Below are 54,526 nucleotides of genomic sequence, written 5' to 3' on the forward strand. Positions count from 1 at the left end.
CATTGATAATTCTTTTGTTGACTATCATTTCACGAGTGCCCACACAGATTGCATGGTCAAATTGTTAAAGAACAATATATTCAACGATTTATTAGCGATTATCGAAACAATCTCTCGTTGAACAGGGCAGCCATTCTATCCAATCAATCCTCAGTGTCAAACACTTTTTGAAAATTTATTTTTAAGAGTGATTTCCCTTACCGATACGTTGCTGGCTAAGCCGCCGTACTCCGTGTCGGTGATGCGGCATTATAGGGAGCTAATTGATATTGGCAAGCATAAAAATAAAAAAAAACACCAAGCGCGCAAAAAACAGACAAGGTATGACGTAAGTGTCTATTTTGATGACAACAGACTCAATATATCCCGTCCTGCAGCCTTTACCCTGCGTCGGTTAGGCTGCAAACAAAGGACGAATAGCTCTTGGCTGGCGGAAGTAAGGTAAGCCTTTTTCAGGCGGTTAAACTCCGCTTTGCCGGTTACCCAACGCAAATAGCCTGCTAGCAATGCCATTGGCTGGTTGGTAACAGCATTACGGTGGCGGTCTAGGATATGCTTCATCGCATTAAGTCGTTTTCCATGATCCCGGCTGATGGCATCGGTCCGATCGGATACATAATGACAAAGGTTGCAATCAAGCACCCCAACCTCACCGACTCCAGCTACCTTGAGCCACAAATCCCAGTCAGAAGCCGACCTCAATTTAGGGTCAAAGCCACCGACTTTCATTAAGGCCGACTTTTTCACCATCACTGTACTGGTTCCCACCATATTTTCGGCAAACAAGAGTGGCGTAAACGAAGGGAATACGGTCACAGGGTCAACACTGAGCTTATTGCGAAAACGTGGCCAAAATGCAAAACACCCGATAATAGGCTCACCGGCTTCGGTAATATGCATATAGTCGGTAAAACTCATGACCATCTCAGGGTAATGGTCGTGGAGGTCGAGCTGTTGCGATAACTTGTTGCCAAGCCAGTAATCGTCAGCATCAAGAAATGCAATCAGCTCATTGCTGCAATGTTCTATCCCTAGATTTCTCGCCTGCGAAGCTCCTGCCCGGTCACTGAAGAGCACCTTGATATCGTTCTGCTGCGCCAACCATTCACGTGAACCGTCGGTTGAGCCGTCATCAACCACAATAATCTCAACCGCGACACCTTGGCTACGGATACTGTCGATTGCCCGAGGTAGCGTTGCTAGGCAGTTGTAATTTGGCATCACTACACTCACCGCTGTTTTATAGCTCATCTTCTTTATCCCATTTGTCTGTTCGTTGTGAGGTACACAGATGCAAGCGATGAGCCAACTACGGGTTGGCATCAAATTTGGATAGTTGTATGTAAAGGCTAGCAAGAGCAACTTGCAGCGCAACGGTCAACTATTTCGAGGCACCCGCGCAAAACAATGGGTGACGTGAGGGAAGAACTATGAAAAAGATCGGCTATGTGATCCCCGTCTTTCCAACATTATCTGAAACCTTTGTTGGTGTTGAGATCAGGGCAATGAAAACACTGGGGCATGCTGTTCAACCTTATGCTTTCAGCCCAGGCCAACACTTCCAGCCAGCCGATAATGAATTGAAAACGCAATGTCGCTACCTATCTTCAGCGCCCAATTACCCCTTTGCCAATATATGGAATTTTCACCGCTGCCACCGTTTTCTCACACAACAGCAAGGTTTCAGCTACCTTTCGCTGTTACGCCAAGGGCTACAGCTGGCTTACCTCGCCCAGCAGGATCAATGTGAACACCTCCACGCCCATTTTGCCTGGCACAGTACGGCAACGGCGATTGTTGCGGCAAAGCTGCTCAACATCCCCGTTTCTTTTGTCGGCCACGGCGCTGATATCTATGCCACCCCACAGGACATTGATAGCAAACTAAAAGCCGCTAACTTTATCTGCGCTGTCACCAAAGACATGCAAAATGAACTGCAAACTGCAACAAAAAGTCCAGTTTTGCATATACCTTGCGGTATTGATGCCTCGCAATATCCACCGCTCAATACCAACTGGCAGCCAAAGAAAGACTTCTTGTTCATTGGCCGGCTGGTTGAGAAAAAAGGGCTTGATACATTGCTTCATGCACTAAGCCAACTCCCTTCCGACACCAACCTGGATATTGTTGGAGACGGCCCACTACGACCAAGCCTCAACCAACTTGCCCATCAACTCGGGCTTAATTCTCACACCCGATCGCAAGTTCATTTTCTCGGCCATAAGGAGTCAGCTTGGTACCGCCAGCATGCCAACGACTACAAAGCCCTTGTCGCCCCATTCACCATCGCCCCCAATGGTGATAAAGACACCGGCCCGCTAGTCATCAAAGAGGCAATGGCATTGGGCCTTCCGGTGATTACGACTGACTTATCTGGATGCAATGAAATCCTCGAACAGCAGTACGGTCTCCAGGTACCCATGGATGATCATCTTGCTCTTGCTAACGCCATGGCAACGCACCGTTTGCAACCCATCTCCGCTCTCAAGCAAATCAGGGCAAGGGCCTTTGATCGGGTGATGGATCAATTTACCGCCCTTTCACAAGCCAAAAGGCTTTCTACACAGGTAGAAGCATTATGACTCCGGCAATGACTATGGCGGTATACGCTGTCGGCTTGGTCAGCAGCAAGCTAATTGCCCTTGGCCTCCAGCCTTTCGTCACGCAGTGGCTGGGTGCAGATCAATTTGGCCAACTTGATGTACTGGTGACCTTAGGCAGTCTACTCACCCTGATCATGGCATTTGGGATCAGTGACGCCATGTACCGTTTTGCCCATGACCAAGCAGATCAGGCCGCTTTTTTTCGTTGCACATTCGGACTCATTTTGCTGATTGCCTCTGTGATAATGATACTGGGGCAGACCTTCCTCTCCGAACTGCAACAAATCCTGCCGGGAGCCCCCTCATCTTTTGCAGTGCGCTGTTTGTTAATCACCCTATTGCTCAACACCCTGTGTTGCGTACCGCTAGCAATCCTTAGGATACGTAACCTTGCAAACCAGTTTGTGCTGGCGCAGGTTGCTTTCGCTTTGGCTCAAGGACTGGGGATCGTTTGTCTCGCACCTCAGTACGGCATTGATGGGATAATGGCAGCAGGTCTAGTCGCGCAAATTGTCCAGCTCATCACTCTCGCCAAGCATTTTCCGGCCCCAAGACTGGGCCTTAGTGCCTTACTGCTGAAATACGGCCGTGCCATTACCCTTTCGGGCATACTCAGCTTTTTAGTTATGGGGGTTGAGCGCTGGGCCATCGCCGATACCCTCGGCTTAGCGGCACTGGCCCCCTATGCGATTGCTGCACAGTGGGCCATCGCTGCCAGCTTGCTACTCGAACCTTTTGGTATGTGGTGGTTTCCCAAGCGCTTCGGCTTGCTCGGTACTCAAGCACAACGCCAGCAAGCTGCAACCCTGAGTGTGTTGGGTTGCCAATTAGGTTGTCTGGTTGCAGCAGGGATCATCATTATTGGCTCCCGCTTTTTGTTACTCTGGCTACCTGCCGAATTTCACCAGAGCGCACAGATCCTCCCCCTTCTGGGCATCACCGTCATGTTCAAACATGCCAGCACCCTGCTCAACATAGGCTGTTACCACCAGAAGGACGGCAAGAGCATCATTGCTATCGGGATTGTCAGTGCGATATGTGCAGTCGCCCTATTAGTATTTATTCTCCCCCGTTTTGGACTCTACCCGTTTATTTTGGCGGGTATCGCTTTACAACTACTGCGGGTTAGCTTGTTTTATCTCTGGAGTCAGTATTACCTACGTCTGCCCTACCCACTGACGCGCCTTGCTGTAAGCTATGGTCTCGTAGCCTTAATTCTGGTTAGCCATATCCACTTCAAAATGGCCTATGAGATCGCCTTTAGCCTACTGTTATTGGTACAAGTTGGCTGGCCATGGCTTCGCTCTCAGCTGACGGGATGGAAAAAAGCAGCGGAGGCTAACGGATGAAACGGCAAAACCAATGGCTCCTCGCCCTGATCAGCTGCGGATTGATTTTCCTGGCCTGGATGTCGCAAGGCAACTTGGTGTTGGTGGCTAGCCTGCTATTTGTTCTGCCGTTTGTCATCAGCCAAGCCTTCCTGGTTTGCGTCGGCTTCATTATCTTCTCTTATTTCAGGATCCACGAAGCCTTTCCGTTACTCATGCCACTGAAGATCCCCCAGCTATTGGCACTGGCGAGTTTAGCCGGTCTTGGCTGGCAGCTCTGGCTCCAGCGGGACACCGTCAACTGGCACCGTCTGCAAACCCTCTTCCTGCTCTTCAGTGCCTGGGTGCTGGTGTCCTGCCTATTCGCCACCAACCGTGGTGAAGCCTTTGCCAGTTTCAATGGCAACTTCATCAAAATTGTCATTATGGTCTTTGCCATCAGTTGGCTGCCCCAGCGGCTGCCACAACTCAAAGTGATCCCTTATTTGCTGCTGCTCAGCGGTTTGCTAATTGGTGGACTGGCCCTGTTCAACAAAGCCACGGGCATTGGCCTGGTGGAAGGTACCCGGGTCACTATCGGCCGGGATATCGGTTCAATGCTTGGCGATCCCAATGATTTGGCGCTGGTACTGCAGTTTCCGGTGTCATTTGCCATGGCCTACAGCTTCCATGGCCCTAAATGGCAAAGGATACTGGCGTTCATAGTGCTGATCATCATGATCATGAGTGTACTCGCCACGCAAAGCCGCGGGGGATTGCTCGGCATTGCCTGTGTTGTCTTTGCCATGGCGCTGCTGAAAAGCCGCTCCATCGTATTACCCAGCATTATCAGTGGGATCGGGTTGATGGCCTTGGTACTGCTAGCAGGGATAAGTGACCGTAGTTCCGGCGGGGCAGCTGAAGCCGGGATAGACGAATCTGCCATGGGGAGGATCTATGCCTGGCAAGCCGCCTTCAACATGGCCGTCAGCAATCCGTTTGCCGGGGTTGGCCTCAACAATTTCTACTACAACTACTATTTCTATTCTCCCCACTGGGACGGCAAGAACCATGCGGTGCACAGCACCTGGCTCCAGATCCTGTCAGAAACCGGCTTTGTCGGATTGGTATTATTCCTGCTTATGGTAATAGGCGCCCTGCGTGTCAGTTATCAGCTTCTCAAACGCCTCGAGCACCATGAGATGAAGCCGCTGGCGCAAGGGTTATGGCTGGGAACCCTTTCTTTCTGTGTCAGCGGGACATTCCTGACTCAGGGGACAACCTGGCCACTTTACATCCTAATCGGATTACTACTGGCACTAGACCGGCTCACCCTAAACCAGGAGATAAATCATGCGCGCACTTGTTAAAGCCCACTTGGCGCCAAACCACTTTGCCATGCTCAAAGGTATGGTTCAGCAGCTAAGAGGCAATTCACTCCCCTCGATCCCCCTTTTGCACAAAGGGCTGTATCACTTGCATTTGGCGATAAAGCAAAGTCTTCACTGCATTTTGCAAAAAGGCTATTTCACCCCTATCTTTGTTTCCCGCCTGGCCAACCGTCCCCGCCATCTGCAATTAGACTGCGGTATGCCGCAAATCATCGGGCCGCTAAACATCACGCTCGGTGAAAACTGCCGCCTTTCCGGCATCGCAACCTATTGTGGCAGGGCCTGGGGTGAACAGCTCCCACAACTCACTGTCGGTGACAACGTCGATATCGGCTGGCAAAACACCCTAGCCGTTGGCCGGACTATCCGCATTGACGACAATGTGCGACTGGCAGGTAAAGTTTTCCTCGCCGGATTCCCCGGCCACCCGATGGATCCGGCAGCCAGGGCCGAAGGCAAACCGGACACAGACCAGCAAGTTGGTGACATTCACCTGTGCCGCAACGTCTGGTTGGGGACAGGGGTTATGGTTATGGCCGGGGTGACTATTGGTGAAGGCAGCGTGATCGCTGCCGGCAGTGTAGTGACGAAAGATATCCCGGCAGGGGTGCTGGCAGGCGGTAATCCAGCCAAGGTTATCAAGCAACTGGAGTATTGAGATGGAATTTTTGGTTTTCGGTGAAGACTGGGGACGCCACCCCTCAAGCAGTCAGCATTTACTCCAAGCAATTGGTGAGCACTATAAGGTGCATTGGATAAACTCAATCGGCCTGCGCCAACCGTCACTCAATTTCAAGGATCTATTGCGAATAGGCGAGAAGTTAATGGCTGCAGGGAAAGCTGAGACTTCGTGTCAACCGACACAGGAAAGCCCCGAAGCAACCTCAATGACAAAGCCGACTTCCATTATCAAGCCGCTGGTCTGGCCGATGGCCCAAAATCCCCTCATCCAACAGCTCAATAACCTATTACTGAAACGGCAAGTCAGCGCCAAACGTTACCAGCGGGTAGTATGGGCGGCCTTACCCAGTGCAGTAGACTACTTGGATATCTGCGACAGTGATCTAGTGATCTACTACTGTGGTGACGACTTTTCCGCACTGGCCGGGGTCGACCACCAGCTCGCCGCTGACGCCGAACGGCGCTTAGTAGCCCGAGCAGATATCATTTTTGCCTGCAGTCCCACTTTGCAAGCTAAGTTCCCCGCCGGCAAAACCGTTCTGTTGCCACATGGTGTGCACCTGTCGCAATTTGCAAACGCAACAACCTGCCCGGAAGATATCGATCCGAACAAACCCAGTATTGGCTTCTATGGCAGCCTGAATAACTGGCTCGATCAATCGCTTATCATCAGACTTGCCCAGGCACGCCCCAACATCAACTTCTATTTTATTGGCCGTGAAGACAGTGATATAGAAGCGATGCGCCAACAGGCTAACATCATCCTGTTGCCTGCAAAGCCCCACCACCAGCTCCCCCAATACCTTCAGCATTGGAGTATGGCGATCCTACCCTTTGTCGACAATGATCAGATCCGCGCCTGTAACCCATTGAAGCTAAGGGAATACCTTGCGGCAGGTAGCCCGGTCATCAGCGCGAACTTTCCAGCGACGGCCCCTTACCGAGATCTGATCACAACAGCCAGCAAAGAATCCGAATGGTTAACAGCTATCGATCACTACTGCCAATGGACAACTCAGCAAAGAAGTAACCATGCCAAGCAGGCCTATCAAGCGGTTAGTCATGAAAGCTGGTCGTTGCGTGCTACACAAGCGGTTGAAGTCATTAAACAAAAATTACCGCACTAACCTAGTGTCAATATTTTTAGGCGGAAGATAACAATTCTCCCAACTTCAGGCACTTTTTTTGCTACCAATAAATGTAAGAGCAAATGGAGTCACCGAGGGGGGAACAATGAAAAGAATATTGATCGCGTTAGGCTGCCTGTTAATGGTTGGCTGTGCCACACAACCCGGGCCAAGCAGCCTGACCCTGTTCTTCAGCCCGGAGCAAATCTCACTCACTACCGAACAGCAGCGCAAGATCAGTGATTTCCTGGCGCAAAACCCCTACCAACAATTAAATGCCAAAGTCGCCCCGGCTGATTTGGACAATCCCTTTGACGCTCTGCTTCAGGGACAGAAACGAATCCAGGCGGTCAGTACCCTCTCCAACAGTCAGAATATCCCACTGCATCTGGAATATGTACCGACCCAGACCGCTGATACCTTGATATTAGAAAGGCAAGCACCATGAGGCACCAACTCTTTGCCAAGCTATATCCGCTCCTGCAGGCACTGTGGAATCACCGCTACCTGCTCATCATCCCTGTGTTAGTGATGCCACTACTGATGACGGCAGGCGGAGCCCTCAAAGCCAAGCGCTACTACGCCCAGACCACTATTTTGGTCCAGGAAGCCGCGATGCTGAATCCGTTTCTGGAGGATTTATCCATCTCGATGAACCTGCAAAAACGTATTAAGGCGCTGCGGGTGTTACTCCACAGCCAATTTGTTCTCCAGCAGGTCGCTGTTGACCTTGAATTGGCATCGGCGGACAACCCCGGCCAACTCAATGCCGTCACCAGCCAGCTCAATAGCAACTTGAGCGTTAATCTGATTGGTAACGACTTGGTTCAGCTTGGTCTTAATTGGCATGCCCCTGAAGAGATGCCCCTGATCCTCAATAAACTCTCATCCTTATTTCTGGACAAACTGCGCGCCCCAGGCCGGGCCTCGATTGATGGCTCTGAGCTTTTCCTCCAGCAGCAGCTTGAATCTACCTTGGCCGATCTCGAGAGCGCCGAAAGTGCATTGGCCATCTTCAAGTCAGACAATGCCAGTAACTTACCCCAGCTACAGGGAAGCCGGATCCAGAATGACGCCCAGATCAACACCCTGATCCAGGAAACCAAGCTCGAACTGCTTAATGCCCAGGCCAAGCGGGATAACTTCTATGACCGCCTCGCCAGTACCAACCCCGTCGTCGGTATGCTCGAGGCTGAAATCGTCAAGGCCGAGGCAGAGCTCGCGATACTCCGGGCAAGCTATACCGACCGCCACTCTTCGGTAAGAGCTGTACTGCGTCAGTTGGATCGCCTCAAGCAAGAACGCTCCCGCCTGGTTGACCAGCAACAGTCGCTCAACCCGCAGCAGGTCAGCCAGTTGTGGCAACGCATCGCCAGTAACACCCAACAGCTGGATAACCCCAACCAACCGATTTTGATCAGCCAGTTTGAGCAGTTGCAGCAGGCAGAAAACCAGATCCAGTCTCTACAAGGCGAACTACAGCTGCTTGAATCCCAAGCCTTGCAGCTTGAAGAAAAGCGGGCCGAGTTTGCCCAACTGGAAAAAGAGCTGACAGTGCTGCAGCGCAACTATGACGTAAAGGCAAAAATCTACAACCAGCTCCTTGAACGTTATGAGATGGCCAAGGTGACCGGCCAGTTAGGACGATTCGAAGAGCCTGACAAACTCAAAATTATCGCCCGTCCCAGCGTACCGAGCCAACCTCTCAATTGGCCATGGTGGCTCAACTTCAGCTTGGGCATTGTTGTTGGCCTAGGATTAGGGCTATCACTGGTTTGCGCCGTGCAGTTACTTGATACCCGACTCTACCAAAGCCGGCAAATCACCCGTCTAGCCAAGGCGCCAGTATTGATCAGAATTCCACACTTTACCGAGGAGGCATCATGACTACCCATACCCTACAGGTTGTTCAGCACCTAAATCCGGGAGGTATTGAAAGACTGGTGCTCAACCTTGTGCGCTTCGCCTCAAAGGATAACCAAGTGCATGTTGTCGCCTTAGAAGGGAATAAAGAACAGGCGATTGCGCAATGGCCCGAGCTCGCCCCTTTCACTGATCGGCTGTATTTCCTCGACAAGCCTGCGGGACGCGATATAAAAACTATTTTCAAATTGCGCCGCCTTATCCGCACATTGCAAGCCCTGGTTATCCATTCTCATCACCTAGGGCCTCTTTTATATAGCCGCGCCGCTTGTCTTGGCCTCAAGGGCATCACTCACATCCAAACCGAGCACGACAGCTGGCACCTGGACGATCCCAAGCAGCGCCTGCTAACCCGCAGTTTGCTGGCGGGAAGTCAGATCAAACTGGTGGCCGATGCTCCTCGGGTTGCCGATCACTTGTGTGCCTTAGGGATCAAAACAGATCACATCATTATCAATGGGATCGATACCCAACACTACGTCCCGGGACATAGCGCGCAGGCCCGCCACCAACTCCAGCTTCCAACCGATGCATTGATCATTGGCTGTGCCGGACGTCTAGTGAAGGAAAAAGGTATCGATATCTTGCTTGAGGCATTGGAAACACTGCCCGAAAGCTACCGGCTTGCCGTCGCCGGCGATGGGCCGGAGCGCCAACCGCTGGAACACCTAGCGCAGCAACTGGGGCTAAAAGGGCGAGTACATTGGCTCGGTCGCTGCGATAACATGCTGAACTTCTATCATGCCATCGACTTATTCTGCATGCCCTCGCGCCAGGAAGGACTGCCGCTGGCACTGCTGGAGGCACAGGCCTGTGGCAAACCCGTGGTGGCGACCGATGTCGGCGGTATCCCCGATTTGATATGCCCCCACAGCGGGCACCTTATCCCACCCGATCAACCCGCCGTGCTGGGGCAGAGCCTACTGGAGAAACTCCGCGGGCCGATACAAAGCTGCGCCCAAACAACACAATACATTCGTCAATTCGCCGATGTCAGGGCGATGGCGAGCGCTTATGAATCCCTGGCCAACGCATAGGAGAGGTTGACCATGACTATCAGCTGGATGGTATTAATTGCCCTAACCCTGATCATTTTCTATCACCATATTATCTATACCGGTTTGATGGTGGTGTGGGGGCGAAAATCGCCCAACGCTTTGCCAGATAACGACAGCGATACTGACATTGCCACACTCGATACAGATCACGAGTCGGGGGAGCAGCCCACTGTCGCCATCCTCATCCCGGCCCACAATGAAGCCGAATTTATCGAGGCAAAGCTTGCCAACCTAATGATGCTGGATTACCCGCCAGAAAAACTCTCAGTCTGGGTATGCTGTGATGGCTGCAGCGACAACACCGCAGATATCGTCGCAGAGTGGCAAACCAAGTATGCCAAGGCCGGTATTCGCCTTGAGTGCATGGATGAGCCAGACAACAAGGGCAAGGTAATCCGTATCAACCAGTTGCTGACGGAGGTTAAAGGCCAGGTTGATTTAATTGCGATGTCGGATGTCTCTGCTCTGCTGTCTATTGACGCCCTCACCCAGGCTGCCAGCAGTTTTCGCGATCAGCACATTGGCGCCCTCACCTGCAACTATCTATTGGCGGAAGCTCCCGATGGTGAGCAGCAATACTGGCAATGGCAAAATGCAATCCGCCAAACCGAATCGCAAATAGGCAATGTGATGGGAGGGAATGGTGCCTTCTACATTGTTCGTGCCGAACTGCTTTCACCCCTGCCGGAAGATACCATCAATGATGATTTCATCCAGACTATGCTGGTGATCAAACAGGGCTATCAGGTTCAGTTCAACCACTATATCAACAGTGTCGAACTTTCGCCGTCGACAGATCAGGATACCTACCAACGCCGCCAGCGTATAGGGGCGGGCAACCTGCAGCAGTTGATACGCTGCCGGTTCGTCTTCCGCAGCAGCCATCAAGGTGCTCGCTGGCTATTTACCTCAGGCAAGGCAATGCGCACCGTGATGCCCTTTATTTTGGTTGGCTACTTACTGCTATCTACAATCTTGGCTTTTCAAGGCTCTGCCATTGCCCAGACCTTACTGGCCCTGCAGTTGGTCGGCTATAGCGCAGCAGCCTTGCCCTTGTTGGGTATCAGCAACAAACTAACGAACAAACTGCATTACTTCATCGGTGGCTATGCCGCCTCGTTACTGGGGATGACCCGTTACCTGATGGGGCATTTCCGCACAGGGTGGCGCCACCAGCCACCGGTCTCTGACTATCAGGCGCAATCAACCCTGTTTATGAAAAGGGCCAGCGATGTCGTGCTTGCCGGTATCGGATTGATCATCACCCTACCTGTGTGGCCTGTCATTGCCCTGCTGATCAAATTGGACTCGCCCGGCCCCGTGTTCTATCGCCAGATGCGAGTCGGAAAAATCAGCGACCAACAGGTGGAGCTGTTCGAAGTCATCAAGTTCCGCTCGATGTCCAACAACGCCGAATCGGCTTCGGGAGCAACCTGGGCCCAACAAAATGATCCACGTGTTACCCGGATAGGACATTTCCTGCGGGTCACCCGCCTTGATGAACTGCCCCAATTCATCAACGTCCTAAAAGGCGATATGGCGCTGATTGGCCCGCGGCCGGAGCGTCCGCAATTTTGTGGCAAATTGCAAAATGCATTGCCATTTTATCTTGAGCGAACCGCAGGCCTAAAACCGGGGATCACCGGTCTTGCCCAAGTCAGCCAAGGCTATGACAGCAGCTTGGAAGATGTGAAAAGCAAAATCGGCTTTGATCACGCCTACGCGCTGGCGCTGAGCTCACCGCTGCAATGGCTGAAGATGGACTTGTTCATCATTTTCAAAACCATTTACATCATGGTTAGTAAACGCGGGCAATAGTTGGCACAGCACTTGTATTGTTAGAGGAGGACTTCACTACTCACAATAAAGGCCAGTTATGAATCAAGTAGTAAATAATGCCAATATCGGTTTGACGCTCCAGGACGAATTTGATGCCCACCTAGCCAGACAGATGGAGCCGGAGTTCGAATCACTCAGCCAGACCGATAACGATGAGATGATCATCGACATGACTCAGGTACAATTTATTGACTCCTGTGGAATTGGTGCCATTGTTTTCTTATACAAGCGCTTAAAAAGCAGAGGAAAACAGCTACGCCTGCTCAATGTGAACGGCCAACCGCGCCAGCTGATGAAAATGTTAAGGATTGACAAGGTGATCCCCCTGATCACCTCAGCGGAGTTATGTTGATATGGTCAAATTTTCAAGCTTGCTATTGATAATGCTCGCCAGTGGATGTACGACTTGGCCGACATCCGGTGATATCCCGTACTCGGAGCCGGATGTTGATCAGTGGCACGAGCTTGAACACCATAGCTTTGAGCTCCAGCTATTGGCGACCCGGGGTGCCAAACTATGCCTCCCGGGCCAGTATATGGAGCTTGCCAACCTTCACGACAAAGCCGAACAAGAGCACAAGGCGGGTTTTACCGATGATGCCGATATCACCCTGCTGGCCTACCAAACCCAGTTTGCCAAAATCCAGCGCCAGATGGATTGGCTCGAGCACCACACCGAGTGTCTCGATACCCGCTATTCCGAAATCCAGCTAAGGGATCAGTTCCTGTTGCTAATGCGGGTCGATAACCAATTTGCTTTCGACCGTGCCAAGCTATTGCCCGATTACCAAAATGCACTGCGCCGGGCAGCCTCGATCCTAAAACGCCAAGCGCACTGGCGACTGGAGCTCACCGGGCATACCGACACTATCGGCACCGAGCAAAGCAATTACCAGTTAGGTATGCGCCGGGCAGATACGGTCAGGCGCTTCCTGATCGAACAAGGTGTCGACTCGCACCAGATTGCCATTTTCAGTGCCGGTGAACGGGAATCCTATGAAGATCCCAATTCAAGAACCGAGCGTCTAAGTAACCGCAAGGTTGAAGCACGGGTACTGGTCGATCATCATACACGTGCCCCGCACCGGGTGTACTCACTCAGTGACTGGCATGCTGTCAAAGAGCAGCTAAGTCCGGGGTCGCTATGATAAGGCTTTTCCTGATCATCTGTATGCTGGCCGTCACCCCTGTATGGGGGGCGAACCTGACGCCGGGCGATCGGGTTTTCCTCCAACTTCCCGGTGAAGCCGATTTCAAAGAGCCTTTCACCATCGATGATCAGGGTCAGATCAGATTGCCAGAAGTCGGCGCGGTGCCAATTGCAGGCCTATCCCTGTCCCAAGCCGAGCAGCTTATCCGCGAAGAGTTAAAAACGGTCTATCGAAACCTCGATGAATTCAAGTTAAGCATTCTCGAACAGGTACTGAGGGTGCAGGTCCTGGGCTATGTCGAACAGCCCGGCATGATATCACTCAAGCCCGGGAGCAATATCCAGATGGCGATCACCGCAGCCGGTGGTGCCCGCCCCGGGGCCCAGCTCGATCAATTCAAACTGATCCGCAATGGCAACACCCAGCAATTCAACTACAAAGCCTACCTGGATGCCGGTGACCCCGCCAGATTACCAGCGTTGCAAGGTGGTGATACAATCTTCGTCCCTGCCTCACCACTGCTCGGTAACGTCGAAGTCGACTTTGACGCCGCCTCACTGACAAAAGGCGGCGATGCCGATGAAGAGCAAGGGATCACCATCTTCGGTGAGCTGCGCAATCCAGGCACCTTCAGCTACAAGCCGGGTATGACAGTCGTCGATGCCGTAATGCGTGCCGAGGGGGTCACCCGCTATGCTGATGTCACCAAAATCCGGGTGATCACGGACAACATCCCCTACCAATTTGACCTCAAGGCTTATCTTGATAGCGGCGATACCAGCAACCTGCCGCCAATCAAACCAGGAACAACTATTTTTGCCCCGATTGAAGTAGAAGACATCAACACCACCTCACGTACTGTCTACGTGATGGGGGAAGTCAAAGCACCGGGGGCCTACGAGAGCTCTCCCGGCACCGGCTTCATCGATGTGCTTGCCAATGCCGGCGGCCCGACCCGTTTTGCCGATACGACCCAGATCAAATTGCTTAGCAGTACCAAAGCAGCCATGACGGTTAACCTAGTCAAATATACCCAGGCACCGACCCTATATCCCCTACCGGATATGATGGCCGGGGATGTCATTTTCATTCCTGAAAAAATCGATTTCAACGAAAAGTCATGGCTCAAGGTCACCAATGACCGGGCGATCAAGCTCATCGGTGCGGTCAACAACCCCGGCCGGTTCGAGTGGAACAGCAGCATGGGCCTGCTCGATGTCCTTGCCCATGGCGGCGGGCCCAAGCAGCAAGCAAACCTCAGCAACATCCGTGTGCTGCGAGAGCAGGACGGTGCCGGCAACAATGTGATTTACTTCGACCTGGAACGCTTTATCTCCGAAGGAGGCGGCTTCAACCAGCTTCCCCAGCTAATGGCCGGAGACACCATCATTATCGACGAACTCCCCCATGATCCGACAGACAACAAATCGAGCTGGATACGCCAGTCTGCCGATGACTCCATCTATGTGTTTGGGCAAGTCGGTGCACCGGGCCGTTATGCTTTCAACCGCGAGTTGGGCTTTCTGGATATTCTCTCAGCAGCCGACGGACCGAACGGGGATGCCGATCTGCGTCAAATCCGGATCAGCCACCGCAACGACAATACCTCTCGAGTGACCCGACTTAATCTGTCGATGTACTTCGAAACCGGTGATGAAAGCCTACTGCCGAAAATTGTCCCCGGCGATGTCATTTATGTGCCCAAACTCGAAGGTAATTGGCTCGATAAACCTGCCAAGCAAGTGGTCAGGCTGATGGGGTCTGTCAACAAGCCAGGCCGCTATCCCTTCAACAGCCAGATGAATATCCTCGACCTACTGGCAGAAGCCGGAGGCCCCACCGACAGCGCATACATTGAGCGGATCATGATTGTGAATACCTCATGTTGCGGTGACAAGGCACAAACCTTCAACTTACGCGACTATGTCATCGAACCAGCCCGTTACCCCCTGCCCCTGCTAAGGGCCGGTGATACCGTCTATGTTCCCAATATCAATGACTCGGTCGGCGAGCAGTGGCGTCAGGGCTTGAGAGATGTACTGGGGATCTTTACCTTGATAGCCTTAGGAGCAGCATTATGAAACCTTGGCTCAGCGGCGAATACGACCAACTTTTCCATCAAATCCACCAACGAAGTGCTCGGGTGATTACCTTGGCAGGAGCCTCGAATCAATGTGGCACCTCGACCCATTGTAATTGGCTGGCAAGACGCTGTGCTGAAGACCACAAGGTCTTACTGGTCGATCTTGACCTCTCTGGCAGCGGCCAGGGTTATGCCGCCAAACCCTGGCACTGCAATGGCGAAGGCGAAGCCGAGGCCATGGTAACGCTCACCGAGCAGCTCTCCTTACTCCCTCAGCCATGCGAAGAGCGGACTATCCTTGATTTACGCCAGCCACACAGCTTCCATCAGGCGCTTGAGCGTTGGAAGCAGGACTACCACTACATTTTGTGTGATGTCGGCACCATGACCCAAACCAACTGGCGAAACCTGCCTATCAACGCCCTCAGCCATGCCAGTGATGCGACCATCCTTTGCCTGGCGGCAGCGCAAACGACAGAAAGTGAGTTGTTAACCTGTATCGGTAAGCTGGAACAAAACAGCATCCCTTTACTAGGGACGCTCATCAATGATCAGGTTAACCCTTCGCTGGCTGATGAGATCATCCGGGTACTGACAACCAAAGCCCGCTGGTTACCAAGCAGCATCAAACAAAAAGTCGTCGATTATCTGCAAGCCAGTGCGCTTTTGCAGGGAAAATACCAGTAAAGTACCGGCTAGGGAGCCAGAGAATGAATCAAGTGTTGTTCCAGCGCCAGTTTGTCCTCAACTATGAAAATATCTCGGCTATGCGCCGGATACTGGACGACAAAGCCCAGGCGCTACAACTTGCTCCCGACACTATCCAAAGCATTAAGCTAGTCTGCAGTGAGTACTGTGCTAACTTACTGGATCACCAGCAACAGCCAGCAACCCACTGCACCATCAGCTATGGCAGGCATAACGGTCAATATTGTTTTTCTATCAGCGACAACGGCTCGCCATGGCCCGCCCAGACGATCCAAATCAACGAGGCTGAGCTGCCTGATTTCCCAGACGAATCGGGTATGGGTCTTGCCCTTATAAAAACCACCTTCCCCAATTTTAGCTACACGATTAATCCTGATAGCAACAAGATTGAGTTTCTGTTACCTCTGCAATCAACCCGCAAACATCTTGTAATTGTCGATGATAGTCGCAGCCAACTCACCATGCTGAGCAGTTACCTCGAGGCAGACTACCAGCTCTCGATATTCAGCCGGGCCGGGGATGCATTCAAGTGGCTGCAGGGAAACCACTGTGATCTGGTGCTGACCGATCTGTGGATGCCCGACACCAATGGCTTGGAGTTTCGCGGCCTTGTCGGTGAGTTACGCCGCCATCGGTTATTGCCTTTTGTCTTTCTCTCGGGCGATACGGTATCGGAAACCATGGCAGCGGTTACCCAATCCGGGATTGATGATTTCCTTGCCAAACCTATCGAAAAGCATCACCTCCTCCAGGTACTAGAACGGGTACTCAACCGCCATCACCATCTACTCAATGCCTTCGAGGACAACCTGCTTCAGCAACTGGAAACCACAACACCGCTTTATCAGGGTGATCGTCGCTACCAGGCTTACCCGCTGGGTAACTTCAATATGCAGATCAGCCGAGAGCCGGAAATCAGCGGTGACTTTGTTATTCAGCATAGCCTTGAAAATGGTTCACAGTTATTGATCCTCGGGGATCTGATGGGTCATGGTATTGTGGCCAAAGCCAACGGCGGGATCTGTTACGGCTTGATCCAGGGGTTATTGCTCGATCCGACGATCAATCCAGAAACCATTTTCACCCGGCTTAATGATCATCTTTACCGTACCGAAGCAAACCGCCTGATTTGCTTGCTAGGGGTTCACCTTGATCAGGACCAAAAGCTATCTATCTATAATGCGGGAATGCCGGCGCCCCTTAGCTTTACTCCGTCATGCCATAGGCTCAGGGAAGGGATGGGGCTGATTGGGCTGTTCGACTGTATATCTCCTGTTCCGCAGAAGCTTACCTTGAGCCAAGGAGACAGCCTACATTGTTTCAGTGATGGGTTACTGGAATCTGAACTACCCGAAACAGTACAACAACACATAGCAGCCTTGCCTGCCGAGCAACGCCATCACTACCTGTGGCAACGGCAACCTGATAATCATGAAGATGATAGGACGCTGATCAGCCTAACCCCCCAACAACGGATGATGGATGATGAGGGCCAAGCATAAGATTCACACCCAAGGTGAACCCCGTTTTATTGTGAGAGTTGATAAATTTGGCTCAACTGCTGCCAACATGCGGTGTCACTGTAGTTAGCCCTGACCATCTGCTGTTGTTGCTGTGATAACGCAAACCAGTATGCCTCACCGCGCTTCTCTATGTGTTGCAACTTATCCGCTAGCTTTGGCCACTGCGCTTCTTCGACTAGCCACTGCGAGTCGAGCAGTGATGGCATCTCACCGACATCGGTAGCAATTACCACCACACCGTTTGCCATTGCTTCAAGGGCTGCCATCGGCATGCCCTCCGCCCGGGAAGTAATAAGCAGCACATCCAACTGATGCCAGTACGGCGCCATACTCGACACAAAACCATGCCAATTGAGCGGAGCGTTATCTAGCAATGACGCCTGCTCCCCATCGCCAAAAACATGAAAGTCCATACTCGGCAATTGTTGGCACAAGCTGGCAAAACGATCGATGGCTTTTTCATGGCTCAGTCTACCAACAAAACCCACTTGTAATCGATGATGGCGTTTGCGCTCAAGCGCATTCTCTCCGCAACGTACGAAATTGCGCTGCAATTCGCAATGAAACGGCTGGCGTTGTTGGATCTTGCGGCTGACAGCAAGATTGCGTGACAAGCAAGCGCTATACCGGTTAAACCATTCGTAGCAGGCTAACTTACCTGCTACCGCCTCACCTGCATGGAATGTCGTCACTAAATGGAAGGCTGCTAGGACACGACAGCCGCGAGCAAGAATAGATGCTTTATAGCCATGGGCATGAACGACATCACGGCTTGATAAACGTCGGAAAAAGCGGATGGTTGAAGTATCAGCAAGGAAGCGGAAGGGGACACTTGCTTGCTCAAGTTGGGAATACAGGGGATGACCTGGATAGCGGGAGAGAAAGACAACCTCAACATCGACTTGTTGGGATTGCAGCATAAGGGCCAGCTGGTGAATATGGCTTTCGATACCACCGAAGCCTGAACTGTCGACAAAGAGGTAAACCATCTATTAGCATCCTTAATCACAAACGATAAGGAATGAGATGCAAAAAAAAAGCCGAGTCTAAGACTCGGCCTCTTTTTTATTTAACGCGCTAGTGCTTATTCAGCAGCAGCTTCTTCCTGAGCTTCAGGACGATCTACTAGCTCGATATAAGCCATAGGGGCTTTATCGCCAGCACGGAAACCGCATTTCATGATGCGAGTGTAACCGCCTGGACGCTGAGCAAAACGTGGACCCAGTTCGTTAAATAGTTTCGCAACAACTTCGTTATCACGAGTACGTGCGAATGCAAGACGACGGTTAGCAACACTGTCAGTCTTAGCTAGGGTAATCAATGGCTCAATTACGCGACGCAGCTCTTTTGCCTTAGGCAGGGTAGTCTTGATAAGTTCGTGACGTACCAGAGAGCCAGCCATGTTGCTGAACATCGCTTTGCGATGGCTGCTGTTGCGGTTGAGTTGACGACCACTCTTACGATGGCGCATGACCTAATCCTTCTAACTAGATATCAGTAACTATTAATCTTCAGCAATAGATGCTGGCGGCCAGTTTTCTAGGCGCATGCCTAGAGACAGACCACGTGATGCCAGCACGTCTTTGATTTCAGTCAAAGACTTCTTACCAAGGTTTGGAGTCTTAAGAAGCTCAACCTCAGTACGCTGAACAAGATCACCGATGTAGTGGATCGCTTCTGCTTTTAGACAGTTAGCAGAGCGAACAGTTAGTTCAAGATCGTCTACAGGACGCAGTAGGATCGGATCGAACTCCGGCTTCTCTTCTTTCTCTTCAGGAACACGTACATCACGAAGATCTACGAATGCATCCAGTTGCTCAGCTAGGATAGTAGCTGCGCGACGGATAGCTTCCTCAGGATCAAGTGTACCGTTTGTCTCCATATCGATAACAAGCTTGTCAAGGTCAGTACGTTGTTCTACACGTGCTGCCTCAACCGCGTATGCGATACGGTCAACTGGGCTGAAAGTTGCATCAACTAGCAGACGACCAATTGGACGCTCATCTTCTTCAGTGTGAATACGAGCAGACGCTGGTACATAGCCACGACCACGCTCTACCTTGATGCGCATGCTGATATCAGCATTGTCATCAGTTAGGTGGCAGATTACGTGCTCTGGGTTCGCAATCTCAACATCACCGTCGTGGGTGATGTCACCTGCAACAACAGGGCCTGCACCAGATTTATTCAGAGTAAGGATAACTTCGTCTTTACCCTCAACCTTAACGGCTAGGCCTTTAAGGTTTAGAAGGATCTCAAGAATGTCTTCCTGTACTCCTTCTTTGGTGCTGTACTCGTGTAACACACCGTCGATTTCTACTTCAGTGACGGCACAACCCGGCATTGAAGATAGAAGAATACGACGTAGAGCGTTACCAAGAGTGTGGCCGAAACCACGCTCAAGCGGCTCAAGAGTTACTTTTGCATGCGTCGTGTTAACTTGTTCAATATCAACAAGACGTGGCTTAAGAAATTCTGTTACAGAACCCTGCATTGTGTCCTCTCTTAACTATAGCCTTACTTAGAGTAAAGCTCGACGATCAGGTGTTCGTTGATGTCGGCAGACAAATCAGAACGTTCTGGAAGGCGCTTGAAAGTACCTTCTAGCTTGCTGCTGTCTACTTCGACCCAAGTCGGTAGTTCACGCTGAGTAGCAACTTCTAGAGCTGCTTTGATGCGTGCTTGGTTCTTAGCTTTCTCACGAATGCTAACAACGTCGTTTGCCGCTACCTTGAAAGAAGGAACGTTTACGACTTGACCGTTAACTAGGATCGCTTTGTGGCTTACCAGCTGACGTGCTTCAGCGCGAGTAGCACCAAAACCCATGCGGTAAACAACGTTATCTAGACGACCTTCAAGAAGCTGAAGCAGGTTTTCACCTGTGTTGCCTTTAAGGCGAGCAGCTTCTTTGTAGTAGTTACGGAATTGCTTCTCTAGTACGCCGTAAGTACGACGAACTTTTTGCTTCTCACGAAGCTGTACGCCGTAGTCAGATAGACGACCGCGACGAGCACCATGCACACCAGGTGCATTGTCAATTTTACACTTGGTATCAATCGCGCGTACACCAGACTTAAGGAACAAGTCTGTGCCTTCACGACGGCTAAGCTTCAGCTTAGGACCCAAATATCTTGCCATGTTCTTTCTCCAGTTTTCCTAGAAACGAAACGTTATACGCGACGTTTCTTAGGTGGACGACAACCGTTATGAGGGATCGGAGTCGCATCAACAATGTTAGTGATACGGAAACCCGCAGCGTTTAGAGCGCGGATAGTAGACTCACGACCAGGACCAGGGCCCTTAACCATAACTTCCAGGTTCTTAACGCCATACTCTTTGGCCATTTCGCCAGCGCGCTCAGCAGCAACCTGTGCAGCGAACGGAGTAGACTTACGAGAACCACGGAAACCTGAACCACCTGCAGTAGCCCAAGATAGAGCGTTACCCTGACGGTCAGTGATGGTTACGATTGTGTTGTTGAAAGAAGCATGAATGTGCGCAACGCCATCAGCAACTTGCTTACGTACGCGCTTACGAGCGCGAGTTGGTTGTTTAGCCATTGTACTCTACCTTCCGATTATTTTTTGATCGGCTTGCGCGGACCCTTACGGGTACGTGCGTTGGTTTTAGTACGCTGTCCACGTAGTGGTAGACTGCGACGATGACGAAGACCACGGTAACAACCAAGGTCCATTAGACGCTTGATGTTCATGGAAACTTCACGACGTAGATCACCTTCTACAGTGTACTTAGCTACACCATCACGCAGTAGATCGATCTGCTCTTCAGTTAGTTCACTGATCTTAACATCTTCAGCGATACCCGCTTCAGCTAGGATAGCTTTTGAGCGAGTCTTACCGATGCCGTAGATCGCAGTAAGAGCGATTACAGAATGTTTTTGATCAGGAATGTTAATGCCTGCAATACGGGCCACTATTCACTCCTAGTACTTTTCAAGAATAACCGCTGCAAAGCCCGTTTAGGATACGCAGCGGTGGAACAATTCTTTTGCACACACAAAAGATTGGTTGGCTAATTTAGCCAACCCACCTTCAATTTGCAAGAAATATTTCTGCTAATTAGCCTTGGCGCTGTTTGTGCTTTGGCTCACTGCAAATTACACGCACAACACCGTTGCGCTTGATAACTTTACAGTTACGGCAGATTTTCTTAACGGAAGCACGAACTTTCATTGCTAAACTCCGTAAATGGGATCTTAACGGCCAGAGCCCTTAAGATTAGCCTTTTTCAAAACAGACTCATATTGTTGAGACATCAAGTGTGTCTGAACTTGAGCCATGAAGTCCATAATGACCACAACTACGATAAGTAGTGAAGTACCGCCGAAGTAGAAGCGGACATTCCATGCAATCATCATAAACTCGGGGATCAGACAGATAAAGGTGATATACAACGCACCAGCCAATGTCAGGCGAGTCATCACTTTATCTATGTATTTCGCGGTCTGCTCACCCGGGCGAATACCAGGTACGAACGCACCAGACTTCTTCAAGTTGTCAGCTGTCTCGCGAGGGTTAAACACCAACGCGGTATAGAAGAAACAGAAGAAAATAATCGCAGCAGCATACAGCATCACATAAAGTGGCTGACCTGGGCTTAGCGCCAGTGAAATATCACTTAGCCAACCTAGGTTCTCATTCTGACCGAACCACTGAGCCAGTGTACCCGGAAACAGAATAATGCTTGATGCAAAAATCGCTGGAATTACCCCTGCCATGTTGATTTTCAACGGCAAGTGAGTGCTCTGCGCAGCAAAGACGCGACGGCCTTGTTGACGCTTGGCGTAGTTAACGACGATACGACGCTGACCACGTTCCATGAACACTACAAAGTAAATGACAGCGAAAGAGAGCACTGCAATTAATAGTAGAAGAAGTACGTGCAATTCACCTTGACGCGCTTGCTCCACTGTCTGTCCAATAGCTGGCGGCAAACCTGCAACGATACCAGTGAAGATAATCACAGATATACCGTTACCTATGCCACGCTCCGTAATCTGTTCACCCAACCACATCAAGAACATGGTACCGGTAACCAAACTGACGACCGCAACAAAGTAGAATCCTAGGCCTGGGTTAACCACTAGACCAGGGATCATACTTGGTAACCCCGTTGCAATACCAATCGCTTGGAAGGTTGCCAAAACAAGCGTGCCGTAACGGGTGTACTGGCTGATCTTACGACGGCCAGACTCCCCTTCCTTCTTCAACTCGGCCAAAGCCGGGTGAACAACCGTCAGCAGCTGGACGATGATCGATGCCGAAATGTACGGCATGATACCCAGTGCTAAGATGGAAGCACGCTCAAGTGCACCGCCAGAGAACATGTTAAACAGTTCAATGACGGTACCCTTTTGCTGTTCGAACAGATCGGCAAGTACAGCAGCGTCAATACCAGGAATAGGCACAAAAGAGCCTGCTCGGAAAATTAAGATAGCACCTAAAACGAATAATAGGCGTGTCTTAAGCTCTGCTAGGCCACCTTGGGCGCTACTAAAATCTTGTCCTGGTTGTTTAGCCATCTGTACCTCATCCTCGAGTTAATTATTCCTCGATTTTACCGCCTGCAGCTTCGATAGCAGCTTTAGCGCCTTTAGTAACGCGTAGACCTTTCACTGTTACAGTGCGAGCGATTTCACCAGAAAGTACAACTTTCACGAACTCGATGTTCTTAGTGATTACGTTCGCAGCCTTAAGAGTTTCAAGGCTTACTACGTCACCTTCAACTTTCGCTAGTTCACCTAGACGAACTTCAGCTGTTACAAGGCTCTTACGAGAAGTAAAACCGAATTTTGGTAGACGCTGTTTCAAAGGCATTTGACCGCCTTCGAAGCCTGGACGTACAGAACCACCTGAACGTGATTTCTGACCTTTGTGACCACGGCCACAAGTTTTACCCAGACCTGAACCGATACCACGGCCTACGCGCTTCGCAGAAGGCTTAGAACCAGCAGCCGGAGATAGAGTATTCAAACGCATTCTGATTACTCCTCAACTTTAACCATGTAGATAACTTTGTTGATCATGCCGCGTACGCAAGCAGTGTCTTCAAGTTCTACAGTGTGGTTGATGCGACGAAGGCCTAGGCCACGCAAAGTAGCTTTGTGCTTCGGCAGACGACCGATTGAGCTCTTAGTCTGCGTCACTTTAATAGTCTTAGCCATATCAATTACTCCAGAATTTCTTTAACAGAAAGACCACGCTTAGCAGCGATCATTTCTGGAGAGTTCATGCCACTCAAACCGTCAATAGTCGCGCGAACGATGTTGATTGGGTTTGTAGAGCCGTATGCTTTAGCTAGAACGTTACGAACACCCGCAACCTCTAGTACTGCACGCATTGCACCACCGGCGATGATACCTGTACCTTCTGAAGCAGGCTGCATGTACACTTTAGAACCAGTGTGGCGACCTTTAACAGCGTGGTGTAGAGTACCGTCGTTTAGTGCAACTGTAACCATGTTACGACGTGCTTTTTCCATCGCTTTCTGGATTGCAGCAGGTACTTCACGTGCCTTGCCGTAACCAAAACCGATGCGACCGTTACCGTCACCAACTACAGTTAGTGCAGTAAAGCTGAAAATACGACCACCTTTAACCGTCTTAGATACACGGTTAACAGCGATCAGCTTTTCATGCAAATCTGATTGTGTTTTTTCGTTAGCCATCTTCCGCCTACCTTAGAATTTCAGACCAGCTTCACGAGCAGCTTCTGCTAGTGCAGCTACACGGCCGTGGTATTGGAAACCAGAACGATCGAATGCAACTGTTGAGATGCCTTTTTCAATCGCGCGCTCAGCAATAGCTTTACCTACAGCTGCAGCAGCGTCTTTGTTACCAGTACTTTTAACCGACTCACGGATCGCTTTTTCTACTGTAGAAGCGGCTGCGATTACCTCAGAACCATTTGGTGCGATAACCTGAGCGTACACGTGACGTGGAGTACGGTGTACAACTAGGCGAGTTGCACCCAGTTCAGCAATCTTACGACGTGCACGGGTCGCACGACGGATACGAGATGCTTTCTTATCCATAGTGTTACCTTACTTCTTCTTAGCTTCTTTAGTACGCACGATTTCATCGGCGTAACGAACACCTTTACCTTTGTAAGGCTCAGGGCTACGGTAAGCGCGAATATCAGCAGCTACCTGACCAACAACCTGCTTATCAGTACCAGTTAGTACGATTTCAGTTTGTGAAGGACATTCAGCTTTGATACCTGCTGGAAGTTCGTGCTCAACTGGGTGAGAGAAGCCAAGAGTTAGAGCTACTGCGTTGCCTTTGATAGCAGCACGGTAACCTACACCCTTAAGAGTAAGCTTCTTGGTGTAACCTTCAGTAACACCAACAACCATGTTGTTAACTAGTGCACGTGCAGTACCTGCCTGTGCCCAAGCTTTCTCGAAACCTTCGCGAGGACCGAAAGTGATAGCGTTCTCTTCCTGGGATAGAACTACTGCTTCGTTGATAACGCGAGTAAGTTCGCCTTTACCACCTTTAACAGTGATTTCCTGACCGTTAAGTTTAACTTCTACGCCGGCAGGAATAACTACTGGTGCTTTTGCAACACGAGACATTTCCTACTCCTATTATGCTACGTAGCAGATAATCTCACCGCCAAGACCCGCTTTGCGTGCAGCGCGGTCGGTCATAAGACCCTTGGAAGTGGAAACAACAGCAATACCAAGGCCGCCCATCACTGATGGAAGTGCATCTTTTTTCTTGTAGATGCGTAGGCCAGGACGTGAAACACGCTGGATTTGCTCGATAACTGGGTTAGCTTCGAAGTACTTAAGAGTAACTTCTAGCTCAGGCTTAACTTCACCAGTTACAGTGTAGTCAGCCACAAAACCTTCTTCTTTAAGAAGAGCTGCGATAGCAACTTTCATTTTTGAAGATGGCATTTTAACAGCAACTTTTTTCGCTGCCTGACCGTTACGAAGACGGGTCAGCATATCCGAAATCGGATCTTGCATGCTCATAAGTCAATACTCCGTGATTCTAAATTGGTTAACTGGGATTACCAGCTAGCCTTGCGCAGACCCGGAATCTCGCCTTTCATGCAAGCTTCACGAACCTTGATACGGCTTAGACCAAACTTACGTAGGTAGCCGTGTGGACGTCCAGTCTGGTTACAGCGGTTACGCTGACGAGACTTCGCAGAATCACGTGGTAGTGACTGAAGCTTAAGCACTGCATTCCAGCGGTCTTCTTCAGACGCATTCACGTCGCTAATTAGAGCTTTAAGTGCAGCACGCTTCTCAGCGAACTTAACTTCTAGCTTGGCACGTTTAGCTTCGCGTGCCTTCATTGATTCTTTAGCCATTAGTAACCCTTACTTTTACTTACGGAATGGGAAGTTAAAAGCAGACAGTAGAGCATGAGCTTCTTCATCAGACTTAGCAGAAGTAGTGATAGTGATATCAAGACCACGTACACGATCTACTTTATCGTAATCGATTTCTGGGAAGATGATCTGCTCACGAACGCCCATGCTGTAGTTACCACGACCATCGAAAGATTTCGGGTTTAGACCACGGAAATCGCGAATACGAGGTACAGCAATTGAAATTAGACGCTCAAAGAAATCCCACATGCGTTCGCCACGTAGAGTTACTTTACAGCCAATAGGGTAGCCCTCACGGATCTTAAAGCCAGCAACAGACTTACGAGCTACAGTGATAAGCGGCTTCTGACCTGCGATAGCAGTCATGTCAGCAGCAGCATTCTCTAGAAGCTTCTTGTCGTTGATCGCATCGCCCACACCCATGTTAAGTGTGATCTTTTCGATCCTTGGGACTTGCATGATACTCTTGTATTCGAACTTTTCAGCAAGTTCTTTAACTAGAGTCTCTTTGTAGTAATCATGCAGTTTCGCCATTGTACTACTCCAAAAATTACTTGATAGTTTCGCCAGTCGATTTGAAGAAACGAACTTTTTTGCCGTCTTCGAATCGGAAGCCTACACGGTCCGCTTTACCTTCACCGTTAACGATTGCAACGTTAGAAGCGTCGATTGCAGCTTCTTTTTCAACGATGCCACCTTGGATGCCCATAGCCGGTACAGGCTTCTGGTGCTTCTTAACAAGGTTGATACCTTCAACGATTACTTTACCGGTTGCTAGAACCTTAGATACTTTACCTTTCTTACCTTTATCTTTACCAGTAAGAACGATAACTTCGTCGTTACGACGGATTTTAGCTGCCATTTGCGTTACTCCTTACAGTACTTCAGGCGCAAGTGAAACGATCTTCATGAACTTATCGCCACGAAGCTCACGAGTCACAGGGCCGAAAATACGAGTACCGATTGGTTGCTCAGTGTTGTCGTTCAACAATACGCAAGCATTACGGTCAAAGCGAATGACAGAGCCATCTGGACGACGTACGCCTTTACGAGTGCGCACAACCACCGCTTTCAGAACGTCACCTTTCTTAACTTTACCGCGAGGAATCGCTTCCTTAACAGTTACCTTGATGACATCACCGATATGTGCATAGCGACGGTGTGAACCACCCAGAACCTTAATACACATTACGCTACGAGCGCCGGAGTTATCGGCTGCATCAAGCATACTTTGCATTTGGATCATGTTAGTGCTCCGCTAATTTTAAACATCTTGACCCATTTCGAGCCGATTTGCCTTTTCTTCAAAGGCGGCGAATATTAACACGCTTTTCGGTCGATGGGTAGACAAAAAATGAACGGCCCCAAAATTTTTTCGGGGCCGCTCTCTTATATCGTAGTTAAGTTCGCTTAGATGCGAGCTTTTTCTACTACGCGTACCAGAGTCCAAGACTTAGTCTTAGACAGTGGACGACACTCACGAATCTCAACTGTGTCGCCTAGGCCACACTCGTTGTTTTCGTCATGTGCGTGAAGCTTAGTCGTGCGAGTGATGTACTTACCGTAGATTGGGTGTTTCACCTTACGCTCGATAGCAACAACGATAGACTTGTCCATCTTGTCGCTGATTACGCGACCAAGCTGAGTACGAATTTTATCGCTCATTATGCGCCAGCCTTCTCTGTCAGAACGGTTTTAACACGTGCGATATCGCGACGTACTGCTTTAAGAGTGTGAGTCTGCTGCAGCTGACCAGTTGCAGCCTGCATGCGCAGGTTGAACTGCTCGCGCAGTAGGTTCACAAGCTCAGCATTCAGTTCTTCAACGCTTTTAGCGCGCAGATCTTGTGCGTTCATCACATCACCGCCTTAGTTACGAATGTTGTCTTGATTGGTAGCTTACGAGAAGCAAGTTCGAATGCTTCACGAGCTAGCGCTTCAGGAACACCATCCATCTCGTACAGAACTTTACCAGGTTGGATTTGAGCTACCCAGTACTCAACGTTACCTTTACCCTTACCTTGACGAACTTCAAGAGGCTTAGAGGTAATTGGTTTGTCTGGGAAGATACGAATCCAGATTTGACCCTGACGTTTGATGTGACGAGTCATCGCACGACGAGCTGCTTCGATCTGGCGAGCAGTAATACGGCCACGGCCAACTGCTTTAAGACCAAATGTACCGAAGCTTACGTCAGTGCCGTTCGCTAGACCGCGGTTACGACCTTTAAAGGTCTTGCGGAATTTAGTGCGTTTAGGTTGCAGCATCTATAAACTCCTTATTTACGGCCTTTGCGCTGCTTCTTAGGCTTGTCAGCCTTTGGCTCTTCTACTGGCATGCCGCCTAGAACTTCACCTTTGAAGATCCAAACTTTAACGCCAATTACACCGTACTGGGTGTGAGCCGAAGAAGTTGCGTAATCAATGTCAGCACGTAGAGTGTGTAGAGGCACACGACCTTCACGGTACCACTCTGAACGTGCGATTTCAGCGCCGCCTAGACGACCGCTTACTTCTACCTTGATACCTTTAGCGCCAAGGCGCATAGCGTTCTGAACTGCACGCTTCATAGCGCGACGGAACATAACGCGACGCTCTAGCTGAGACGAGATGCTGTCTGCAACTAGTTTGCCGTCTAGCTCAGGCTTACGTACTTCAGCGATGTTGATCTGAGCTGGAACACCAGCGATCTTCGAAACGCGAGCGCGTAGTTTTTCTACGTCTTCACCTTTCTTACCGATAACAACGCCTGGACGAGCAGTGTGAATAGTCACACGGATGCTCTTAGCAGGACGCTCGATAACGATGCGTGAAAGAGACGCTTTTGCTAGTTCCTTAGTAAGGAACTGACGTACCTTGAAGTCGCCGTCTAGGTTGTCAGCGAACTCTTGGCTGTTAGCAAACCAAGTGGTATTCCATGGCTTAACGATGCCAAGACGAATACCATTAGGATGTACTTTTTGACCCATTGCTTTCTCTCCTAGTCTCTTAGCGGTCTGCTACAACAACAGTGATGTGGCTAGAACGCTTCAAGATGCGATCGGCACGGCCTTTAGCACGAGGCATAATACGCTTCATGGTAGGACCTTCGTCAACGAAGATTTTAGCTACTGATAGATCATCAATATCTGCGCCTTCGTTGTGTTCTGCGTTAGCGATAGCTGACTCTAGAACTTTCTTGATTAGATCAGCAGCTTTTTTGTTGCTGAACTGAAGAATTTCTAGAGCTTGAGCAACTGGCTTACCGCGCAGTTGATCTGCAACCAAACGAGCTTTTTGCGGCGAAATGCGAGCAAAGCGATGTTTAGCGATAGCTTCCATTACCTACTCCTTAGCGCTTTTTAGCTTTCTTATCCGCAGCGTGACCGCGGTAAGTACGTGTTGGTGCAAATTCGCCTAGCTTGTGACCGATCATTTCTTCAGAAACGAAAACAGGAACGTGCTGACGACCATTATGGACAGCGATGGTCAAACCGATCATCTGAGGGATGATCATTGAGCGACGGGACCAAGTCTTTACAGGCTTCTTGTCACCGCTTTCCAACGCTTTCTCTACCTTCTTCAGCAAGTGTAGGTCAATAAATGGACCTTTCTTGAGAGAACGTGGCATGGCGTATCCTCTTTAAAATTACTTGTTACGACGACGTACGATGTACTTGTCGGTACGCTTGTTCTTACGAGTCTTGTAACCCTTAGTTGGTACACCCCAAGGTGTAACTGGGTGACGACCACCAGAAGTACGGCCTTCACCACCACCGTGTGGGTGGTCAACTGGGTTCATTACAACACCACGTACAGTTGGACGAACACCGCGCCAGCGTGAAGCACCAGCTTTACCTAGCTCACGTAGCATGTGTTCTGCATTACCAACTTCACCTAGAGTCGCACGACCTTCAGCAAGAACTTTACGCATTTCACCAGAACGAAGACGTAGAGTCACGTAAGTGCCTGCACGTGCAATGATCTGAGCGTATGCACCAGCTGAACGAGCCAGCTGAGCACCTTTACCAGGCTTAAGCTCAACACAGTGTACTGTTGAACCTACTGGGATGTTGCGCATTGGTAGTGTGTTACCAACTTTGATAGCAGCATCTGCGCCAGACTGGATAGTGTCACCAGCCTGAATACCTTTAGGTGCGATGATGTAGCGGCGCTCACCGTCTGCGTACAGAACTAGAGCAATGTTTGCGCTACGGTTTGGATCGTATTCTAGACGCTCAACTTTCGCTGGGATACCGTCTTTAGTACGTTTGAAATCGATGATACGGTAAGCATTCTTGTTACCACCACCGATGTGACGTACTGTAATACGACCGTTGTTGTTACGACCACCAGACTTAGATTTTTTCTCTAGTAGTGGTGCGTACGGCTTACCCTTATGCAGGTCAGAGTTAACCACTTTAACTACGTGGCGACGACCTGGGGAAGTCGGCTTACATTTTACAATAGCCATTCTTCTTTGCTCCTAGCCTTACTCTGCACTGCCAGCGAAGTCGATGTCTTGACCTTCTTTCAGGATAACGTAGGCTTTCTTAACGTCTGAACGACGGCCTTGACGCATACCTTGACGCTTGGTCTTACCCTTAGTGATAAGAGTATTTACAGACTTAACTTCAACCTCGAACAGTTTCTCAACTGCTGCTTTGATCTCTTTCTTAGTCGCATCTTTAGCTACTTTGAATACGATAGTGTTACCGTTTTCAGCAGCCATAGTTGCTTTTTCAGAGATGTGCGGAGCACGTAGAACTTTTAGAATACGCTCTTCAGTGATCATGCTAGCATCTCCTCAACTGCTTTAACTGCTGCTGCAGTCATCACAACTTTATCGAAAGCGATCAAGCTAACTGGGTCGATTGCCTTCGCGTCACGTACGTCTACTTTGTATAGGTTACGTGCAGCTAGGAATAGATTCTCATCTAGTTCGCCAGTTACGATCAGCGCATCAGTAAGATCAAGCTCTTTAAGCTTAGCTACTAGCGCTTTAGTTTTAGGTGCTTCTACAGAGAAGTCATCAACAACGATTAGACGCTCTTGACGAACAAGCTCAGAAAGAATGCTCTTCATAGCACCACGGTACATCTTCTTGTTAACTTTCTGGCTGTGGTCCTGTGGACGAGCAGCGAAAGTTACACCACCGGTACGCCATAGTGGGCTACGGATTGTACCTGCACGAGCGCGGCCTGTACCTTTCTGGCGCCATGGTTTAGCACCACCACCAGAAACGTCAGAACGAGTCTTCTGAGCACGTGTACCCTGACGAGCACCTGCTGCGAAAGCAACAACTACCTGGTGTACAAGCGCTTCATTGAAGTCACGCCCAAAAGTAGTTTCGGAGACAGTTAGCGCATCAGCGCCTTTGACTACCAATTCCATTACTAACTCCTCGACGTTACGCTTTAACAGCTGGTTTAACGATCACGTTGCCACCTGTAGCACCTGGTACTGCACCTTTGATAAGAAGCAGATTGCGCTCAGCGTCAACACGTACGATCTCTAGGTTCTGAGTCGTTACACGCTCAGCACCCATGTGACCAGCCATTTTCTTGCCTTTGAATACGCGACCTGGAGTCTGACACTGACCGATAGAACCAGGAGCACGGTGAGACAAGGAGTTACCGTGAGTCATATCTTGAGTACGGAAGTTCCAGCGCTTAACAGCACCCTGGAAACCTTTACCCTTAGATGTACCAGTAACGTCTACTTTTTTAATTTCGTTGAACAGCTCAACAGTCAGCTCAGCGCCAACAGCGAACTCTTCGTTGTTCTCTAGACGGAATTCCCAAAGACCGCGACCCGCTTCAACACCTGCTTTCGCAAAGTGGCCAGCTTCTGGCTTAGAAACACGGTTAGCTTTCTTTGCACCAGTAGTTACCTGGATTGCGTTGTAGCCGTCAGTTTCAACAGATTTAACCTGAGAAACGCGGTTTGCTTCAACTTCAACCACAGTTACTGGGATAGAAACGCCATCTTCGGTAAATACGCGGGTCATGCCCACTTTACGACCGATTAGACCAATCATTCTCTTATCTCCCCTTAACCTAGGCTGATCTGAACATCAACGCCAGCAGCTAGGTCTAGACGCATAAGAGCGTCAACAGTTTTGTCTGTTGGCTCAACGATGTCGATAAGGCGCTTGTGAGTACGGATTTCGTACTGGTCACGTGCGTCCTTATTAACGTGAGGAGATACAAGAACAGTGAAACGCTCTTTGCGAGTAGGAAGAGGGATTGGACCCTTAACCTGCGCGCCAGTACGCTTAGCTGTTTCAACGATTTCCGCAGTAGACTGATCGATCAAACGGTGATCGAACGCCTTAAGGCGGATACGAATACGTTGGTTCTGCATGAGACAGAGCTCCAATTATAAAAATTACACAAACAATATCGCCACTCAACCTCGTAAAGACGAGAGAATGCCGATTGATTTATGTGAACGTAGTATCCCTATCGGATACATTGTCAGTCAATTTAATGACTGCGAACATAAGTCAGAGTATACATTTACAAACTGCTTGGCAGTTTCTTCCTCAACGCTTATTGGTTCACAACTGCAGTTACGAGGCTATATCCTCAGGCAGTGGAGGGCATTATACAGATCACAGTTTCGAACGCAAGCCTTGTCGGAAAATTAATCATCCTCGTCGACAATCTGGGCCTGGTTGTAATTGGCGATACCCATTTTTTCGATTAGCCCAAGCTGGGTTTCGAGCCAATCTACATGCTCTTCTTCATCAGACAGGATATCTTGGAACAGATCACGCGAGACATAATCATGGACATCTTCGGCGTAGGCAATTGCCTCGCGCAAATCCGGAATCGCAGCCATCTCCAATGCGAGATCGCACTCCAGCATTTCCTGGGTATCTTCACCAATGTTGAGCTTGCCGAGATCTTGTAGGTTGGGCAACCCTTCTAAGAACAAAATCCGTTCAATCAAATGATCCGCATGATTCATCTCGTCAATCGACTCGTGGTATTCCTTGTCAGCAAGGTGTTTCAGGCCCCAGTCTTTGTACATTCGGGCGTGGAGGAAATACTGGTTGATGGCAACCAACTCGTTGCCGAGGACTTTATTGAGGTGTTGGATGATTTTCGGATCAGCTTTCATTACAAAACACTCCTCTGTCAGTTCCCATAAGCATAGAACCGATTAGAAGAGTGTCAAAAGACACGATGTCAGAAAGCCGTTGTTTAGCTGGCTTTCTTATACCTAGTGATAGTTGCCTGCTCGATGACCTCTTTGGCCTGGCGAATACATTTGCCGCACTGCGATCCCAACGGGGTAAACTGGCGAATACCGCGGACATCGCTGATCCCATGCTGATCAGCCAGTTTCATGATTTTCTTGTCGGAGATTCCGTGACAAAGGCAAACGAACATCTTATTACCACCTCTAAATGCAATGGGAAGAATATAAACAAGAATTGTTTTCATTACTAGTTGCAAGTGCGTTGAGGCTTAGACCATTTGGAGATATATATTAGCTGCTTATTTCACTATCAAATATAAATGCAGAAATGACTAGTAATGAAGGCATCGATTACCCAATCCACAGATAGCAAAAAGGGAAGCCGAAGCTTCCCTTTTCTTAGTGTCGTTAGACTATTGCAAATTAAGCAACGATCTTAGCAACAACACCAGCACCTACTGTACGACCGCCTTCACGGATCGCAAAGCGTAGACCTTCGTCCATCGCGATAGGAGCGATTAGAGTAACAACCATCTTGATGTTGTCACCAGGCATAACCATTTCTACGCCTTCTGGTAGCTCGATAGTACCAGTTACGTCAGTTGTACGGAAGTAGAACTGTGGACGGTAGCCTTTGAAGAATGGCGTGTGACGGCCACCTTCGTCTTTAGACAGAACGTATACTTCTGACTCGAAAGTAGTGTGCGGAGTGATAGAACCTGGCTTAGCAAGAACCTGACCACGCTCAACTTCGTCACGCTTAGTACCACGTAGAAGAACACCAACGTTCTCACCAGCACGGCCTTCGTCAAGAAGCTTACGGAACATCTCAACACCAGTACAAGTAGTTGTAGTAGTGTCTTTGATACCGATGATTTCTACTTCGTCACCTACAGTGATGATACCCTGCTCAACACGACCAGTTACAACAGTACCACGGCCCTGGATTGAGAATACATCTTCGATAGGTAGGATGAACGGACGGTCGATCGCACGCTCTGGCTCTGGGATGTAGTTGTCTAGTGCTTCAGCTAGCTCAACAATCTTGTCTTCCCACTCTTTCTCGCCGTTTAGAGCGCCAAGAGCAGAACCCATGATTACTGGGCAGTCGTCACCTGGGAAGTCGTACTCAGAAAGAAGTTCACGAACTTCCATCTCAACTAGCTCTAGAAGCTCTTCGTCATCAACCATGTCACACTTGTTCATGAACACGATGATGTATGGGATACCAACCTGACGGCCTAGTAGGATGTGCTCACGAGTCTGAGGCATTGGGCCGTCAGTTGCAGCAACAACTAGGATACCACCGTCCATCTGCGCAGCACCAGTGATCATGTTTTTAACGTAATCGGCGTGTCCTGGGCAGTCTACGTGTGCGTAGTGACGAGTTGGAGTATCGTACTCTACGTGAGAAGTAGAGATTGTGATACCACGCTCGCGCTCTTCTGGAGCGTTATCGATAGATGCGAAGTCTTTAGCTTCACCACCGTATACTTTTGACAAAGTAGTACAGATAGCAGCAGTTAGAGTAGTTTTACCGTGGTCAACGTGGCCGATAGTACCAACGTTAACGTGCGGTTTCGTACGTTCAAATTTTTCTTTAGACACGATCGTGTTCCTTCCTAGTTATGATACGCCCCACCGAAATTAATATGGGACGCGTCAGAAGTTGCTATTTTATGCGCCAACAGCCATTGGCGCAATATAGATCTTGCGATTAACCACGCTCGGCGATGATAGCATCGGCGATATTCTTAGGAACATCAGCATATTCGCTGAATTCCATTGAGTATGACGCACGACCCTGAGTCGCTGAACGCAAGTCGGTTGCGTAACCGAACATTTCCGAAAGCGGTACTTTGGCACGGACAATCTTCAGGCCAGCAGGGCCTTCGTCCATCCCTTCGATCATGCCGCGGCGACGGTTAAGGTCACCAACAACATCACCCATCCAGTCTTCCGGAGTGGTTACTTCAACCTTCATCAATGGCTCAAGAATGACAGGTTCTGCTTGTAGCGCCCCCTTCTTGAAAGCCATAGAACCGGCAATCTTAAATGCCATTTCGTTGGAGTCAACGTCGTGGTAAGAACCGTCGAACAGGGTTGCTTTGACATCCAGTACAGGATAGCCAGCCAGCACACCGTTGTTCATCTGCTCTTCGATACCTTTTGCAACAGCACCAATGTACTCTTTCGGTACCACACCACCAACGACTTCGTCCACGAACACGAAACCTTCATCAGGCTCCGATGGTTCGATTTTCAGCCATACGTGACCATATTGACCGCGACCACCAGACTGGCGGACAAATTTACCTTCCACTTCCGTTTTGCCACGGATAGTTTCACGGTAAGCCACCTGAGGTTTACCAACGTTACATTCAACGCTGAATTCACGCTTCATACGGTCAACGATGATATCTAGGTGAAGTTCACCCATGCCTGAAATCAGAGTCTGACCAGATTCATCGTCGGTTTCGACGCGGAAAGATGGGTCTTCTGCAGCCAGTTTACCTAGTGCAATACCCATTTTCTCTTGGTCAGCCTGAGAGCGAGGCTCTACTGCAATTTGAATTACTGGCTCTGGGAATTCCATGCGCTCCAGAATCACTTTGTGGTTCTGATCACACAGGGTATCACCAGTGGTGACATTCTTCAGGCCAATCGCTGCAGCGATATCACCCGCGCGGATTTCCTTAACTTCTTCACGCTTGTTCGAGTGCATCTGTACGATACGACCGAAACGCTCGCGTTTTTCTTTTACTGAGTTGTAGACAGTATCGCCTGAATTTACAACTCCAGAGTAAACGCGCATGAAGGTCAAGGTGCCAACGAATGGGTCGGTCGCGATTTTGAACGCTAGTGCTGAGAATGGTTCATCATCACTAGAGTGGCGCTCAACTTCGTTACCTTCTTCGTCTTCACCGCGGATCGCTTTCACTTCCGTTGGCGAAGGCAGGAATTCAACGACTGCATCAAGTACAGCCTGAACGCCTTTGTTCTTAAATGCCGAACCACAGGTTGCCAGCACGATCTCGTTCGCAAGCGTACGCTGGCGAAGACCGGACTTAATTTCGGCTTCAGACAGCTCACCTTCTTCAAGGTACTTGTCCATCAGCTCTTCAGACGCTTCCGCGGCTGATTCAACCAGGTTCTGACGCCATTCCTCAGCAAGCTCAACCATGTCAGCTGGAATGTCCTCATAGGTAAATGACATACCCTGATCATCTTCATTCCAGTTGATGGCCTTCATTTTGATAAGGTCAACAACGCCTTTGAATTCGTCTTCAGCACCGATATTCAACTGAATAGGCACTGGGTTCGCACCAAGACGGTTTTTGATCTGGTCAACAACACGCAGGAAGTCGGCACCAGCTCGGTCCATCTTGTTTACGAAAACCATACGCGGTACTTCGTACTTGTCAGCCTGGCGCCAAACGGTCTCAGACTGAGGCTCAACACCTGATGAACCACAGAAAACAACAACCGCACCATCAAGCACACGCAGTGAACGCTCTACCTCGATGGTAAAGTCAACGTGTCCAGGGGTATCGATGATGTTTACGCGGTGCTCAGGGAACTGAGCTTCCATACCACGCCAGAAGGTTGTAGTGGCAGCAGATGTGATGGTGATACCACGCTCCTGCTCCTGCTCCATCCAGTCCATGGTAGCTGCGCCGTCGTGAACCTCACCAATTTTGTGAGATAAGCCTGTATAGAACAGGATACGCTCGGTAGTTGTTGTTTTACCGGCGTCAACGTGAGCACAAATACCGATGTTACGGTAGCGCTCGATAGGCGTTTTACGAGCCACGGCAGTATCCTCTTACTAAGGGAGTCCTTAGAGTATGGTTTAGGCGCGACAAGCCAAGCTTGCCGCGCCCTATTTGTATTACCGGGGTGATTACCAGCGGTAATGTGCGAACGCTTTGTTCGCGTCTGCCATACGGTGAACGTCTTCACGTTTCTTAACAGCAGAACCTTTGTTGTCAGCCGCATCAAGCATTTCGCCTGCTAGACGCTGAGCCATAGATTTTTCACCACGCTTACGCGCAGCTTCAACCAACCAACGCATAGCTAGTGCGTTACGACGTACTGGACGTACTTCTACAGGCACCTGGTAAGTTGAACCACCCACACGGCGAGACTTAACTTCTACCGCTGGACGTACATTTTCAAGAGCTTTTTCAAAGATAGCTAGGTGTTCTTCACCAGAACGCTCAGCCATTGTTTCTAGTGCAGAGTAAACAATTTTCTCAGCAGTAGATTTCTTACCGTCAACCATTAGGATGTTAACGAATTTTGCCAGCAATTCAGATTTGAACTTTGGATCTGGAAGGATCTTACGCTGACCGATTACGCGACGACGTGGCATGGATATTCTCCGTTGTCTTCTTCAGGTTATCCAAAACTTTTCAGTTTCTTCAAAAATTAAATAATTTTAGTGTTTGGCCTTACTTAACGGAATCCATTAAGACTTAGGACGCTTCACACCGTACTTAGAACGACCTTGTTTACGGTCGTTAACGCCTGCACAGTCAAGTGCACCACGAACGGTGTGGTAACGCACACCTGGAAGGTCTTTAACACGACCACCACGGATTAGAACAACTGAGTGCTCCTGAAGGTTGTGACCTTCACCGCCGATGTACGAAGTTACTTCGAAACCGTTTGTCAGACGTACACGACAAACTTTACGAAGTGCTGAGTTAGGTTTTTTAGGAGTAGTAGTGTATACACGAGTACATACACCACGCTTCTGTGGGCACGCTTCTAGTGCAGGCACGTTGCTTTTTACAACTTGCTTAGCACGTGGCTTACGTACCAACTGGTTAATAGTTGCCATTAAATAGCTCCTGAAATATTACTTTCGTAAATGTGAAAAATCTGCCTCCCAACAACAGGAGGACGCGAAATTTTAGGCATCGCACCCAAGGGTGTCAAGATATAACCAGCGATCAATCAAATGATTATTTCTTAATCAACCTGATATCCACGGGTTTTCCAAGGTTTGAGAATGCCTGTTAGGCCCACTTCATTTGCGTTTCGCAGTCGACCGTCAGACCAACAAAACCTTTGTAATCAATAACATTGATATCTAGCTTGAGCTTGTCCTGCAGCCCGCGAGCAGCCAAATCCTCTGCCAGTAAATAAATTTTTACGCCGGCATCTCGGAACGAAAAAATTGGGCTATTTTCAACCGTAGCAGCGATAATTGCGTCTTGGATCAACAAAATCGAGTCATGTTGGCTGATCACGGCTGCGGCTTCGTCAAAAGCTCGGGACTGAAATGGAGAGCGGGTAAAGATATGGAGCATACGGTGCCTCACCGAATTAGGGTTTAGAATGCCAGCACACGCTGACAGGCATGCAGGTGGTCGGAAAACTCTGCCGGCTCGCATGCAATGACATCAATCAGCAAATCATCCGTGGTGAGCCCACGTGCCTGCAGAGACTGATGGCAGACATAAACCTGTTCGATATCGTAGAGTTCCAGCATCTTGAACGTAGCGATATAGTCGCGCGACAAAATTTCTTTTGGCTGCTGGCCATCCAGCAATTGGTAGACACCGTCACCATGGAAGAACAGCGAAATATCTTCGCTATAAGCGGATGTCGCCAGCACAGCGTCCAGGCCTTCGCGACCCGAGGCAACGCCATGTGGCGCTTGGCGGAATACAAAACCTAAAGTTGTCATGATTATCCCGTTAGAACTGAATGACGCGATCAGCGGTCAGCATGGCTTCGGCCAAACCACCTAAACCTGCCTGCTCGAAACCTGCGGCCAGATTACTGCCCGCTAGCTGATTCTGCTCGGCTTCCTGGGGGCTGATGATCCCGCGGCGTAGTGCCGCTGCCACACAAGTTTGCAGCTCAGTGTCATGGTCTTGGGCCAGCTTTTGCCAAGCTGCAACCAAATCGAACTCATCCGACGCTGGTGCTGTCAGGGCTGAGCCATTGTGAACCCCGTCCTGATAGAAGAACACCCGTGACAGACGGTGACCTTCAGCCAGCAGCGCGACGGCAAACTGGTAGGCCGAGCGTGCCGACTGGGTCCCGTAGGCCGGGCCTTCTACCACCAGCACATAGTTCAGGCTCATTTTTCGCCATCCTCGGTTTTACGCTGGCGGATGTAGAGGTAGACCGTGTGCTTGGAAATGTTAAGCCGATCGGCCACCCGGTTGATCGCATCTTTGATATCAAAAATGCCTTTGTCGAACAGCTCCATCACGATCTGGCGGTTCTTGGCATTGTTCGACACATTCTTGTCGGCATTAATTTCTTCGATAGTGCGCTCAACAGTCTGATCCACCAGCTCGTCGACATCGCTGGCAAAATTCACGCTTGATGCCGCCTGCTTAGCTTCATCAGTCGGCATGAACGACTGCAGGATCTGCGAGAACGGAGCGTCGAGGTTAACGTTGATACACAGCAAACCGATGATGTCATTGTCACCGTTGCGGATAGCAATAGTGATCGATTTCATCAGATCTCCCCCCTTGGCGCGGGTAAAGTAGGCTCGGGAGAAGTTTCGCTCCGAGCCTTCGATATCACGCAGCATGCGCAGGGCAAGATCGGTGATCGGCGAGCCCACTTTTCGACCGGTATTTTCACCGTTAGCAATCTTGATTGCAGAGGTATTGAGATCGGCCAGCGAGTGCAGCACGATTTCACAAAATGGGCCAATCAAGGCGGCCAAGCCGTCAACCACAGCCTCGTACGAACGTAGGATAATGTAATCGTGCTCGCTAAAAGCACGCGGCTCAATCAAGTCACTCTCGACCATCACTTCTGAGCCAAAATTTTCAGTAGATACCACGCGTCTATCTTCCTTGCTGTTTGCCCATTCTATTTAACGTCTGCGCCACAGAAGTGGGGAAAAATTAATAGAATGGGCTATGCCTCACCGGGGAAATAATTTCACGGCGATTGATAAATTTTCAAATCTTGCTTGCAAGTTTATCAGATTTCAGACATAAGCCTGAACATTTTCACATCATATACAACTGGGATGATAAAAAAACCCAGCCGAAGCTGGGTTTTTAAACTTATCCTTGCCTGTAAACTGGCTACATGCAAGATTACTGGGCAGCTTCTTCTGCTGGCTGATCCGCTTTAACGATATCCAGAAGTTCTACTTCGAATACCAACGTTGAGTTAGCAGGAATGCTTGGGTTGGCCTGAGAGCCGTATGCTAGCTCTGGCGGAATAACGAAAGTGAACTTAGAGCCAACCGGCATTAGCTGAACACCTTCAGTCCAACCGGAAATCACCTGGTTTAGCGGGAAAGTGGCTGGTTGGTTGCGTGCGTAAGAGCTGTCAAACTCAGTGCCATCGGTCAGCATACCTTTGTAGTGTACTTTAACCGTATCAGTCGCTGCCGGCTTGTCGCCTTCACCTTGAGTCTCAACCTGGTAAAGCAGACCAGAGTCAGTCTTCACTACGCCATCTTTCTTCTCGAACTCAGCACGGTACTCTTCACCGGCCTTAATGTTCTTCTCGGCTTCTTCCTGTGCTTTCTGTTGAGCCATTTCAGACACGCGCTGATCCAGCGACTGAAGTGCCTGCTGGGTTTCTTCCGGCGTTAGGCGGCTCTGGTCAGCAAACACATCGGTAACACCCGCGAGCACTTGCTCTTTGCTTAGTTCTAGGCCCAGCTCTTTTTGCTGATCCAGGTTTGCAGCCAGGTATTGCGCCAGTGAAGCACCAATCGCGTAGGCAGCTTTGTCATCTTCAGTCGCGAATGTCGCCGGTGCGGCTTCAGCTGCCACCTGCTCTACTTTTGCAGGCTCTGCCGGTTTTGTTTCCGCTGCTTTTTCATCTTGGCAGCCTACAGCTAGCAGGATCGTTGCAGCCAAAACAGACATCTTCAGAACAGGTTTCATGTATTTCTCCATTTTAAACTGAGGCAATGCCTCAAAATTCAGTCGCCAGTCTTTTCATCAAGCGGTATGAAAAGCACTGTAGATCAATATACTAATATGCACCTTATGAATTCACTGCCCAGCAGTGCATTCATAAGGAAATGACACTATGTGTTAACCAAGTGGAACCAGACCTTAATGCAAACAAAAAGATACGTGCCAATCTTCATTTTGGCACTTTTCATTCTCACTGGCTGTTTTTTTTCCGGAACTGAGCTCAATCGATGGCCTCTCGCTCCGGAAGGCACCACCAGTTTCAGCCTTAGCCGAGATGGACGGTTTGCCCTTTACCACTCAACCCAACAAGGTATCGTGCTGTGGGATTTACAGCAAAACAAAAAGTTAGCTGGGTTTGGTTCTCAAGATCCATATCACAATACGGTGCTCAGCAGCCAGATTTCCGATAACAGCCGCTATGCCATTACCGCGACCGCACAAAACTTTGCCGTCTGGGACCTAGCCTGGGGCCAATCCGAGGGGTTATGGTCGATATCCGACGGCCTGATCCGCGATGCCGCTATCGCCAACAACGGCCAGCATGTGCTGCTGGCGCTGTCCAACGGCAAAGCTCTGTACGTCGACTTGGGCAGCGGAAGACGGCTAGAGTTCCTTGCCCACCGTGAAAAAGTCAATTCTGTCGCCATTTCGGCCAATGGTCGCTATGCCCTGTCCGGGGGAAATGACCATTCCGCCTATCTGTGGGATACCCAAAGCGGCCAGATCCTGCAGCACTTTGAGCACCAGAGCCGGATCAGCCGAGTGGCCTTGCAGCGTGATGGTAAACTGGCGATGACAGCAGATGGCAGTAACGACATTTATATCTGGGATCTACAAAGTGGCGAGCAAGTCTCTTCACTGGCCGTCCGGCTGCGCCAGCAGATCCTGTCCAGCGCCCGCTTCTCCGATGACGGCAAACTACTGGCTACCGGAACCCCTGCCCGCCGGGTCGAACTGTGGGATACCCAAAGCGGTGATAATCTGGGTCGCTGGCAAGCGGCAGCGAAACAAGATACTCGACCACCCTCTGCGGTGGTGTATGATGTGGCCATTACGCCCGACGGTCATGTGATCTCGGGAACGTCAGCAGGTATCGCCCAGCAATGGACGACGGAATAACGCAATGAAAGAAATCGAACAGCTACAGGCCCGTATCGACGAGCTTGAAATGAAGCAGGCTTTCCAGGAGCAAACCATCGAGGATCTCAACCAGGCCCTGACCGAGCAGCAGTTCCTGATTGACAAGATGCAGACTCAATTGAAGTTTATGGTCGGTAAGGTCAAGGGGATGGAGCCATCCAACCTGGCCAGCGAGTCGGAAGAGACACCGCCACCGCATTACTGATCAGGCCATTGGCACGGGGCTATTGGCCAGAGATGAACAGCGATTGCTCTTCCCTATTGCCCATAGCCGCATTACCACTCGCCTCAGATACAAAAAACGGGAAGCCAATGCTTCCCGTTTTTGATCACTCAATCATTAAGAATGATTAGTGTGAGCAGCCGCAGCCGCCTTTTTCTTCGCCGCCGCAGCAGCCTTCTTCTTTCTCACCGTGGTCGTGGTCGCCGCAGCTACCACCGCCACAGCAGCCGCCACCCTGGTGGATGTGGCCGTGAGCAATTTCTTCTTCAGTCGCCGCGCGAACAGCAACAACTTCTACGCCGAAAGTCAGCGTCTGACCTGCTAGCATGTGGTTGCCGTCAACAACAACGTGGTCACCGTCAACTTCAGTCACTTCTACTGGGATTGGGCCCTGATCAGTGTCTGCTAGGAAACGCATGCCAACAGTGATTTCGTCTACGCCCTGGAAAACGTCAGCCGGTACACGCTGAACCATCGCATCGATGTGCTCGCCGTACGCTTCTTCTGGAGCAACTGTCACTTCAAACTTGTCGCCAGCTTCGCGGCCTTCAAGCGCCTTCTCCAAACCTACGATCAGGTTGTTGTGGCCGTGTAGGTAATCAAGAGGTGCTTCAGTTGTCGACTGGTCAACAACAACGCCTTCTTCGGTCTTAACTTGGTAAGCCAGGCTTACTACGATGTCTTTAGCGACTTTCATGTTTACTCCAATTTTGAACTGGGTATCAAAGGATTTCGCCCGCATGATACCGGATAATGGCAGCAAGATGCCAATATTCTGTTTAAAGGCTGTTCAGCCTATTCAGTCCTCGGGCTTAAAAATCCCGATAACCTGTTGTTTGGTTTGCGAAGAGAGTTGCTCGCTCTGCTCGACGGACTGAGGGGCCCTGGTATCGGTATGACCGCAAGATACACATTCAACCCGCTCGACCTCATTTTCCTGCCACCAGCGCAATGTATCCTGCTGACTACAGCTTGGACAGACTGCACCGGCGATAAACCGTTTCTTGGCCATGCTTTCGCTCCTTGCCACTGTGTTCGTTGTTGTCACTATCACTATCGTTTAGTGGCTGGTCAATCCCAGCCATCATGACGCTCCCGCTCTCCCCGCATTTCCCTATCAAAGATCTCTTCCAGCTCCTTACGCGCTTCTCTGGCTCGAGTGGCCAGGTGGACATCTTCCGAGTGCTGCGGTAATAAATCTCTTAGCGCGGTGGTATCCAAGCGGCGGAAATGGGCTTCAGCCCGCTTGGCCTGATAGGGATGCATACCCAGAGATATGAGGGCCTGGCGACCCAAATCAAGGGCGCCGGCAAAAGTTTCGCGGGAAAAATTCTCTACACCATGGCTAAGCAGCTGGTGCGCTTCGACCCTGCTCCTGGCCCGTGCCAATACTTTAAGCCTAGGAAAGTACTGCTGGCACAACTCGACCACTTCCATCACCTCGTCAGGCTCATCGGTACAGATGATAATCGCTTCCGCCTTATCGGCCCCGGCAGCACGCAATAGCTCTAGCTGGGTGGCATCGCCATAGTACACCTTGTAGCCGAACTTTCGCAGGAACTGGATCTGGCTCGGATCGCGCTCCAATACCGTGACCCGGATTTTGTTGGCAAACAGCAAGCGCCCCACTACCTGACCAAAGCGGCCGAAACCGGTAATGATCACCCGGGGCTCGCGATCAATCACATCCGACTCCAGCTCTGCCTCGGCTTCCGCCCTGAAAGTGCGAACAAACCACTTGTCCTGCAGCAGCAAAATCAGCGGCGTGGTCATCATCGACAGGCTGACAACCACCAGCAGGAACGCCGACAACTCGCCGCCAAGTAGCCCCTCGCCCATCGCAGCGGTAAAGAGGACAAAAGCAAACTCACCACCTTGGCTGAGGATCGCCGCCATCTGACTGCGCGACTTTGCCCGAGTGCCAAATATTCTGGCTAGCCCGTATAAAATCAGCCCCTTGATGCTGATAAGCGCGACTACTGCCAGCAGGATCTGTAATGGGTACTGCAATAGCAACCCAAGGTTGACCGCCATACCGACCGAGATAAAAAACAGGCCCAGCAATAACCCTTTAAATGGCTCGATGGCAATTTCTAATTCATGACGGTATTCACTCTCGGCCAGCAGAACCCCGGCCAAGAAAGTACCGAGCGCCATCGAAAGCCCTAGCGATTGCATGCCTAGGGCTATACCAACCACCAGCAGCAGCGCCGCCACATTGAACAGCTCGCGCACGCCGCTCATCACCACCCAGCGGAACAGCGGTCGCAACAAGAAGTGGCCGCCGACCAGCAAGGCAAGAATACCGCCAATCATCCAGACAAAATCCATCCAGCTGCCACCGCCGCCGCCAGCCAAAACCGGCAGTATCGCCAGCATCGGGATCACGGCAATGTCTTGGAACAGCAGCACCGCAAAGCCAGACTGGCCTGTTTCGCTGCCGCCAAGGTTCTGCTCTTCAATCACCCGCAAGGCAATCGCGGTGGATGACAAGGCCAAGCCCATTCCGACCACTAGCGCATCGCGCCAAGACACCGCAGGCAGCAATGACTGGCCAGCCAACATTAATACCAAGGCTGCAATCACCAAACTGGTGACTACCACCTGGCTACCACCGAGCCCTAAAATCGGTTTTCGCATCTGCCACAGCTTCTTGGGGTTAAGTTCCAGACCAATCAGGAACAGCAGCAGCACCACACCGAATTCGGAGAAATGGAGAATCGCATCAACATCGGAGATCAGTCTCAGCCCCCACGGGCCGATGGCGATCCCCGCCAACAAATACCCCAGCACCGACCCTAGCCCCAAACGCTGAGCAATCGGCACGGCGACTACCGCTGCAGCAAGAAAGACGACACTGACCGACAACACATCACTCGCCATACTTCGCCTCCTCCATCAGAGCCATTGGCGCTTCCAGCCATTGGCGGTAGTCCTCGGCATGTTGCTCTCGCTCTGCAGCGGGTATTCGGCGGGCCCAGTGCAATACCAGCGGCGGTAACCATTTCATTCGGCACAGCATGGCGCTGAGCTCGAAAGGACGGAGAATTTCATCAACACTGCAGCGGTTGTAGCCGTCCGGGGTATAGGCCTCGGCTGCCCCGCCGGTAGTGATCACCGAACGCCAATATTTCCCCTGGGTCTGGGTGCCTTCACCGTGGGCAAACCCTTTGCTCAGGACAACGTCGATCCACTCCTTGAGCAGCGACGGGCAGGAATACATATACAGCGGATGCTGGAAAACGATGATGTCATGATCCCTGACCAGCTCGCGCTCGAAAGTGATATCGATGAAAAAATCAGGATAGGCCGCATAGAGATCATGGACCGTGACATGGGAAAGCCGGCTGATCGCCGCCAGCATGGCGCGGTTAGCGACCGATGCCTCCGGATCAGGATGGGCATAGAGTACGAGTATGCGTGGAAGTCCTTTTGCTGACATAGCATTCCTTGTTACAACAGCAAAATATGCCTATTTCGCTATGGGTTACAACTTTTTATTAACCTATATCCACATAATACATAATTGCAGGCAAAGAGGATCGATTAATCACCGTCTGCTGCCCGCTTGGTTGCTTTTATTTCCACCGAGGCAGGTATTAGCGGTCACCGCCGCTTTACGGTAGACTCCGCACTTATTCTTGCATTCAGTTTTTGCGGAGCGGGGCACCCCCGGCACAGTCAATGATCACTTTTTCCGATATCCAACTTCTACGCGGCGGCAAGATCCTGCTTGACCAAGCCACGGCAACTATCCACCCGGGCGACAAAGTCGGTCTGGTCGGCAAAAATGGCTGTGGCAAGTCCACCCTGTTTGCCCTGCTCAAGCACGAACTGAGCGTCGATGCCGGTAACTGCCAGTACCCGGCCAACTGGGAGCTGGCCTGGGTAGCGCAGGAAACCCCGGCCCTTGAGCGTGAAGCGCTGGAATATGTGATTGACGGTGACCGTGAGTACCGCCAACTGGAAGCCGACCTGCTCGCTGCCGAACAAGCGGACAACGGCACCAAGGTCGCCGAGCTGCACGGCAAACTGGAAGCCATCGGCGGCTACAGCATCCGCGCCCGTGCCGCAGAACTGCTTGACGGCCTCGGCTTCTCGCAAGAGCAAATGCAATGGCACCTGACCCAGTTCTCGGGTGGTTGGCGTATGCGCCTCAACCTTGCCCAGGCCCTGCTTTGCCGCTCCGACCTACTGCTGCTCGATGAGCCGACCAACCACTTGGATCTCGACGCCGTGATGTGGCTGGAAAAATGGTTGCAGAGCTACCGCGGTACATTGGTGCTGATCTCGCACGACCGTGATTTCCTCGACCCTGTCGTCAACCGGATCATCCACATCGAAAACCAAACCATGAACAGCTACACCGGTAACTATTCATCGTTTGAAACCCAGCGAGCAGAAAAGCTGATTTTGCAGCAGGCTATGTACCAGAAGCAGCAGAAACAGATGGCTCACATGCAGTCTTATATCGATCGCTTCCGCTACAAGGCCAGCAAAGCCCGCCAGGCACAAAGCCGGATCAAGGCCCTTGAGCGGATGGAAAAAGTACTGCCGGCCCAGTTCGATAACCCGTTCAGCTTCGAGTTCCGCGAGCCTAGTGCCCTGCCGAACCCTATTTTGATGATGGACCAAGTCGCTGCCGGCTATGGCGATAACCTGATCCTCGAGAAAATCCGCCTTAACCTGGTACCGGGCAGCCGCATCGGCCTGCTTGGCAGAAATGGTGCAGGTAAATCAACCCTGATCAAAATGCTGGCCGGTGAACTGCCTGCCAAAGCCGGGGATTTGACCTATTCGCAAGGGGTGAAAATCGGCTACTTCGCCCAGCACCAGCTCGAAACCCTGTACATGGACGACACCCCGGTCCAGCATATGGCACGCATTGCCCCGCAGGCCACCGAACAGCAACTGCGCGATTACCTTGGCAGCTTCGGCTTCCTGGGTGACAAGGCACTGGAGAAAGTCGGCCCGTTCTCCGGCGGTGAGAAAGCCCGCTTGGTGCTAGCACTGATTGTCTGGCAGCGCCCTAACCTGTTGCTACTCGATGAACCGACCAACCACTTGGATCTCGATATGCGCCAGGCACTGACGCTTGCCCTGCAGTCTTACGATGGCGCCATGGTAATTGTCAGCCACGACCGTTTCCTACTACGAGCGACCACCGATGATCTCTACCTCGTCCATGACCGCCAAGTCGTACCATTCAACGGCGATCTCAATGACTACCACAAGTGGCTGACTGAGCAGCAACGCAACGAACGCCGCGAGCAGCAGGCCAGCAAACCGGAAGTGGCCAAGGACAACAGTGCATCCTCGCGCAAGGAGCAGAAGCGCCTGGAAGCCGAGCTGCGCAAGCTAACCGCCCCGCTGCGCAAAAAGATCACCCAGCTTGAAACCAAGATGGACAAGCTCAATGCCACTATCAATGACGCCGAAACCCAGCTCAGTGACAGCAGTATCTATGAAGCTGAAAACAAAGCACGCTTGAACCAGCAGCTACAACTGCAAGCGGATGCCAAGTCATCACTGGAAGAAGTGGAAATGGAGTGGATGGAGCTACAGGAAGAACTCGAGGAGATGGAGCAGCAGCATGCCCCGGAGTAATGACCTGAGCCATTCGAGCCAACAGCCGCTGAGCCATGATGCCTTCTGGCAGTTTAGCTACACTCACTACTTTAAGGCGGACGTCGAAGCCGCCTGTCTGGCCCTGCAGACGTTCCACAATGGCAGCGTCAACCTCGCCCTGCTGATGATCTGGCTCGATGCGCAGGCCATCGACCTCTCATCGACACAGCGCGAGCAGTTGGCGCAAAGCCTCAAGCCGACTGAGGGCCTGCTAGAGCGCTATCGCCATATGCGCCGCTCGCTCAAACCCCAGCTTGATAGCGACGGTTACGAGCAGCTCAAAGATTTCGAACTGCAGATGGAGCGCCAGCAGCAACACGACTTGATTGCGGCGTTAAACCAAATGTCGCTTCGCCACGTAGCAGAGCATATATCCGGCGCAAACCTGGCACGCTATTGCCATCGCCTGGGGGCTGTGGCATTGATAGACAAACTTATGGCGCAATAGAACCACTTCGAGGAGCAGTTATGACAATGGCTTTCCAACCAGCCAAAGGGCTCGCAAATCCCCATCTGCAAACCCTACTGCCGCGCTTTTTGCGCCGCAAGCCATTGTTCACTCCCCTCACCCAGCGTATCGAGACGCCTGATGGCGATTTCCTCGACTTAGCCTGGACGGCTCCTATTGCCGATTGCCAGCCCGGCCAACCGGTTATGATCCTGTTCCATGGCTTGGAAGGCAGCTTTAACAGCCCCTACGCCAATGGCCTGCTCCATGCTGCTAAGCAACAAGGCTGGCTCGCGGTGATGATGCATTTCCGCGGCTGCAGCGGCGAGATGAACCGTAGACCACGCAGCTACCATTCGGGGGAAACCAGTGACGCACGCTTTTTCATCCAGTGGTTGCGCCAACAACTGCCAAGCCAGCTCTTTGTTGCCGTGGGGGTGTCGCTCGGGGGAAATATGCTGGTGAACTACCTGGCGGAAAGCGGGGAACACTCCGAGCTCTCTGCCGCCCAGGTGATCTCCCCACCGCTGGACTTGGCTGCCTGCTCAGAGCGGATCCAGCAGGGTTTCTCCAAAGTCTACCAGCAATACCTGCTCGGCTCGATGAAGCGAAACCTGAGCCGAAAAATCGCTGCCCTGCCTAAAGATATGCCGGTATCAAGTGAAGTCGCAGAGCAACTTCAAACGCTATGGCAATTCGACGAGCATGTCACCGCGCCGCTACACGGCTTCAAAGATGCCGCCGATTACTACCAGCGCTGCAGCGGGCTACCCCGCCTTACTGAAGTCACTGTTCCGCTGCGTGTAATCCATGCCAAAGACGACCCGTTCATGACCGAGGCGGTGATCCCGACAGAACCACTGCCGCCGCATATCCAATATGACCTGTGCCAGTACGGCGGCCATGTCGGCTTCGTCACCGGCTCGTGGCGCCAGCCGGACTTCTGGCTGGAAAAAACGGTGCCGGAGTGGTTTAAACAGGCGATAGGCGATAGGCGATAGGCGATAGGCGATAGGCGATAGGCGATAGGCGATAGGCGATGCAAAAATTTAGCTAAAGCGCTAATAACATCAAGCTTCTTGCTCTGTGCTCTTCCGAGGGCCATTCGCCGCTAGCCACTGGCCTTGTGCTTTCCCCCTCTACAACTGACACATTTGCCAATATAATCCCGGTATCTCCTGCAACTGAAAAAGCGCCGTTATGAACATCCCTTGGCAAGACCTTGATCCTGATACCCTGACTAACCTTATCGAGCATTTCGTCCTGCGCGAAGGAACCGACTACGGCGAGCGCGAACTGTCACTGGCCGCCAAGGTCGACCGGGTACGCAAACAATTGGAAAACGGAGAGGCAGTCATTGTGTACTCCGAGCTGCACGAAACCATCGACATCAAATCCAAGCGCCAATTGGGGCACGGTTAACCCTTCCCCAACTTACGCATACCCTGCATTTTTGGCATCCCGGCTTGACCTGACCGCCCAGCCCTGTTAATAACTCTTTCCGTTAATGTTAACGACAGGGTATGTCATGTCTGCAAAACACCCCATTATTGCAGTAACAGGGTCCTCGGGGGCGGGAACGTCTACCACCTCCGAAGCATTCCGTAAGATGTTCAATATGATGAGCATCAATGCTGCCTGGCTTGAAGGCGACAGTTTCCACCGCTTCACCCGTCCGGAGATGGACGTCGAGATCCGCAAGGCCAAAGAGCAAGGCCGCCATATCAGCTATTTCGGTCCGCAGGCTAACGACTTCCCATTGCTGGAAACCTTCTTCCGCCAATATGGCGAAGACGGTAGCGGCCAATTCCGCCGTTACCTGCACACGTTTGACGAAGCTGTCCCGTACAACCAGATGCCGGGGACGTTTACCCCCTGGCAGACGCTACCGGAAAATACCGACTTGCTGTTCTATGAAGGGCTGCACGGCGGCGTAGTCGATGGCGAGGTCAATGCTGCCCAGCATGTTGACCTGCTGATTGGCATGGTGCCTATCGTCAACCTCGAGTGGATCCAGAAGATCGTCAGGGATACCCGAGATCGTGGTCATTCCCGCGAAGCGGTGATGGAGTCGATAGTTCGCTCGATGGACGACTACCTCAATTACATCACCCCGCAGTTCTCCCGCACCCATATCAACTTCCAGCGGGTACCAACGGTAGATACCTCCAACCCGCTCAGCGCCAAGGGGATACCGAGCCTGGACGAGAGCTTTGTGGTGATCCGCTTCCGTGGGATCAAAAATGTGGATTTCCCCTACCTGCTATCGATGATCCAGGGGTCGTTTATGTCGCGCCACAACACCCTTGTGGTACCCGGCGGCAAGATGAGTTTTGCGATGGAGCTGATCATGCGGCCGCTGATCCAGCAGCTACTTGATACGGGGAAGATTGGATAAGAGCGGCGATAGGCGATAGGCGGGATTTTTCTCTTGCCCCTAGCCCATCGCCATCTTTTGCCGCAGTATTACTCTTCCACTACCTCATACGAATGGGTCATCTCGACCCCTTCACCCAGCATCAGGCAAACTGAACAGTACTTTTCCAGCGAGTCGGCGACAGTTTTTGCCACAACGGCTTCGTCCAGGTTTTCACCGGTGACCACAAAGTGGAGGTTGGCGGTAGTGAAAATGCGAGGAGCCTGCTCGCGGCGCACCGAATTGATTTGCGCTTCACAGCCGGTAATTTTCTGTCCCGCTGACTTGAGTCCATCAACCACATCCACCGAGCTACACCCACCAGCAGCCATCAAAACCAGCTCCATCGGACTTGGTGCTTTTTCGCCACCATTGCCGTCCATTACCACGCTGTGGCCGGAATTTGACTGTCCCAGGAAGGTCATATTTTCGACCCATTTGACTCGTGATTGCATTGCTTTCTCCTTACAACTTTTACGGGCTTTCGGCACTATCTAGCAACTGTGTGATCATGTGCACACTTATGACTACAAAATGGCCTTTTCAGATAGATCAATATCAAGAAAAGCGCGCCGAAAAAAGATAAAATCTGAACTAATTATTCACGTGAGCTTGCAGCCCAGCGGTTGACTGAATATCCTAAACGACGAACTAATTATGGTTAGGCCCAGCCGCATTATGAAGGACGTCGTTGTTGGGCAACAAACGCAGAGGAAGTTAGTAATATGGTTCCAGGTAAACCTCAAACAGATCCAACTCTAGAGTGGTTTCTTTCCCATTGCCACATTCATAAATACCCTTCAAAGAGTACTTTGATCCACGCGGGTGAAAAAGCAGAGACGCTCTACTACATCGTCAAAGGTTCTGTTGCGGTCCTGATCAAGGATGAAGAAGGTAAGGAAATGATCCTGTCTTACCTAAACCAAGGTGACTTCATCGGTGAATTAGGTCTATTCGAAGAAGGCCAGGAGCGTACCGCTTGGGTTCGTGCTAAGACCCCTTGCGAAGTCGCAGAAATTTCTTTCAAGAAATTCCGCCAGCTTATTCAGGTAAACCCAGACATTCTTATGCGCCTATCTGCGCAAATGGCCAGCCGCCTGCAGGTGACAAGCCAGAAAGTCGGTGACTTGGCATTCCTTGACGTAACAGGCCGCATCGCACAGACGCTATTAAATCTGGCTAAACAGCCGGATGCAATGACCCACCCAGATGGTATGCAAATCAAGATCACTCGTCAGGAAATCGGCCAAATCGTTGGCTGTTCTCGTGAGACCGTAGGCCGTATCTTGAAGATGCTAGAAGAGCAGAACCTGATTTCTGCCCACGGCAAAACCATTGTTGTTTACGGTACGCGCTAAGCCATTAGCTACCCGTAAAACACACCATTATCCCAAAGCCGCCTTGTGCGGCTTTTTTATTACCCTTACCTTCCCCATTTCATGCTTTCAGGACATTACTGTCTACCGCGTCACTGTTTTTGTACTTGTATCTGCTTTACTTGATGCTACATTGTGCATATCAACCTCATCACCTGTAATGGAATACCGGTATGGACATCGAACGCTTTTCACCACATAGCACCCATCACTTACATCGCGGTGTGATTTCACCACTGCCTGATACCATCGAAATGACCGGGTTCAGTGACAGCCGCCACTATCTTGAACAGCACGAGAAGGTGAAGCGCCACACGCCGGAATCCCACTTGGGCTATCCGCTCGACAGCCTCAAACATTAACGCCTAAGCGCTATACCCAAGAAGCTAGGCATTAAAAAGGCCTATGGCATTGATCGCCACAGGCCCTTGATGCCTTTCACTTATTCATCTCGACACTGGTGCACAGCTACCGATGAAGGAGCGGCTAGATGAAAGAACGGCTAGTTGGCATCGGTGCTTTCGAAGATCTTATCCGCCGACGCTTCGACAAAGCCGCTGTAAAGCTCCCCGTCTTCTTTCGGGTAGCGCTTGGCAAACTCGTAGAAGCCACCGGGAATGGTGTAGACCCCATCGTTAAAGCCCACCTCCACTCTGTCGGCCATCGTTGACGACTGCTCAAGCATCACTTCAGGGCTCCCCTTAACCTCTCCCCCAGAGCTGTTGATTTCAAACCCGTTGTGACGCAGCAGGTGGTTGACCTCAGCGACCTCGGTGAACTGCTCGAGCTGGTTGATGCTTACTGTAAAGTGGTTGGCACCGAAACCATGGGCAGCGAGCCAGCCTGCATACTCGCTCTCTGCCGCCAGTAGCTCGTAAGTCGCGTAATCCAAATCCCATAACCGCCCACCATAGAGGAAGGCCGGATCATGCATCGCCTGCTCGGGAACCTGTTTAACCAAGTCCCTGACGGTTTGTTGTAGCAAGGAGCTAAACTGTCCTACCATCAGTTCGCTGATAAACACCTTGGGTGCCAGCGGATTGGGGTGCTCGAAGTGCTCGGCATACAACTTCTTGGCCTCGAAATGGTAGCGGCCGCACGGCTTGTAGCCTATCGCGATGAACGGAGCTGCCAGTCGGTCGAGACCAACCTGCGGCAGATTGAATGTCCGCAGCGCAATGTGATCATTGAGCAGCGGCTCTTCTTCGGTCAGCAGATCATGAACCTGAGCGGCTGACGGGCACAGGCGCTGGATATAATCCTGCCATAACCCGGAAAATAGTTGCTCTACCCTTTCCATGTGCTCGCTATCCTCTTTGGCTGGTGAATGATTGACGGCCATCAAAGCGTGATGCCCGGTGATAGCTGGGCGGGTAGCTCAGTCTGCTCACCTTCCATCGATGCCATCGGGTACGCACAGTAGTCTGCCGCGTAATAGGCACTCGGTCGCAAGTTGCCAGACGCTCCCGGCCCACCAAATGGTGCATCACCACTGGCTCCGGTTAACTGGCGGTTGCGGTTAACAATCCCGGCCCGAATATGCTCGATAAAGTATTGCCACTCGCCATCATCGGTCGATACCAAGCCGGCAGACAAGCCATAGCGGGTGTCATTGGCTTTTTCAACCGCCTCATCTAGCTCGTGGTAGCGAGCAACCTGCAGCAGCGGGCCAAAGTATTCCTCATCCGGCAACTCGGCAATCTGACTGACCTCAATGATCCCTGGGGTGACAATTGCCCCCTGGCCACGGGTGGCCGCCAGCAATGCTTCGCCGCCAAGCTCAACCAACTGCGACTGGGCCTGCATAATGTTATCAGCAGCCTGAACCGAGACTTGCGCCCCCATAAACGGTGCCGGCTCGTCAAACTGACCACCGACACGGATCTGGCTTGTCAGCTCAAGCAAGCGTGCCAGAATTTGGTCCCCTTCCGCACCGTGCGGCAAGTAGAGACGACGGGCGCAGGTACAACGCTGGCCAGCACTGATAAAGGCAGACTGAATAATAGTGTAGACAGTGGCATCCAACTCGCCATAGTGGCGGGAGATCACCATAGGATTATTACCGCCCATCTCGAGCGCCAGCATCTTGCCCGGCTGACCGGCAAACTGACGATGAAGCAAGTGACCAGTATTGGCACTGCCGGTAAACAGCAGGCCGTCAATCCCCTTAGCACCCGCCAATGCTTCCCCGGTCGCGCGCGCGCCCTGAACCAAATTGATCACGCCATCAGGCAAGCCTGCCTGCTGCCACAACTTCATGGTTTCCTCGGCCACTTTCGGGGTCAGATCCGATGGCTTGAACACCACAGTGTTCCCCGCCAATAACGCTGGGACAATATGGCCATTGGGCAAGTGACCCGGGAAGTTATAAGGGCCAAAGACGGCCATGACCCCCAATGGACGGTGGCGAAGTACAGCCTGGGTACC

General features: G+C 51.0%; 71 protein-coding genes (1 of these 71 cut by a window edge). 23 read left to right on the forward strand and 48 right to left on the reverse strand.

Annotation, left to right across the window (positions count from 1 at the left end; translation table 11 throughout):
- Positions 1–336: 336 nt before the first annotated feature.
- Positions 337–1,251, reverse strand: coding sequence for a glycosyltransferase (locus tag R2X38_RS23255; RefSeq protein ID WP_317524747.1), 915 nt, complete (start codon positions 1,249–1,251; stop codon positions 337–339).
- A gap of 179 nt (positions 1,252–1,430) precedes the next feature.
- Here R2X38_RS23255 and R2X38_RS23260 point away from each other — a divergent pair, with 179 nt between their 5' ends.
- The 14 genes from R2X38_RS23260 (at position 1,431) to R2X38_RS23325 (ending at position 17,373) form a co-directional block, all read left to right on the forward strand.
- The gene (locus R2X38_RS23260) at positions 1,431–2,582 is read left to right on the forward strand and encodes a glycosyltransferase (RefSeq protein WP_317524748.1); all 1,152 of its coding nucleotides are present in this window, start codon (positions 1,431–1,433) and stop codon (positions 2,580–2,582) included.
- Positions 2,579–3,952: a lipopolysaccharide biosynthesis protein gene (locus R2X38_RS23265; protein WP_317524749.1), complete on the forward strand. Its 1,374-nt coding sequence runs from the start codon at positions 2,579–2,581 to the stop codon at positions 3,950–3,952. The genes R2X38_RS23260 and R2X38_RS23265 overlap by 4 nt, the downstream gene beginning before the upstream one ends.
- Complete coding sequence (locus R2X38_RS23270; protein WP_317524750.1) at positions 3,949–5,280, forward strand: O-antigen ligase family protein; 1,332 nt, start codon at positions 3,949–3,951, stop codon at positions 5,278–5,280. Before R2X38_RS23265 ends, R2X38_RS23270 begins: the two co-directional genes overlap by 4 nt.
- Positions 5,264–5,959 (forward strand): acyltransferase, encoded by a 696-nt coding sequence (locus tag R2X38_RS23275; protein WP_317524751.1) that lies wholly within the window; start codon positions 5,264–5,266, stop codon positions 5,957–5,959. Before R2X38_RS23270 ends, R2X38_RS23275 begins: the two co-directional genes overlap by 17 nt.
- Before the next feature lies 1 nt (position 5,960).
- The gene (locus R2X38_RS23280; protein ID WP_317524752.1) at positions 5,961–7,109 is read left to right on the forward strand and encodes a glycosyltransferase; all 1,149 of its coding nucleotides are present in this window, start codon (positions 5,961–5,963) and stop codon (positions 7,107–7,109) included.
- Between the two features lie 106 nt (positions 7,110–7,215).
- Complete coding sequence (locus R2X38_RS23285) at positions 7,216–7,557, forward strand: hypothetical protein (protein WP_317524753.1); 342 nt, start codon at positions 7,216–7,218, stop codon at positions 7,555–7,557.
- Positions 7,554–8,996 (forward strand): sugar transporter, encoded by a 1,443-nt coding sequence (locus R2X38_RS23290; RefSeq protein ID WP_317524754.1) that lies wholly within the window; start codon positions 7,554–7,556, stop codon positions 8,994–8,996. The genes R2X38_RS23285 and R2X38_RS23290 overlap by 4 nt, the downstream gene beginning before the upstream one ends.
- Positions 8,993–10,069 (forward strand): glycosyltransferase, encoded by a 1,077-nt coding sequence (locus tag R2X38_RS23295; protein WP_317524755.1) that lies wholly within the window; start codon positions 8,993–8,995, stop codon positions 10,067–10,069. Before R2X38_RS23290 ends, R2X38_RS23295 begins: the two co-directional genes overlap by 4 nt.
- 12 nt (positions 10,070–10,081) lie before the next feature.
- On the forward strand, positions 10,082–11,908 hold the full coding sequence (locus R2X38_RS23300) for a sugar transferase (protein ID WP_317524756.1): 1,827 nt from the start codon (positions 10,082–10,084) through the stop codon (positions 11,906–11,908).
- 58 nt (positions 11,909–11,966) lie between these two features.
- A complete protein-coding gene (locus R2X38_RS23305; RefSeq protein ID WP_317524757.1) occupies positions 11,967–12,281 on the forward strand; it encodes an STAS domain-containing protein in 315 nt (104 codons plus the stop codon).
- Position 12,282: 1 nt separating this feature from the next.
- The gene (locus tag R2X38_RS23310) at positions 12,283–13,077 is read left to right on the forward strand and encodes an OmpA family protein (protein WP_317524759.1); all 795 of its coding nucleotides are present in this window, start codon (positions 12,283–12,285) and stop codon (positions 13,075–13,077) included.
- Positions 13,074–15,161, forward strand: coding sequence for an SLBB domain-containing protein (locus R2X38_RS23315; RefSeq protein WP_317524760.1), 2,088 nt, complete (start codon positions 13,074–13,076; stop codon positions 15,159–15,161). The genes R2X38_RS23310 and R2X38_RS23315 overlap by 4 nt, the downstream gene beginning before the upstream one ends.
- The gene (locus R2X38_RS23320) at positions 15,158–15,850 is read left to right on the forward strand and encodes a hypothetical protein (protein WP_317524761.1); all 693 of its coding nucleotides are present in this window, start codon (positions 15,158–15,160) and stop codon (positions 15,848–15,850) included. Before R2X38_RS23315 ends, R2X38_RS23320 begins: the two co-directional genes overlap by 4 nt.
- Before the next feature lie 23 nt (positions 15,851–15,873).
- Positions 15,874–17,373 (forward strand): SpoIIE family protein phosphatase, encoded by a 1,500-nt coding sequence (locus R2X38_RS23325; RefSeq protein ID WP_317524762.1) that lies wholly within the window; start codon positions 15,874–15,876, stop codon positions 17,371–17,373.
- A gap of 26 nt (positions 17,374–17,399) precedes the next feature.
- On the opposite strand, the gene R2X38_RS23330 is transcribed toward R2X38_RS23325, so the two are convergent.
- The 40 genes from R2X38_RS23330 to fkpA form a co-directional block, all read right to left on the reverse strand.
- Positions 17,400–18,383 carry a glycosyltransferase family 4 protein gene (locus R2X38_RS23330; protein ID WP_317524763.1) on the reverse strand — a complete coding sequence of 328 codons (984 nt, stop codon included), beginning with the start codon at positions 18,381–18,383 and terminating at the stop codon, positions 17,400–17,402.
- A gap of 95 nt (positions 18,384–18,478) precedes the next feature.
- Positions 18,479–18,865, reverse strand: coding sequence for a 50S ribosomal protein L17 (rplQ, locus tag R2X38_RS23335; protein WP_007468807.1), 387 nt, complete (start codon positions 18,863–18,865; stop codon positions 18,479–18,481).
- 33 nt (positions 18,866–18,898) lie between these two features.
- Positions 18,899–19,888: a DNA-directed RNA polymerase subunit alpha gene (locus R2X38_RS23340; RefSeq protein ID WP_039465380.1), complete on the reverse strand. Its 990-nt coding sequence runs from the start codon at positions 19,886–19,888 to the stop codon at positions 18,899–18,901.
- A gap of 23 nt (positions 19,889–19,911) precedes the next feature.
- Positions 19,912–20,532 (reverse strand): 30S ribosomal protein S4, encoded by a 621-nt coding sequence (gene rpsD, locus R2X38_RS23345; protein WP_039465382.1) that lies wholly within the window; start codon positions 20,530–20,532, stop codon positions 19,912–19,914.
- 32 nt (positions 20,533–20,564) lie between these two features.
- Positions 20,565–20,954, reverse strand: coding sequence for a 30S ribosomal protein S11 (gene rpsK / locus R2X38_RS23350; protein ID WP_036817716.1), 390 nt, complete (start codon positions 20,952–20,954; stop codon positions 20,565–20,567).
- A gap of 17 nt (positions 20,955–20,971) precedes the next feature.
- Complete coding sequence (gene rpsM / locus R2X38_RS23355) at positions 20,972–21,328, reverse strand: 30S ribosomal protein S13 (RefSeq protein ID WP_036817714.1); 357 nt, start codon at positions 21,326–21,328, stop codon at positions 20,972–20,974.
- Between the two features lie 145 nt (positions 21,329–21,473).
- Positions 21,474–21,587: a 50S ribosomal protein L36 gene (gene rpmJ, locus R2X38_RS23360; RefSeq protein ID WP_000868186.1), complete on the reverse strand. Its 114-nt coding sequence runs from the start codon at positions 21,585–21,587 to the stop codon at positions 21,474–21,476.
- Positions 21,588–21,610: 23 nt separating this feature from the next.
- The gene (gene secY, locus R2X38_RS23365; RefSeq protein WP_317524764.1) at positions 21,611–22,936 is read right to left on the reverse strand and encodes a preprotein translocase subunit SecY; all 1,326 of its coding nucleotides are present in this window, start codon (positions 22,934–22,936) and stop codon (positions 21,611–21,613) included.
- Positions 22,937–22,958: 22 nt separating this feature from the next.
- Positions 22,959–23,393, reverse strand: a complete 435-nt coding sequence (gene rplO / locus R2X38_RS23370; protein WP_107299065.1) for a 50S ribosomal protein L15 — start codon at positions 23,391–23,393, stop codon at positions 22,959–22,961.
- A 5-nt stretch (positions 23,394–23,398) separates the two neighbouring features.
- Positions 23,399–23,578, reverse strand: coding sequence for a 50S ribosomal protein L30 (gene rpmD, locus R2X38_RS23375; protein WP_107299064.1), 180 nt, complete (start codon positions 23,576–23,578; stop codon positions 23,399–23,401).
- A 5-nt stretch (positions 23,579–23,583) separates the two neighbouring features.
- Entirely contained in the window at positions 23,584–24,081 is a 498-nt protein-coding gene (rpsE, locus tag R2X38_RS23380; RefSeq protein ID WP_036817708.1) for a 30S ribosomal protein S5, read from the reverse strand.
- Positions 24,082–24,093: 12 nt separating this feature from the next.
- Entirely contained in the window at positions 24,094–24,447 is a 354-nt protein-coding gene (rplR, locus tag R2X38_RS23385; protein ID WP_039465396.1) for a 50S ribosomal protein L18, read from the reverse strand.
- A gap of 9 nt (positions 24,448–24,456) precedes the next feature.
- A complete protein-coding gene (rplF, locus tag R2X38_RS23390) occupies positions 24,457–24,990 on the reverse strand; it encodes a 50S ribosomal protein L6 (RefSeq protein WP_317524765.1) in 534 nt (177 codons plus the stop codon).
- A 12-nt stretch (positions 24,991–25,002) separates the two neighbouring features.
- Complete coding sequence (gene rpsH / locus R2X38_RS23395) at positions 25,003–25,395, reverse strand: 30S ribosomal protein S8 (protein ID WP_107299062.1); 393 nt, start codon at positions 25,393–25,395, stop codon at positions 25,003–25,005.
- A 38-nt stretch (positions 25,396–25,433) separates the two neighbouring features.
- Positions 25,434–25,739, reverse strand: a complete 306-nt coding sequence (gene rpsN / locus R2X38_RS23400; protein WP_036816280.1) for a 30S ribosomal protein S14 — start codon at positions 25,737–25,739, stop codon at positions 25,434–25,436.
- A 15-nt stretch (positions 25,740–25,754) separates the two neighbouring features.
- Positions 25,755–26,294, reverse strand: a complete 540-nt coding sequence (gene rplE / locus R2X38_RS23405) for a 50S ribosomal protein L5 (protein ID WP_107299060.1) — start codon at positions 26,292–26,294, stop codon at positions 25,755–25,757.
- 16 nt (positions 26,295–26,310) lie between these two features.
- Positions 26,311–26,622, reverse strand: a complete 312-nt coding sequence (gene rplX, locus R2X38_RS23410; protein WP_047876497.1) for a 50S ribosomal protein L24 — start codon at positions 26,620–26,622, stop codon at positions 26,311–26,313.
- Positions 26,623–26,634: 12 nt separating this feature from the next.
- Entirely contained in the window at positions 26,635–27,006 is a 372-nt protein-coding gene (gene rplN, locus R2X38_RS23415; protein ID WP_004410450.1) for a 50S ribosomal protein L14, read from the reverse strand.
- 164 nt (positions 27,007–27,170) lie between these two features.
- Positions 27,171–27,425 (reverse strand): 30S ribosomal protein S17, encoded by a 255-nt coding sequence (gene rpsQ, locus R2X38_RS23420; protein ID WP_039465415.1) that lies wholly within the window; start codon positions 27,423–27,425, stop codon positions 27,171–27,173.
- Positions 27,425–27,616, reverse strand: coding sequence for a 50S ribosomal protein L29 (gene rpmC, locus R2X38_RS23425; RefSeq protein WP_007469134.1), 192 nt, complete (start codon positions 27,614–27,616; stop codon positions 27,425–27,427). The genes rpsQ and rpmC overlap by 1 nt, the downstream gene beginning before the upstream one ends.
- Positions 27,616–28,026 carry a 50S ribosomal protein L16 gene (gene rplP / locus R2X38_RS23430; RefSeq protein ID WP_107299059.1) on the reverse strand — a complete coding sequence of 137 codons (411 nt, stop codon included), beginning with the start codon at positions 28,024–28,026 and terminating at the stop codon, positions 27,616–27,618. The genes rpmC and rplP overlap by 1 nt, the downstream gene beginning before the upstream one ends.
- Positions 28,027–28,037: 11 nt before the next feature.
- Positions 28,038–28,727 (reverse strand): 30S ribosomal protein S3, encoded by a 690-nt coding sequence (rpsC, locus tag R2X38_RS23435; protein ID WP_107299058.1) that lies wholly within the window; start codon positions 28,725–28,727, stop codon positions 28,038–28,040.
- A 19-nt stretch (positions 28,728–28,746) separates the two neighbouring features.
- Positions 28,747–29,079, reverse strand: a complete 333-nt coding sequence (gene rplV, locus R2X38_RS23440) for a 50S ribosomal protein L22 (protein ID WP_007469139.1) — start codon at positions 29,077–29,079, stop codon at positions 28,747–28,749.
- Positions 29,080–29,089: 10 nt separating this feature from the next.
- On the reverse strand, positions 29,090–29,368 hold the full coding sequence (rpsS, locus tag R2X38_RS23445; RefSeq protein ID WP_005302795.1) for a 30S ribosomal protein S19: 279 nt from the start codon (positions 29,366–29,368) through the stop codon (positions 29,090–29,092).
- A gap of 18 nt (positions 29,369–29,386) precedes the next feature.
- Positions 29,387–30,211, reverse strand: a complete 825-nt coding sequence (gene rplB, locus R2X38_RS23450) for a 50S ribosomal protein L2 (protein WP_317524766.1) — start codon at positions 30,209–30,211, stop codon at positions 29,387–29,389.
- An 18-nt stretch (positions 30,212–30,229) separates the two neighbouring features.
- Positions 30,230–30,532, reverse strand: coding sequence for a 50S ribosomal protein L23 (rplW, locus tag R2X38_RS23455; RefSeq protein ID WP_039465430.1), 303 nt, complete (start codon positions 30,530–30,532; stop codon positions 30,230–30,232).
- Entirely contained in the window at positions 30,529–31,131 is a 603-nt protein-coding gene (gene rplD, locus R2X38_RS23460; protein WP_317524767.1) for a 50S ribosomal protein L4, read from the reverse strand. The genes rplW and rplD overlap by 4 nt, the downstream gene beginning before the upstream one ends.
- 16 nt (positions 31,132–31,147) lie before the next feature.
- Positions 31,148–31,777 carry a 50S ribosomal protein L3 gene (gene rplC, locus R2X38_RS23465; protein ID WP_107299055.1) on the reverse strand — a complete coding sequence of 210 codons (630 nt, stop codon included), beginning with the start codon at positions 31,775–31,777 and terminating at the stop codon, positions 31,148–31,150.
- A 14-nt stretch (positions 31,778–31,791) separates the two neighbouring features.
- Positions 31,792–32,103: a 30S ribosomal protein S10 gene (rpsJ, locus tag R2X38_RS23470; RefSeq protein WP_107299054.1), complete on the reverse strand. Its 312-nt coding sequence runs from the start codon at positions 32,101–32,103 to the stop codon at positions 31,792–31,794.
- Between the two features lie 282 nt (positions 32,104–32,385).
- Positions 32,386–32,865, reverse strand: a complete 480-nt coding sequence (gene bfr, locus R2X38_RS23475; protein ID WP_317524768.1) for a bacterioferritin — start codon at positions 32,863–32,865, stop codon at positions 32,386–32,388.
- An 83-nt stretch (positions 32,866–32,948) separates the two neighbouring features.
- Complete coding sequence (locus R2X38_RS23480; protein ID WP_317524769.1) at positions 32,949–33,137, reverse strand: (2Fe-2S)-binding protein; 189 nt, start codon at positions 33,135–33,137, stop codon at positions 32,949–32,951.
- 232 nt (positions 33,138–33,369) lie between these two features.
- A complete protein-coding gene (gene tuf / locus R2X38_RS23485) occupies positions 33,370–34,554 on the reverse strand; it encodes an elongation factor Tu (protein ID WP_317524770.1) in 1,185 nt (394 codons plus the stop codon).
- A gap of 109 nt (positions 34,555–34,663) precedes the next feature.
- Complete coding sequence (gene fusA, locus R2X38_RS23490) at positions 34,664–36,760, reverse strand: elongation factor G (protein ID WP_317524771.1); 2,097 nt, start codon at positions 36,758–36,760, stop codon at positions 34,664–34,666.
- Between the two features lie 90 nt (positions 36,761–36,850).
- A complete protein-coding gene (gene rpsG, locus R2X38_RS23495; RefSeq protein ID WP_036818327.1) occupies positions 36,851–37,321 on the reverse strand; it encodes a 30S ribosomal protein S7 in 471 nt (156 codons plus the stop codon).
- A gap of 96 nt (positions 37,322–37,417) precedes the next feature.
- Positions 37,418–37,792, reverse strand: coding sequence for a 30S ribosomal protein S12 (gene rpsL / locus R2X38_RS23500; RefSeq protein WP_004399892.1), 375 nt, complete (start codon positions 37,790–37,792; stop codon positions 37,418–37,420).
- 178 nt (positions 37,793–37,970) lie between these two features.
- Positions 37,971–38,264: a sulfurtransferase complex subunit TusB gene (tusB, locus tag R2X38_RS23505; RefSeq protein WP_317524772.1), complete on the reverse strand. Its 294-nt coding sequence runs from the start codon at positions 38,262–38,264 to the stop codon at positions 37,971–37,973.
- A 23-nt stretch (positions 38,265–38,287) separates the two neighbouring features.
- Positions 38,288–38,644, reverse strand: a complete 357-nt coding sequence (gene tusC / locus R2X38_RS23510; protein WP_317524773.1) for a sulfurtransferase complex subunit TusC — start codon at positions 38,642–38,644, stop codon at positions 38,288–38,290.
- A gap of 10 nt (positions 38,645–38,654) precedes the next feature.
- Positions 38,655–39,047, reverse strand: a complete 393-nt coding sequence (tusD, locus tag R2X38_RS23515) for a sulfurtransferase complex subunit TusD (RefSeq protein ID WP_317524774.1) — start codon at positions 39,045–39,047, stop codon at positions 38,655–38,657.
- Complete coding sequence (locus R2X38_RS23520) at positions 39,044–39,766, reverse strand: transcriptional regulator (RefSeq protein WP_317524775.1); 723 nt, start codon at positions 39,764–39,766, stop codon at positions 39,044–39,046. Before R2X38_RS23520 ends, tusD begins: the two co-directional genes overlap by 4 nt.
- 262 nt (positions 39,767–40,028) lie before the next feature.
- Positions 40,029–40,832, reverse strand: a complete 804-nt coding sequence (fkpA, locus tag R2X38_RS23525; RefSeq protein ID WP_317524776.1) for an FKBP-type peptidyl-prolyl cis-trans isomerase — start codon at positions 40,830–40,832, stop codon at positions 40,029–40,031.
- Positions 40,833–41,009: 177 nt separating this feature from the next.
- Between fkpA and R2X38_RS23530 the strand changes: the two genes are divergently transcribed.
- Positions 41,010–41,987, forward strand: coding sequence for a hypothetical protein (locus R2X38_RS23530; protein ID WP_317524777.1), 978 nt, complete (start codon positions 41,010–41,012; stop codon positions 41,985–41,987).
- A 4-nt stretch (positions 41,988–41,991) separates the two neighbouring features.
- Positions 41,992–42,213, forward strand: coding sequence for a SlyX family protein (locus R2X38_RS23535; RefSeq protein WP_039468948.1), 222 nt, complete (start codon positions 41,992–41,994; stop codon positions 42,211–42,213).
- A gap of 145 nt (positions 42,214–42,358) precedes the next feature.
- On the opposite strand, the gene slyD is transcribed toward R2X38_RS23535, so the two are convergent.
- The 4 genes from slyD to kefG form a co-directional block, all read right to left on the reverse strand.
- Positions 42,359–42,928: a peptidylprolyl isomerase gene (gene slyD / locus R2X38_RS23540; RefSeq protein ID WP_107299044.1), complete on the reverse strand. Its 570-nt coding sequence runs from the start codon at positions 42,926–42,928 to the stop codon at positions 42,359–42,361.
- A 102-nt stretch (positions 42,929–43,030) separates the two neighbouring features.
- Entirely contained in the window at positions 43,031–43,243 is a 213-nt protein-coding gene (locus R2X38_RS23545; RefSeq protein WP_317524778.1) for a YheV family putative zinc ribbon protein, read from the reverse strand.
- 59 nt (positions 43,244–43,302) lie between these two features.
- Positions 43,303–45,114, reverse strand: coding sequence for a glutathione-regulated potassium-efflux system protein KefB (kefB, locus tag R2X38_RS23550; RefSeq protein ID WP_317524779.1), 1,812 nt, complete (start codon positions 45,112–45,114; stop codon positions 43,303–43,305).
- Complete coding sequence (gene kefG / locus R2X38_RS23555; RefSeq protein ID WP_317524780.1) at positions 45,104–45,673, reverse strand: glutathione-regulated potassium-efflux system ancillary protein KefG; 570 nt, start codon at positions 45,671–45,673, stop codon at positions 45,104–45,106. Before kefG ends, kefB begins: the two co-directional genes overlap by 11 nt.
- Positions 45,674–45,915: 242 nt before the next feature.
- Between kefG and R2X38_RS23560 the strand changes: the two genes are divergently transcribed.
- The 5 genes from R2X38_RS23560 (at position 45,916) to R2X38_RS23580 (ending at position 50,705) form a co-directional block, all read left to right on the forward strand.
- On the forward strand, positions 45,916–47,838 hold the full coding sequence (locus tag R2X38_RS23560; protein ID WP_317524781.1) for an ABC transporter ATP-binding protein: 1,923 nt from the start codon (positions 45,916–45,918) through the stop codon (positions 47,836–47,838).
- Positions 47,825–48,307: a TIGR02444 family protein gene (locus R2X38_RS23565; protein WP_317524782.1), complete on the forward strand. Its 483-nt coding sequence runs from the start codon at positions 47,825–47,827 to the stop codon at positions 48,305–48,307. Before R2X38_RS23560 ends, R2X38_RS23565 begins: the two co-directional genes overlap by 14 nt.
- Positions 48,308–48,333: 26 nt before the next feature.
- The gene (locus R2X38_RS23570; RefSeq protein WP_411185862.1) at positions 48,334–49,308 is read left to right on the forward strand and encodes a hydrolase; all 975 of its coding nucleotides are present in this window, start codon (positions 48,334–48,336) and stop codon (positions 49,306–49,308) included.
- 199 nt (positions 49,309–49,507) lie between these two features.
- Positions 49,508–49,729, forward strand: coding sequence for a YheU family protein (locus R2X38_RS23575; RefSeq protein WP_317524784.1), 222 nt, complete (start codon positions 49,508–49,510; stop codon positions 49,727–49,729).
- 106 nt (positions 49,730–49,835) lie between these two features.
- Positions 49,836–50,705, forward strand: coding sequence for a phosphoribulokinase (locus tag R2X38_RS23580; protein WP_317524785.1), 870 nt, complete (start codon positions 49,836–49,838; stop codon positions 50,703–50,705).
- Positions 50,706–50,773: 68 nt separating this feature from the next.
- Here the strand turns inward: R2X38_RS23580 and R2X38_RS23585 are convergent, their stop codons facing one another.
- Entirely contained in the window at positions 50,774–51,178 is a 405-nt protein-coding gene (locus tag R2X38_RS23585) for an OsmC family protein (protein WP_317524786.1), read from the reverse strand.
- Positions 51,179–51,448: 270 nt separating this feature from the next.
- On the opposite strand from R2X38_RS23585, the gene crp reads away from it, so the two are divergent.
- Together crp and R2X38_RS23595 are read left to right on the forward strand one after the other, a co-directional pair.
- Positions 51,449–52,081, forward strand: a complete 633-nt coding sequence (gene crp, locus R2X38_RS23590; RefSeq protein ID WP_036801200.1) for a cAMP-activated global transcriptional regulator CRP — start codon at positions 51,449–51,451, stop codon at positions 52,079–52,081.
- Between the two features lie 191 nt (positions 52,082–52,272).
- Positions 52,273–52,461: a hypothetical protein gene (locus tag R2X38_RS23595; RefSeq protein ID WP_187461873.1), complete on the forward strand. Its 189-nt coding sequence runs from the start codon at positions 52,273–52,275 to the stop codon at positions 52,459–52,461.
- A 140-nt stretch (positions 52,462–52,601) separates the two neighbouring features.
- On the opposite strand, the gene R2X38_RS23600 is transcribed toward R2X38_RS23595, so the two are convergent.
- Both R2X38_RS23600 and astD read right to left on the reverse strand, forming a co-directional pair.
- Positions 52,602–53,399, reverse strand: a complete 798-nt coding sequence (locus R2X38_RS23600; RefSeq protein WP_317524791.1) for a DUF1338 domain-containing protein — start codon at positions 53,397–53,399, stop codon at positions 52,602–52,604.
- A 41-nt stretch (positions 53,400–53,440) separates the two neighbouring features.
- Positions 53,441–54,526, reverse strand: the 3' portion of a protein-coding gene (astD, locus tag R2X38_RS23605) for a succinylglutamate-semialdehyde dehydrogenase (RefSeq protein WP_317524787.1). Its footprint extends 372 nt past the window's final position; only the last 1,086 of its 1,458 coding nucleotides appear in the window; its start codon lies beyond the right edge, outside the window — the gene reads right to left on this strand; the stop codon is at positions 53,441–53,443.

This window comes from Photobacterium rosenbergii (assembly GCF_033022775.1).
Classification (GTDB): domain Bacteria; phylum Pseudomonadota; class Gammaproteobacteria; order Enterobacterales; family Vibrionaceae; genus Photobacterium; species Photobacterium rosenbergii_A.

Excerpts from the sequence above, each read along its gene's own strand:
- R2X38_RS23315 (WP_317524760.1), top strand. The coding sequence starts at position 13,074 with ATGATAAGGCTTTTCCTGATCATCTGTATGCTGGCCGTCACCCCTGTA.
- R2X38_RS23595 (WP_187461873.1), top strand. The coding sequence starts at position 52,273 with ATGGACATCGAACGCTTTTCACCACATAGCACCCATCACTTACATCGC.
- rpmC (WP_007469134.1), bottom strand. The coding sequence starts at position 27,616 with ATGAACGCACAAGATCTGCGCGCTAAAAGCGTTGAAGAACTGAATGCT.
- rplV (WP_007469139.1), bottom strand. The coding sequence starts at position 29,079 with ATGGAAGCTATCGCTAAACATCGCTTTGCTCGCATTTCGCCGCAAAAA.
- R2X38_RS23330 (WP_317524763.1), bottom strand. The coding sequence starts at position 18,383 with ATGGTTTACCTCTTTGTCGACAGTTCAGGCTTCGGTGGTATCGAAAGC.
- R2X38_RS23255 (WP_317524747.1), bottom strand. The coding sequence starts at position 1,251 with ATGAGCTATAAAACAGCGGTGAGTGTAGTGATGCCAAATTACAACTGC.
- tusB (WP_317524772.1), bottom strand. The coding sequence starts at position 38,264 with ATGCTCCATATCTTTACCCGCTCTCCATTTCAGTCCCGAGCTTTTGAC.
- rpsK (WP_036817716.1), bottom strand. The coding sequence starts at position 20,954 with ATGGCTAAACAACCAACTCGCGCTCGTAAGCGCGTACGTAAGCAAGTT.
- rpsH (WP_107299062.1), bottom strand. The coding sequence starts at position 25,395 with ATGAGCATGCAAGATCCGATTTCGGATATGCTGACCCGTCTTCGTAAC.
- R2X38_RS23545 (WP_317524778.1), bottom strand. The coding sequence starts at position 43,243 with ATGGCCAAGAAACGGTTTATCGCCGGTGCAGTCTGTCCAAGCTGTAGT.
- R2X38_RS23480 (WP_317524769.1), bottom strand. The coding sequence starts at position 33,137 with ATGTTCGTTTGCCTTTGTCACGGAATCTCCGACAAGAAAATCATGAAA.
- rpsJ (WP_107299054.1), bottom strand. The coding sequence starts at position 32,103 with ATGCAGAACCAACGTATTCGTATCCGCCTTAAGGCGTTCGATCACCGT.
- R2X38_RS23280 (WP_317524752.1), top strand. The coding sequence starts at position 5,961 with ATGGAATTTTTGGTTTTCGGTGAAGACTGGGGACGCCACCCCTCAAGC.
- R2X38_RS23530 (WP_317524777.1), top strand. The coding sequence starts at position 41,010 with ATGCAAACAAAAAGATACGTGCCAATCTTCATTTTGGCACTTTTCATT.
- R2X38_RS23270 (WP_317524750.1), top strand. The coding sequence starts at position 3,949 with ATGAAACGGCAAAACCAATGGCTCCTCGCCCTGATCAGCTGCGGATTG.
- rplW (WP_039465430.1), bottom strand. The coding sequence starts at position 30,532 with ATGATCACTGAAGAGCGTATTCTAAAAGTTCTACGTGCTCCGCACATC.
- rplP (WP_107299059.1), bottom strand. The coding sequence starts at position 28,026 with ATGCTGCAACCTAAACGCACTAAATTCCGCAAGACCTTTAAAGGTCGT.
- secY (WP_317524764.1), bottom strand. The coding sequence starts at position 22,936 with ATGGCTAAACAACCAGGACAAGATTTTAGTAGCGCCCAAGGTGGCCTA.
- fkpA (WP_317524776.1), bottom strand. The coding sequence starts at position 40,832 with ATGAAACCTGTTCTGAAGATGTCTGTTTTGGCTGCAACGATCCTGCTA.
- R2X38_RS23285 (WP_317524753.1), top strand. The coding sequence starts at position 7,216 with ATGAAAAGAATATTGATCGCGTTAGGCTGCCTGTTAATGGTTGGCTGT.
- tusC (WP_317524773.1), bottom strand. The coding sequence starts at position 38,644 with ATGACAACTTTAGGTTTTGTATTCCGCCAAGCGCCACATGGCGTTGCC.
- kefB (WP_317524779.1), bottom strand. The coding sequence starts at position 45,114 with ATGGCGAGTGATGTGTTGTCGGTCAGTGTCGTCTTTCTTGCTGCAGCG.
- rpsN (WP_036816280.1), bottom strand. The coding sequence starts at position 25,739 with ATGGCTAAAGAATCAATGAAGGCACGCGAAGCTAAACGTGCCAAGCTA.
- R2X38_RS23565 (WP_317524782.1), top strand. The coding sequence starts at position 47,825 with ATGCCCCGGAGTAATGACCTGAGCCATTCGAGCCAACAGCCGCTGAGC.
- rplE (WP_107299060.1), bottom strand. The coding sequence starts at position 26,294 with ATGGCGAAACTGCATGATTACTACAAAGAGACTCTAGTTAAAGAACTT.
- rplQ (WP_007468807.1), bottom strand. The coding sequence starts at position 18,865 with ATGCGCCATCGTAAGAGTGGTCGTCAACTCAACCGCAACAGCAGCCAT.
- R2X38_RS23570 (WP_411185862.1), top strand. The coding sequence starts at position 48,334 with ATGGCTTTCCAACCAGCCAAAGGGCTCGCAAATCCCCATCTGCAAACC.
- rpsC (WP_107299058.1), bottom strand. The coding sequence starts at position 28,727 with ATGGGTCAAAAAGTACATCCTAATGGTATTCGTCTTGGCATCGTTAAG.
- rplN (WP_004410450.1), bottom strand. The coding sequence starts at position 27,006 with ATGATCCAAATGCAAAGTATGCTTGATGCAGCCGATAACTCCGGCGCT.
- R2X38_RS23585 (WP_317524786.1), bottom strand. The coding sequence starts at position 51,178 with ATGCAATCACGAGTCAAATGGGTCGAAAATATGACCTTCCTGGGACAG.
- R2X38_RS23580 (WP_317524785.1), top strand. The coding sequence starts at position 49,836 with ATGTCTGCAAAACACCCCATTATTGCAGTAACAGGGTCCTCGGGGGCG.
- rpsD (WP_039465382.1), bottom strand. The coding sequence starts at position 20,532 with ATGGCAAGATATTTGGGTCCTAAGCTGAAGCTTAGCCGTCGTGAAGGC.
- rplC (WP_107299055.1), bottom strand. The coding sequence starts at position 31,777 with ATGATTGGTCTAATCGGTCGTAAAGTGGGCATGACCCGCGTATTTACC.
- rplB (WP_317524766.1), bottom strand. The coding sequence starts at position 30,211 with ATGGCTATTGTAAAATGTAAGCCGACTTCCCCAGGTCGTCGCCACGTA.
- R2X38_RS23295 (WP_317524755.1), top strand. The coding sequence starts at position 8,993 with ATGACTACCCATACCCTACAGGTTGTTCAGCACCTAAATCCGGGAGGT.
- slyD (WP_107299044.1), bottom strand. The coding sequence starts at position 42,928 with ATGAAAGTCGCTAAAGACATCGTAGTAAGCCTGGCTTACCAAGTTAAG.
- R2X38_RS23275 (WP_317524751.1), top strand. The coding sequence starts at position 5,264 with ATGCGCGCACTTGTTAAAGCCCACTTGGCGCCAAACCACTTTGCCATG.
- rplX (WP_047876497.1), bottom strand. The coding sequence starts at position 26,622 with ATGGCAGCTAAAATCCGTCGTAACGACGAAGTTATCGTTCTTACTGGT.
- rplD (WP_317524767.1), bottom strand. The coding sequence starts at position 31,131 with ATGGAATTGGTAGTCAAAGGCGCTGATGCGCTAACTGTCTCCGAAACT.
- rpsS (WP_005302795.1), bottom strand. The coding sequence starts at position 29,368 with ATGCCACGTTCTCTCAAGAAAGGTCCATTTATTGACCTACACTTGCTG.
- R2X38_RS23535 (WP_039468948.1), top strand. The coding sequence starts at position 41,992 with ATGAAAGAAATCGAACAGCTACAGGCCCGTATCGACGAGCTTGAAATG.
- kefG (WP_317524780.1), bottom strand. The coding sequence starts at position 45,673 with ATGTCAGCAAAAGGACTTCCACGCATACTCGTACTCTATGCCCATCCT.
- rpsL (WP_004399892.1), bottom strand. The coding sequence starts at position 37,792 with ATGGCAACTATTAACCAGTTGGTACGTAAGCCACGTGCTAAGCAAGTT.
- R2X38_RS23575 (WP_317524784.1), top strand. The coding sequence starts at position 49,508 with ATGAACATCCCTTGGCAAGACCTTGATCCTGATACCCTGACTAACCTT.
- R2X38_RS23560 (WP_317524781.1), top strand. The coding sequence starts at position 45,916 with ATGATCACTTTTTCCGATATCCAACTTCTACGCGGCGGCAAGATCCTG.
- crp (WP_036801200.1), top strand. The coding sequence starts at position 51,449 with ATGGTTCCAGGTAAACCTCAAACAGATCCAACTCTAGAGTGGTTTCTT.
- rpsE (WP_036817708.1), bottom strand. The coding sequence starts at position 24,081 with ATGGCTAACGAAAAAACACAATCAGATTTGCATGAAAAGCTGATCGCT.
- rplO (WP_107299065.1), bottom strand. The coding sequence starts at position 23,393 with ATGCGTTTGAATACTCTATCTCCGGCTGCTGGTTCTAAGCCTTCTGCG.
- R2X38_RS23260 (WP_317524748.1), top strand. The coding sequence starts at position 1,431 with ATGAAAAAGATCGGCTATGTGATCCCCGTCTTTCCAACATTATCTGAA.
- R2X38_RS23305 (WP_317524757.1), top strand. The coding sequence starts at position 11,967 with ATGAATCAAGTAGTAAATAATGCCAATATCGGTTTGACGCTCCAGGAC.
- rpmJ (WP_000868186.1), bottom strand. The coding sequence starts at position 21,587 with ATGAAAGTTCGTGCTTCCGTTAAGAAAATCTGCCGTAACTGTAAAGTT.
- rpsG (WP_036818327.1), bottom strand. The coding sequence starts at position 37,321 with ATGCCACGTCGTCGCGTAATCGGTCAGCGTAAGATCCTTCCAGATCCA.
- R2X38_RS23300 (WP_317524756.1), top strand. The coding sequence starts at position 10,082 with ATGACTATCAGCTGGATGGTATTAATTGCCCTAACCCTGATCATTTTC.
- rplF (WP_317524765.1), bottom strand. The coding sequence starts at position 24,990 with ATGTCTCGTGTTGCAAAAGCACCAGTAGTTATTCCTGCCGGCGTAGAA.
- R2X38_RS23320 (WP_317524761.1), top strand. The coding sequence starts at position 15,158 with ATGAAACCTTGGCTCAGCGGCGAATACGACCAACTTTTCCATCAAATC.
- bfr (WP_317524768.1), bottom strand. The coding sequence starts at position 32,865 with ATGAAAGCTGATCCGAAAATCATCCAACACCTCAATAAAGTCCTCGGC.
- rplR (WP_039465396.1), bottom strand. The coding sequence starts at position 24,447 with ATGGATAAGAAAGCATCTCGTATCCGTCGTGCGACCCGTGCACGTCGT.
- rpsQ (WP_039465415.1), bottom strand. The coding sequence starts at position 27,425 with ATGAGCGATAAAATTCGTACTCAGCTTGGTCGCGTAATCAGCGACAAG.
- R2X38_RS23600 (WP_317524791.1), bottom strand. The coding sequence starts at position 53,399 with ATGGAAAGGGTAGAGCAACTATTTTCCGGGTTATGGCAGGATTATATC.
- R2X38_RS23325 (WP_317524762.1), top strand. The coding sequence starts at position 15,874 with ATGAATCAAGTGTTGTTCCAGCGCCAGTTTGTCCTCAACTATGAAAAT.
- R2X38_RS23265 (WP_317524749.1), top strand. The coding sequence starts at position 2,579 with ATGACTCCGGCAATGACTATGGCGGTATACGCTGTCGGCTTGGTCAGC.
- tusD (WP_317524774.1), bottom strand. The coding sequence starts at position 39,047 with ATGAGCCTGAACTATGTGCTGGTGGTAGAAGGCCCGGCCTACGGGACC.
- rpmD (WP_107299064.1), bottom strand. The coding sequence starts at position 23,578 with ATGGCTAAGACTATTAAAGTGACGCAGACTAAGAGCTCAATCGGTCGT.
- R2X38_RS23340 (WP_039465380.1), bottom strand. The coding sequence starts at position 19,888 with ATGCAGGGTTCTGTAACAGAATTTCTTAAGCCACGTCTTGTTGATATT.
- R2X38_RS23310 (WP_317524759.1), top strand. The coding sequence starts at position 12,283 with ATGGTCAAATTTTCAAGCTTGCTATTGATAATGCTCGCCAGTGGATGT.
- R2X38_RS23290 (WP_317524754.1), top strand. The coding sequence starts at position 7,554 with ATGAGGCACCAACTCTTTGCCAAGCTATATCCGCTCCTGCAGGCACTG.